The 57,671-nt window shown below is 57.3% G+C and carries 50 protein-coding genes and 2 tRNA genes (1 of these 52 only partly in view); 22 read left to right on the forward strand and 30 right to left on the reverse strand.

The genetic code is table 11. The features are described from left to right. Nucleotides 1–83: 83 nt before the first annotated feature. Nucleotides 84–1,562 carry an amino acid permease gene (locus tag AC559G_RS15420; protein ID WP_498913134.1) on the reverse strand — a complete coding sequence of 493 codons (1,479 nt, stop codon included), beginning with the start codon at nucleotides 1,560–1,562 and terminating at the stop codon, nucleotides 84–86. Between the two features lie 150 nt (nucleotides 1,563–1,712). Continuing rightward, on the reverse strand, nucleotides 1,713–2,579 hold the full coding sequence (gene yieE / locus AC559G_RS15425) for a LysR family transcriptional regulator (protein ID WP_498913135.1): 867 nt from the start codon (nucleotides 2,577–2,579) through the stop codon (nucleotides 1,713–1,715). Between the two features lie 163 nt (nucleotides 2,580–2,742). Here yieE and AC559G_RS15430 point away from each other — a divergent pair, with 163 nt between their 5' ends. Together AC559G_RS15430 and nfo are read left to right on the forward strand one after the other, a co-directional pair. Then, on the forward strand, nucleotides 2,743–3,825 hold the full coding sequence (locus AC559G_RS15430; protein WP_498913136.1) for a YeiH family protein: 1,083 nt from the start codon (nucleotides 2,743–2,745) through the stop codon (nucleotides 3,823–3,825). 98 nt (nucleotides 3,826–3,923) lie between these two features. Next, nucleotides 3,924–4,763: a deoxyribonuclease IV gene (gene nfo / locus AC559G_RS15435; protein ID WP_498913137.1), complete on the forward strand. Its 840-nt coding sequence runs from the start codon at nucleotides 3,924–3,926 to the stop codon at nucleotides 4,761–4,763. Between the two features lie 123 nt (nucleotides 4,764–4,886). Here the strand turns inward: nfo and adhP are convergent, their stop codons facing one another. The 4 genes from adhP to fruB all read right to left on the reverse strand — a co-directional run bounded on the left by adhP (nucleotide 4,887) and on the right by fruB (nucleotide 10,096). After that, nucleotides 4,887–5,900 carry an alcohol dehydrogenase AdhP gene (adhP, locus tag AC559G_RS15440; protein WP_279028004.1) on the reverse strand — a complete coding sequence of 338 codons (1,014 nt, stop codon included), beginning with the start codon at nucleotides 5,898–5,900 and terminating at the stop codon, nucleotides 4,887–4,889. 416 nt (nucleotides 5,901–6,316) lie between these two features. After that, complete coding sequence (fruA, locus tag AC559G_RS15445) at nucleotides 6,317–8,011, reverse strand: PTS fructose transporter subunit IIBC (protein WP_462615636.1); 1,695 nt, start codon at nucleotides 8,009–8,011, stop codon at nucleotides 6,317–6,319. A 13-nt stretch (nucleotides 8,012–8,024) separates the two neighbouring features. Beyond that, nucleotides 8,025–8,966 (reverse strand): 1-phosphofructokinase, encoded by a 942-nt coding sequence (gene fruK / locus AC559G_RS15450; protein ID WP_346079360.1) that lies wholly within the window; start codon nucleotides 8,964–8,966, stop codon nucleotides 8,025–8,027. After that, nucleotides 8,963–10,096, reverse strand: a complete 1,134-nt coding sequence (gene fruB / locus AC559G_RS15455; protein WP_498913138.1) for a fused PTS fructose transporter subunit IIA/HPr protein — start codon at nucleotides 10,094–10,096, stop codon at nucleotides 8,963–8,965. Before fruB ends, fruK begins: the two co-directional genes overlap by 4 nt. Before the next feature lie 247 nt (nucleotides 10,097–10,343). Between fruB and AC559G_RS15460 the strand changes: the two genes are divergently transcribed. Both AC559G_RS15460 and AC559G_RS15465 read left to right on the forward strand, forming a co-directional pair. Next, nucleotides 10,344–10,760 (forward strand): nucleotide triphosphate diphosphatase NUDT15, encoded by a 417-nt coding sequence (locus tag AC559G_RS15460; protein ID WP_498913139.1) that lies wholly within the window; start codon nucleotides 10,344–10,346, stop codon nucleotides 10,758–10,760. Between the two features lie 144 nt (nucleotides 10,761–10,904). Then, a complete protein-coding gene (locus AC559G_RS15465) occupies nucleotides 10,905–12,083 on the forward strand; it encodes a sugar efflux transporter (RefSeq protein ID WP_498913140.1) in 1,179 nt (392 codons plus the stop codon). Nucleotides 12,084–12,096: 13 nt separating this feature from the next. Here AC559G_RS15465 and AC559G_RS15470 read toward each other — a convergent pair whose 3' ends face one another. Together AC559G_RS15470 and AC559G_RS15475 are read right to left on the reverse strand one after the other, a co-directional pair. Further along, entirely contained in the window at nucleotides 12,097–12,351 is a 255-nt protein-coding gene (locus AC559G_RS15470; RefSeq protein ID WP_498913141.1) for a YkgJ family cysteine cluster protein, read from the reverse strand. 51 nt (nucleotides 12,352–12,402) lie between these two features. Beyond that, the gene (locus AC559G_RS15475) at nucleotides 12,403–12,543 is read right to left on the reverse strand and encodes a hypothetical protein (protein WP_498913142.1); all 141 of its coding nucleotides are present in this window, start codon (nucleotides 12,541–12,543) and stop codon (nucleotides 12,403–12,405) included. A gap of 148 nt (nucleotides 12,544–12,691) precedes the next feature. Between AC559G_RS15475 and mtr the strand changes: the two genes are divergently transcribed. Further along, complete coding sequence (mtr, locus tag AC559G_RS15480; protein ID WP_498913143.1) at nucleotides 12,692–13,936, forward strand: tryptophan permease; 1,245 nt, start codon at nucleotides 12,692–12,694, stop codon at nucleotides 13,934–13,936. 114 nt (nucleotides 13,937–14,050) lie between these two features. Next, nucleotides 14,051–14,623, forward strand: a complete 573-nt coding sequence (gene yeiP / locus AC559G_RS15485) for an elongation factor P-like protein YeiP (RefSeq protein WP_121555721.1) — start codon at nucleotides 14,051–14,053, stop codon at nucleotides 14,621–14,623. An 80-nt stretch (nucleotides 14,624–14,703) separates the two neighbouring features. On the opposite strand, the gene AC559G_RS15490 is transcribed toward yeiP, so the two are convergent. Beyond that, the gene (locus AC559G_RS15490) at nucleotides 14,704–15,012 is read right to left on the reverse strand and encodes a YmdA family protein (protein WP_498913144.1); all 309 of its coding nucleotides are present in this window, start codon (nucleotides 15,010–15,012) and stop codon (nucleotides 14,704–14,706) included. 320 nt (nucleotides 15,013–15,332) lie between these two features. Between AC559G_RS15490 and AC559G_RS15495 the strand changes: the two genes are divergently transcribed. The 9 genes from AC559G_RS15495 (at nucleotide 15,333) to yejF (ending at nucleotide 26,400) form a co-directional block, all read left to right on the forward strand. Continuing rightward, the gene (locus tag AC559G_RS15495) at nucleotides 15,333–16,307 is read left to right on the forward strand and encodes a CobW family GTP-binding protein (RefSeq protein WP_498913145.1); all 975 of its coding nucleotides are present in this window, start codon (nucleotides 15,333–15,335) and stop codon (nucleotides 16,305–16,307) included. Between the two features lie 46 nt (nucleotides 16,308–16,353). Continuing rightward, nucleotides 16,354–17,058 (forward strand): phosphatase PAP2 family protein, encoded by a 705-nt coding sequence (locus tag AC559G_RS15500; RefSeq protein WP_438597176.1) that lies wholly within the window; start codon nucleotides 16,354–16,356, stop codon nucleotides 17,056–17,058. A gap of 641 nt (nucleotides 17,059–17,699) precedes the next feature. Then, nucleotides 17,700–18,275: a bifunctional murein DD-endopeptidase/murein LD-carboxypeptidase gene (mepS, locus tag AC559G_RS15505; RefSeq protein WP_279027519.1), complete on the forward strand. Its 576-nt coding sequence runs from the start codon at nucleotides 17,700–17,702 to the stop codon at nucleotides 18,273–18,275. A gap of 145 nt (nucleotides 18,276–18,420) precedes the next feature. Beyond that, nucleotides 18,421–19,092, forward strand: a complete 672-nt coding sequence (locus AC559G_RS15510) for a TetR/AcrR family transcriptional regulator (protein ID WP_438597177.1) — start codon at nucleotides 18,421–18,423, stop codon at nucleotides 19,090–19,092. 86 nt (nucleotides 19,093–19,178) lie between these two features. After that, nucleotides 19,179–20,753, forward strand: a complete 1,575-nt coding sequence (pdeN, locus tag AC559G_RS15515) for a cyclic di-3',5'-guanosine monophosphate phosphodiesterase PdeN (protein ID WP_498913146.1) — start codon at nucleotides 19,179–19,181, stop codon at nucleotides 20,751–20,753. A gap of 104 nt (nucleotides 20,754–20,857) precedes the next feature. Next, a complete protein-coding gene (locus tag AC559G_RS15520) occupies nucleotides 20,858–22,666 on the forward strand; it encodes an extracellular solute-binding protein (RefSeq protein ID WP_498913147.1) in 1,809 nt (602 codons plus the stop codon). Nucleotides 22,667–22,677: 11 nt separating this feature from the next. After that, nucleotides 22,678–23,772, forward strand: a complete 1,095-nt coding sequence (locus tag AC559G_RS15525; RefSeq protein ID WP_438597180.1) for a microcin C ABC transporter permease YejB — start codon at nucleotides 22,678–22,680, stop codon at nucleotides 23,770–23,772. Then, nucleotides 23,769–24,794, forward strand: coding sequence for an ABC transporter permease (locus tag AC559G_RS15530; RefSeq protein ID WP_279027510.1), 1,026 nt, complete (start codon nucleotides 23,769–23,771; stop codon nucleotides 24,792–24,794). The genes AC559G_RS15525 and AC559G_RS15530 overlap by 4 nt, the downstream gene beginning before the upstream one ends. 1 nt (nucleotide 24,795) lies before the next feature. Further along, on the forward strand, nucleotides 24,796–26,400 hold the full coding sequence (gene yejF / locus AC559G_RS15535) for an ABC transporter ATP-binding protein (RefSeq protein ID WP_498913148.1): 1,605 nt from the start codon (nucleotides 24,796–24,798) through the stop codon (nucleotides 26,398–26,400). Between the two features lie 10 nt (nucleotides 26,401–26,410). Here yejF and AC559G_RS15540 read toward each other — a convergent pair whose 3' ends face one another. Both AC559G_RS15540 and rsuA read right to left on the reverse strand, forming a co-directional pair. Continuing rightward, nucleotides 26,411–26,755, reverse strand: coding sequence for a YejG family protein (locus AC559G_RS15540; RefSeq protein WP_121555806.1), 345 nt, complete (start codon nucleotides 26,753–26,755; stop codon nucleotides 26,411–26,413). 577 nt (nucleotides 26,756–27,332) lie between these two features. Beyond that, a complete protein-coding gene (gene rsuA / locus AC559G_RS15545; protein WP_121555805.1) occupies nucleotides 27,333–28,046 on the reverse strand; it encodes a 16S rRNA pseudouridine(516) synthase RsuA in 714 nt (237 codons plus the stop codon). Between the two features lie 707 nt (nucleotides 28,047–28,753). On the opposite strand from rsuA, the gene radD reads away from it, so the two are divergent. Continuing rightward, nucleotides 28,754–30,511 (forward strand): DEAD/DEAH box helicase, encoded by a 1,758-nt coding sequence (radD, locus tag AC559G_RS15550; protein ID WP_498913149.1) that lies wholly within the window; start codon nucleotides 28,754–28,756, stop codon nucleotides 30,509–30,511. Nucleotides 30,512–30,660: 149 nt separating this feature from the next. After that, nucleotides 30,661–30,945: a 50S ribosomal protein L25 gene (rplY, locus tag AC559G_RS15555; RefSeq protein WP_279029162.1), complete on the forward strand. Its 285-nt coding sequence runs from the start codon at nucleotides 30,661–30,663 to the stop codon at nucleotides 30,943–30,945. 136 nt (nucleotides 30,946–31,081) lie between these two features. Here the strand turns inward: rplY and yejK are convergent, their stop codons facing one another. Further along, entirely contained in the window at nucleotides 31,082–32,092 is a 1,011-nt protein-coding gene (yejK, locus tag AC559G_RS15560; RefSeq protein WP_279029159.1) for a nucleoid-associated protein YejK, read from the reverse strand. Between the two features lie 227 nt (nucleotides 32,093–32,319). Here yejK and AC559G_RS15565 point away from each other — a divergent pair, with 227 nt between their 5' ends. From AC559G_RS15565 to AC559G_RS15575, 3 genes are all read left to right on the forward strand, one after another. Further along, nucleotides 32,320–32,547 carry a YejL family protein gene (locus tag AC559G_RS15565; RefSeq protein ID WP_095845135.1) on the forward strand — a complete coding sequence of 76 codons (228 nt, stop codon included), beginning with the start codon at nucleotides 32,320–32,322 and terminating at the stop codon, nucleotides 32,545–32,547. Nucleotides 32,548–32,556: 9 nt separating this feature from the next. Next, a complete protein-coding gene (yejM, locus tag AC559G_RS15570) occupies nucleotides 32,557–34,332 on the forward strand; it encodes a DUF3413 domain-containing protein (protein ID WP_498913150.1) in 1,776 nt (591 codons plus the stop codon). A gap of 76 nt (nucleotides 34,333–34,408) precedes the next feature. Next, a tRNA-Pro gene (locus tag AC559G_RS15575) sits at nucleotides 34,409–34,485 on the forward strand. Nucleotides 34,486–34,552: 67 nt separating this feature from the next. On the opposite strand, the gene AC559G_RS15580 is transcribed toward AC559G_RS15575, so the two are convergent. The 15 genes from AC559G_RS15580 to AC559G_RS15650 form a co-directional block, all read right to left on the reverse strand. After that, on the reverse strand, nucleotides 34,553–36,538 hold the full coding sequence (locus AC559G_RS15580; protein ID WP_498913151.1) for a hydantoinase B/oxoprolinase family protein: 1,986 nt from the start codon (nucleotides 36,536–36,538) through the stop codon (nucleotides 34,553–34,555). Beyond that, nucleotides 36,528–38,588, reverse strand: a complete 2,061-nt coding sequence (locus AC559G_RS15585) for a hydantoinase/oxoprolinase family protein (RefSeq protein ID WP_498913152.1) — start codon at nucleotides 38,586–38,588, stop codon at nucleotides 36,528–36,530. The genes AC559G_RS15580 and AC559G_RS15585 overlap by 11 nt, the downstream gene beginning before the upstream one ends. Then, nucleotides 38,585–39,058 (reverse strand): GNAT family N-acetyltransferase, encoded by a 474-nt coding sequence (locus tag AC559G_RS15590; RefSeq protein ID WP_498913153.1) that lies wholly within the window; start codon nucleotides 39,056–39,058, stop codon nucleotides 38,585–38,587. Before AC559G_RS15590 ends, AC559G_RS15585 begins: the two co-directional genes overlap by 4 nt. Nucleotides 39,059–39,248: 190 nt before the next feature. Then, a complete protein-coding gene (locus AC559G_RS15595) occupies nucleotides 39,249–39,755 on the reverse strand; it encodes an Lrp/AsnC family transcriptional regulator (protein WP_095845142.1) in 507 nt (168 codons plus the stop codon). Between the two features lie 150 nt (nucleotides 39,756–39,905). Continuing rightward, nucleotides 39,906–41,225 carry a 4-aminobutyrate--2-oxoglutarate transaminase gene (gene gabT, locus AC559G_RS15600; RefSeq protein ID WP_462615617.1) on the reverse strand — a complete coding sequence of 440 codons (1,320 nt, stop codon included), beginning with the start codon at nucleotides 41,223–41,225 and terminating at the stop codon, nucleotides 39,906–39,908. A 174-nt stretch (nucleotides 41,226–41,399) separates the two neighbouring features. Next, a complete protein-coding gene (locus tag AC559G_RS15605; RefSeq protein ID WP_498913154.1) occupies nucleotides 41,400–42,326 on the reverse strand; it encodes a 2-hydroxyacid dehydrogenase in 927 nt (308 codons plus the stop codon). Continuing rightward, complete coding sequence (locus AC559G_RS15610) at nucleotides 42,326–43,174, reverse strand: GNAT family N-acetyltransferase (protein WP_498913155.1); 849 nt, start codon at nucleotides 43,172–43,174, stop codon at nucleotides 42,326–42,328. The genes AC559G_RS15605 and AC559G_RS15610 overlap by 1 nt, the downstream gene beginning before the upstream one ends. 8 nt (nucleotides 43,175–43,182) lie before the next feature. Further along, entirely contained in the window at nucleotides 43,183–44,514 is a 1,332-nt protein-coding gene (locus AC559G_RS15615) for an NAD(P)/FAD-dependent oxidoreductase (RefSeq protein WP_498913156.1), read from the reverse strand. A 61-nt stretch (nucleotides 44,515–44,575) separates the two neighbouring features. Continuing rightward, complete coding sequence (locus AC559G_RS15620) at nucleotides 44,576–46,240, reverse strand: ABC transporter ATP-binding protein (protein ID WP_498913157.1); 1,665 nt, start codon at nucleotides 46,238–46,240, stop codon at nucleotides 44,576–44,578. Beyond that, complete coding sequence (locus AC559G_RS15625) at nucleotides 46,237–47,088, reverse strand: ABC transporter permease (protein ID WP_498913158.1); 852 nt, start codon at nucleotides 47,086–47,088, stop codon at nucleotides 46,237–46,239. Before AC559G_RS15625 ends, AC559G_RS15620 begins: the two co-directional genes overlap by 4 nt. Next, nucleotides 47,088–48,041, reverse strand: coding sequence for an ABC transporter permease (locus tag AC559G_RS15630; RefSeq protein ID WP_095845150.1), 954 nt, complete (start codon nucleotides 48,039–48,041; stop codon nucleotides 47,088–47,090). The genes AC559G_RS15625 and AC559G_RS15630 overlap by 1 nt, the downstream gene beginning before the upstream one ends. Before the next feature lie 21 nt (nucleotides 48,042–48,062). Then, entirely contained in the window at nucleotides 48,063–49,667 is a 1,605-nt protein-coding gene (locus tag AC559G_RS15635; RefSeq protein WP_498913159.1) for an ABC transporter substrate-binding protein, read from the reverse strand. 33 nt (nucleotides 49,668–49,700) lie between these two features. Beyond that, a complete protein-coding gene (locus AC559G_RS15640) occupies nucleotides 49,701–50,978 on the reverse strand; it encodes an NAD(P)/FAD-dependent oxidoreductase (RefSeq protein WP_498913160.1) in 1,278 nt (425 codons plus the stop codon). 16 nt (nucleotides 50,979–50,994) lie between these two features. Next, nucleotides 50,995–51,663, reverse strand: a complete 669-nt coding sequence (locus AC559G_RS15645; protein ID WP_498913161.1) for an HAD family hydrolase — start codon at nucleotides 51,661–51,663, stop codon at nucleotides 50,995–50,997. 40 nt (nucleotides 51,664–51,703) lie between these two features. After that, nucleotides 51,704–53,173 (reverse strand): aldehyde dehydrogenase family protein, encoded by a 1,470-nt coding sequence (locus AC559G_RS15650; protein ID WP_498913162.1) that lies wholly within the window; start codon nucleotides 53,171–53,173, stop codon nucleotides 51,704–51,706. A 449-nt stretch (nucleotides 53,174–53,622) separates the two neighbouring features. Between AC559G_RS15650 and AC559G_RS15655 the strand changes: the two genes are divergently transcribed. Together AC559G_RS15655 and AC559G_RS15660 are read left to right on the forward strand one after the other, a co-directional pair. Further along, nucleotides 53,623–53,748: a hypothetical protein gene (locus AC559G_RS15655; RefSeq protein ID WP_498913163.1), complete on the forward strand. Its 126-nt coding sequence runs from the start codon at nucleotides 53,623–53,625 to the stop codon at nucleotides 53,746–53,748. Nucleotides 53,749–54,139: 391 nt separating this feature from the next. Continuing rightward, nucleotides 54,140–56,518, forward strand: coding sequence for a glucose/quinate/shikimate family membrane-bound PQQ-dependent dehydrogenase (locus tag AC559G_RS15660; RefSeq protein WP_498913164.1), 2,379 nt, complete (start codon nucleotides 54,140–54,142; stop codon nucleotides 56,516–56,518). Between the two features lie 149 nt (nucleotides 56,519–56,667). On the opposite strand, the gene AC559G_RS15665 is transcribed toward AC559G_RS15660, so the two are convergent. The 3 genes from AC559G_RS15665 to AC559G_RS15675 all read right to left on the reverse strand — a co-directional run. Continuing rightward, nucleotides 56,668–56,755: transfer RNA gene (locus AC559G_RS15665), tRNA-Ser, on the reverse strand. A 157-nt stretch (nucleotides 56,756–56,912) separates the two neighbouring features. Continuing rightward, nucleotides 56,913–57,242: an osmotically-inducible lipoprotein OsmE gene (gene osmE / locus AC559G_RS15670; protein ID WP_498913165.1), complete on the reverse strand. Its 330-nt coding sequence runs from the start codon at nucleotides 57,240–57,242 to the stop codon at nucleotides 56,913–56,915. A 93-nt stretch (nucleotides 57,243–57,335) separates the two neighbouring features. After that, a protein-coding gene (locus AC559G_RS15675) for a PepSY-associated TM helix domain-containing protein (protein WP_498913166.1) crosses the window boundary here: on the reverse strand, nucleotides 57,336–57,671 show its 3' end. The gene runs 1,083 nt beyond the window's last position; the window shows 336 of its 1,419 coding nt (coding positions 1,084–1,419); its start codon lies beyond the right edge, outside the window; the stop codon is at nucleotides 57,336–57,338.

Raw genomic sequence — 57,671 nt, forward strand, 5'->3', positions numbered from 1 at the left:
ATCGTGGTTTAACCACAGCGGCGGTGAAACAGACAGGAAAACGGGAAACCATCACGCGGCAGGCCGCCGCGTGATGCCGGTGATTACTTCACCTCGGACGCTGGGAATTCCATCTCGCTGTATTTCACCACGCGGGTACCGCGGGTCAGTTTGTAACCAAACCAGATAAGCAGAAACAGCGGAATACCGATATACGTCGCCGTCACGCCATACCAGTCAATCTTGTCTTCCAAAAATGCCTGGTAGTTCTGGCCCAGGGTGATGATAAGGCACAACACAAACGCAAAGATCGGCCCAAGCGGGAAGAAGCCGGAACGGTACGGCAATGCGTTCAGATCAAGCCCCTGCAACTCATAACCACGGCGGAAACGGTAGTGGCTGATGGCGATGCCAAGCCAGGCGATAAAACCGGTCATGCCAGAGGTGTTCAGCAGCCACAGGTACACCGACTGGTTGCCGAACATCGATGTCAGGAAGCACAACCCGGCCACCACGGTGGTGGCATACAGTGCGTTGCGCGGCACGCCCCCTTTCGACAGGCGAGCAAAAATACGCGGCGCCTTGCCTTCCGAAGCCAGGGTGAACAACATCCGGGTTGAGGCATACATCCCGGAGTTACCGGCCGATAACACCGCCGTTAGGATAACGGCATTCATTACCGCCGCCGCGGACAGCAGGCCAGCATGCTGGAATACCAGCGTAAACGGGCTGACGCTGATGTCTTTCACATCGTTGCGCAGCAGGCTCGGATCGGTATACGGAATGATCAGGCTGATGATCAGAATAGCGAAAATATAGAACAGCAGAATACGCCAAAACACCTGGCGTACCGCGCGTGGGATGTTCTTCGCCGGGTCTTCGGACTCACCGGCCGCAATGCCAATAAGTTCCGTCCCCTGGAAAGAGAACCCGACGATCATCGCCACACCGATCATCGCGGCAAAGCCACCGGCAAACGGCGCATCGCCCACCGTCCAGTTCTGCCAGCCGGCGTGTTCGCCACCTTTCAAGATGCCGAAGATCATCAACACGCCAATCGCAATAAAGACGATAACGGTGGTAACTTTAATCAGCGAGAACCAGTACTCCGCTTCGCCAAAGCCTTTAACGGAAATGTAGTTCAGCAGGAACATCAGGCTCAGGAACAGCGCGCTCCAGATCCAGCCCGGCGTATCCGGGAACCAATACCCCATCACCAACTGTGACGCCACCAGGTCGACCGCGATGGTCACCGCCCAGTTGTACCAGTAGTTCCAGCCCAACGCGAAGCCAAAGCCTTCTTCCACATATTTGGCGCCGTAGGTGGAAAACGAGCCGGAAACCGGCATAAACGCCGCCAGTTCACCCAGACTGGTCATCAGGAAGTAGACCATCAAACCGATTAACGCATAGGAAAGTAAAGCGCCGCCAGGCCCAGCCTGGGAAACCGTCGCGCCGGAAGCGACAAACAAACCCGTACCAATAGAACCGCCAATGGCAATCATGGTTAAATGCCGTGCTTTCAGTTCACGGCGTAGTCCGGGTGCTTGTTGCCCCTGTATTTTTATATCCTGCTGAGCCATTCTAACCCTACTGCTCGTCGAAAAATGAGGCCGGATTGTAGCAAATACCCGCCGACGGACTAGTAAACATTGCCCTGATATAAGATAGCTTCATAATCCGGGGGGTATTATTAGAAAAAACGCTGATATTAACGCCCGTATAAGCCGCGCTTACAGGCTGCAATAGTCCAGAAAGCGTTGCAGCGCATTGGAGATATGCTTCTGCCGGTGATGGATCAGATACAGCGTTCGCATCAGCGGCGGCAACGGGATCGCCAGTTCAACCAACGTGCCGCTCGCCAGCTGTTCCTCAATAACCCGCCGCGACAGGCAGCTAATGCCGATGCCATGGCGAACCGCATGTTTGATCGCCTCTGAATTACCCAGCTCCATCACCAGCTTGAAATTGGGCAAACGTGACAACAACAGATGGTCCAGCACTTCGCGCGTGCCCGAGCCGCGTTCACGCAGGATCCACGGCGCTTCGGCCAGGGTTTGCTGCGTCAGCGGCTGGTGCGCCAACGGGCTTTCCGGCGCGGCAAACACCACCAGCTCATCCTCCAGCCACGGCTGGGTCACCAATTCAGGCATATGGCACGGGCCTTCGATCAGCCCCAGATCCACCCGGAAATCCGCCACCGCGCCGATCACATCCTGGCTATTGCCCACATTCAGCTCCAGCGGGGTTATCGGGAAATCCTGGCGATAACGGGCGATCATCGCCGGCAACATATAGTTGCCAATGGTGCTGCTGGCCGCAATGCGCAGCGCACCGCCGTCGCACAAAAACAGCTGTTCAATCTCCCCCGCTTGCTCCAGCAGCGACAGCGCCTTGGGGTATAAAAGCCGGCCATGCTCATTGATCACCAGCCGCTTGCCGACGCGATCAAACAATTGCACGCCCAGTTGCCCTTCCAGATCGGCCAGCGCCGCGCTGACGGCCGATTGCGATAATGCCAGCACCACGGAAGCCTGGGTGGTTGAACCGCTTTTCAATACTTCAGTAAACACTTCTAACTGCCGCAGTGTGATATGCATAACTGTCTCGTGATCAACGCCGTCCCCGGCCATCCCATGGTGATTATCGCCAACCCCATGCCGTTACCACTTATAATGATAGATTATAAACATATAATCAATTTCTCTTTTATACAGCCAAAACGTAGGCTTACGGGTAAACGATAAGACAAGGATTGAACCTATGGCTGCGGATATCACCCATATTCTTCCCCGCCGGCACACGTTGCCGTTTCGGGCAACCCACCTGCTGCCGGGGCTGCTGCTAACCGCGTTAATCAGCGCAGTCGCCGTCTGGGCAGCCGCTATCCCCTTGGTGGCGGAACTGGGGCTTGGCGCCCTGACGCTGGCGATCATTTTCGGCATCCTGGCGGGCAACACGTTCTACCCCTGGCTGCAACCGGTTTGCCACAGCGGCGTACAACTGGCCAAACAGCGCCTGCTGCGCCTGGGCATTATCCTTTATGGCTTCCGCCTGACGTTTCAACAGATCGCCGACGTCGGCGCCACCGGCATCATTATTGATGCGTTGACGCTGAGCAGCACCTTCCTGCTGGCCTGCTGGCTAGGCAAAAGGTGGTTCGGCCTGGATAGCCAAACCACCATGCTGATCGGTGCAGGCAGCAGCATCTGCGGAGCGGCGGCTGTGATGGCCACCGAGCCGGTATTGAAAGCCAATTCCAGCAAAGTCGCGGTTGCGGTATCCACCGTGGTGGTCTTCGGTACGCTGGCGATTTTCGTCTACCCGTGGCTGTACCAGCTCAATGCGCACTTTCAATGGGTCGGCTTCAGCCAGAAAACGTTTGGCATCTACGCAGGCTCTACCATTCATGAAGTGGCGCAGGTGGTCGCCGCCGGGCACACTATCGGCCCGGATGCGGAAAATGCCGCCGTCATCGCAAAAATGATCCGCGTGATGATGCTGGCACCGTTTCTGCTGCTCCTTTCCGGCTTTATCAGCCGCGCCGGCAACGGCATGCAGGCAGAAAAGTCCGCCATTACCATTCCGTGGTTCGCGGTATTGTTCATCGCCGTGGCGGGCCTGAACTCGTTTCAACTGTTGCCGGTGCCGCTTGTGCATACGCTGATCGCCGCCGATACCTGGCTGCTGGCCATGGCGATGGCGGCGCTTGGGCTGACTACCCATATCGGCGCAGTACGCCAGGCCGGGATGAAGCCGATTCTGATGGCGACGCTGTTGTTCATCTGGCTGATTATTGGCGGCGGCGCGATTAACCTGTGGATTTCACACCTGATGCATGCCTGAACGTGCCCGCCCACCAGGGCGGGCGCAACCCGTTGTTCCCCCATTCAATCTCGCCGCCATCAATGCCATAATGGCACCGATCATACAGGAGAATAAAAATGAAATTTGTCGGTGCACATGTCAGCGCTGCGGGCGGCGTGGATCAGGCGGTGATCCGCGCCCACCAACTGGAGGCAACCGCCTTCGCCCTGTTCACCAAAAATCAGCGCCAGTGGAAAGCCGCCCCGCTGTCGGCTGAAACCATCGATAAGTTCAAAAGCGCCTGCGCGCAGTATCACTATGGCCCGGAACAGATTCTCCCGCACGACAGCTACCTGATTAACCTTGGCCACCCGGTCGCGGAAGCGCTGGAAAAATCGCGCGAAGCCTTCCTGGATGAAATGCAACGCTGTGAGCAACTGGGGCTGACATTACTGAACTTCCATCCAGGCAGCCACCTGATGCAGATCGATGAAGATCGCTGCCTGGCGCGCATCGCCGAATCCATCAACATTGCGCTGGATAAAACGCGTGGCGTCACCGCCGTGATTGAAAACACCGCCGGCCAGGGCAGCAATCTCGGCTTCCGTTTTGAGCATTTGGCGGCAATCATTGCCGGTGTGGAAGACAAAAGCCGCGTCGGCGTGTGTATTGATACCTGCCATGCGTTTGCTGCCGGTTACGATCTGCGCAGCGAGGAAGAGTGCGAAAAGACCTTCAGGCAGTTAGAAGAGGTGGTGGGGTTTCATTACTTACGCGGTATGCATATCAACGATGCCAAGAGCGAATTCAACAGCCGCGTTGACCGTCACAACAGCCTGGGGGAAGGTAATATCGGCAAAACCGCGTTCAGCTACATCATGCGCGATCCTCGCTTTGACAATATTCCGTTGATTCTTGAAACGGTAAACCCGGATATTTGGGCGGAAGAGATTGCCTGGCTGAAAGCACAACAATAATACGAGGAAGCAATGGGTTCACGGCACCCGCCATTCCCCTTTGCTAACCCAGCCGGCGCGCGGCTGGCTGGGTTAGATAAAGCACGACTTTAATGAACCGCCCGCATAAAAGCAGGCCGGCGATTAGCGCGTCTTGAAATCAATAACCATGCGGCCTTTAATTTTGCCCTGCTCCATTTCATGGAAGATGGCATTGATGTCTTCCACCGGGCGCAGGGTGACTTTTGGCACCACTTTGCCTTCGGCGGCGAAGGCGAACGCTTCGGCCAGATCTTTACGGGTGCCCACCAGCGAGCCCACAACCTGGATACCGTCCAGCACCAGGCGTGGAATGCTCAGGCTCATGGCCTCCGGCGGCAAGCCAACGGCAACCACGCGCGCGCCGGCGCGCACGGCGTCAACGGCAGAGTTGAAGGCAGCTTTGGCAACCGCAGTCACCACGGCGGCGTGTGCCCCGCCCACCTTTTCCTGGATCACTTTCGCCGCATCTTCATTGCGGGAGTTAATGACCAGATCCGCCCCCATATCACGGGCGAAATTGAGCTGTTCGTCATTCACGTCCACCGCAATCACTTTGGCGTTGAAGACGTTTTTCGCATATTGCAGCGCCAGGTTACCCAGGCCACCCAAACCGTAAATGGCGATCCATTCGCCCGGCTCAATCTGCGAAACCTTAACCGCTTTATAGGTGGTCACACCGGCGCAGGTCACGCTGCTGGCAGCGGCGGAATCAAGCCCGTCAGGCACCTTGACCGAATAGTCGGCCATGACGATGCACTCTTCCGCCATCCCGCCGTCCACCGTGTAGCCGGCATTTTTTACTGAACGGCACAGGGTTTCATTCCCTGAAGTACAGTATTCACAGTATCCACACCCTTCAAAGAACCACGCCACGCTGGCACGATCGCCCACTTTCAGCGACGTCACGCCAGGACCGACGGCCGTCACCAGGCCAATGCCTTCATGACCGAGCGTCAGCCCCGTTCTGTCGCCGAAATCACCGTTTTTAACGTGCAAATCCGTGTGGCACACTCCACAGCAGTCCATTTTCAATAACGCTTCGCCGTGACGTAACGGACGAACTTCTTTATTCACCACCTCAACCTGATGATCCGCGGTAACTACTGCTGCTTTCATCGATTTACTCCCTAAACAGTAAAAAAGATAATGAAAACCATTATCCTTGCTAGTTTAAATTATTACGCTTGGTAATGGGAAGTGCATATCTTTGCGTCTTGCTCATGAATTACAAGAAGCGCTAAATCCGTCGATTTAATCGTAGCAGTATGAAATTTAATCGCAAAGACGATAATCTGTAAGCAGAAATTACCATAGACACCGGATGGTTTTTCACAGAATCAAAACGATGGTGGGCAGTTTGCTGTTTTCTGTTAGCCGTAATCCGTGCAACAACACATAAAGAAAATGCCAGTCAGATACTCTGAATGGCATTAATATTATTAATCTATCCGTTAATACTTCAAGTTACAGCCGTTTTGTATTTATGTTCTGCAACCCGAATTATTTTGGAAATATTATAAATTGTTCTGCGATTACGCTGCGCTGGCAGCCGGCACTTCCGCACGTTTCAAAATCGCGTAGGCCACGCCCGCTACAACCGTCCCGGCAATGATCGAGACCAGATACAGCAGCACTGGGCTAATGGCGCCAGGGATCAACAGCACGAACAACCCGCCGTGCGGCGCCATCAGCTTAGCGCCAAAGGCCATCGACAGCGCACCGGTCAAGGCGCCGCCGACGATACAGCAAGGCAATACGCGCATCGGATCGCGGGCTGCGAACGGGATAGCCCCTTCAGAGATGAAGCACAGGCCCAGCACCAGCGCCGCTTTGCCCCCTTCGCGCTCAGACTTCTCGAATTTGCGTGCGGCCAGCAGCGTCGCCAGGCCCATGGCCAACGGCGGTACCATGCCGGCAGCCATAATCGCCGCCATCGGCGCATAAACCGAAGAGCTTAGCAACGCCACACCAAAGGCATAGGCCGCTTTGTTTACCGGGCCGCCCATATCGGTACACATCATCCCGCCCAGAATGGCGCCCAACAGCACCGCGTTAGCCGTGCCCAGCGATTGCAGCCAGTTGGTCAGGCCTTCCATGATTTTCGCCACCGGCGTACCGACCACATAAATCATGACCAGACCGGTAACCAGACTCGCCACCAATGGAATAATCAGTATCGGCTTCAGCGCTTCCATACTCTGCGGCAAATGCAGTTTGCTGCTGATGAACTTCGCGACATAACCGGCCAGGAAACCGGCGATGATACCACCGATAAAACCGGCGCCGGTGCTCACGGCCAGCATCCCGCCGATCAACCCTGGGGTTAACCCCGGGCGGTCAGCGATAGAAAAGGCGATATACCCGGCCAGAACCGGCACCATCAGGGCAAAGGCCGAGCCGCCGCCGATCTGCATTAACGCAGCCGCCAACGTGCCCTTAACTTCGAAGGCTTTAATACCGAACACAAACGACAGTGCGATACACAAACCGCCCGCCACCACCATCGGCAGCATGTAAGACACACCGGTCAACAGATGGCGATATGGGCCAGTCCCTTCTTTCTTGCCCTTGCCGCCAGCGTTGGAAGACGCGCTGTTTTTCTGCGGTTCGAACACTTCCGCTTCGGCCACCGCTTTATCCAGCTCCTGCGCCGTTTTCTTCAGCGCCAGGCCGGTGGTGGTCCGGTACATGCGTTTACCGGCGAATTTATCCAGATCGACTTCAATATCCGCAGCCACCACAACCAGATCGGCCGCTTCCACTTCTTCCGGCGTGATCACATTGCCGGCGCCCACGGAGCCACGGGTTTCCACCTTCACCCACCAGCCGCGTTTTTTCGCTTCGGTTTCGATGGCCTCTGCCGCCATGAAAGTATGCGCAACGCCGGTCGGGCAGGCCGTTACCGCCACGATACGCAGCGGGCCGCCGGCCTTTTTCGCCGGTGCGGCCGCCTGCGGCGCCTGGTAAGGTTTCGCTTCCGCCTGCGCCTGTTTCAGGAACGCTTCGGGTTCACGCACCGCGTGTTCCGCATCCCCAACGTACACTTTTTTGCCATTAAGCGCCGGATCCGCGGGCGCCGCCTGGCCAACCACGACCACCAGTTCCGCATCGGCTGGCGTTTTGACCAGCGTCAGCCCGGCTTTCTCCGTCGCGGCACCCAAAATACGTTGCGCCAGGTGACCAGATGCTTGCCCCAGCGAACTGTCTATTATCAGCAGCGTTTTCATCCTGCCTCCTGTCCTAGCTATTAAAAGGTTTCAGATCGACGCGCGCCATCATCGCGGCCAACTGAGGGCGATCGGTCACGCCAACGTTGCTCTGGCTAACGGCCAGTGCAGCCACGGCGGTGGCCAAACGCAAAGTATGCTCGCTGGATTCACGCATCAGCAGGCCGTAGATCAGGCCGCCGACCATAGAATCGCCGGCGCCCACGGTGCTCACCACTTCGCAAGCCGGCGGTTTGGCAATCCAGGCGCCAGAGGCGTTGACCCATAGGGCGCCTTCGGCGCCCAGTGAAATCACCACATGGGCAATCCCCTGTTCACGCAGCGCGTGCGCGGCTTCCACCACGTCTTGCAGCGTCGGCAATGGCCGCCCAGCCCAGATTTCCAGCTCGCGGCGGTTTGGCTTAACCAGCCAAGGCGAAGCCTTCAGCCCAGCGACCAGCGCTTCGCGGCTACTGTCAAAAATGATGCACGGACACTGCGCGCGCAGGCGGGTCATCCAGTCGGTAAAGGCTTCCGGTGCCACGCCGGCCGGTAGGCTGCCGCTGACCGCCACCATATCGAACTGGCCCAGCCAGCTCAGGGAATCGGTGACGAAACGCTCCCAGTCTTGCTCCGTTACTTCAAAACCGGAGAAGTTCAGATCGGTCACTTCGCCGTCTTTTTCTGTCAGTTTCACGTTGATGCGCGTGCGGCCAGGAACAACCTGAAAACGGTTGGCAATTCCCAGATCGCTAAACAGCAGTTGGAAACCATCCTGATTCTCTTTGCCCAGGAAACCACCGACGGTGACGTCGATCCCCAGATCCTTTAATACCTTGGCAACATTTATGCCTTTGCCCGCCGCATGCAGCCCGGTGGTTTTCACCAGGTTAACTTCACCGCGTTCGATTGCCGGGCAAAATCCCACCAGATCGTAAGCAGGATTCAGCGTAATTGTTGCAACCCTTCTGCTCATGCTGCCCCCTCGCCCAAACCTTCACTAATTGCTTCGCCGATCGCTTTCAGCGCAGCTTCAGCATCCTCGCCGTTGGCGGTAAAGCGCAGGTGATGCCCTTTTTTGACGCCCAGCGCCACCACTTTCATCAGGCTGCGGCCGTTAACCGGTTTGCCCGTGCCGTCCAGGTTAGTCACCGTGATCTCACTGTTGAATTTCTTGATCACGTTCACCAACATCGCGCCCGGACGAGCATGCAGGCCGTGATCGTTATGGATCACATATTCCGCCGTCAGCACTTCGCTTTGCTCGGCAACGTCGCTGGTCAACAGCGCCAGCACGCCGGCGGCGTCGGCGTTCAGCAACCGTTCAGCTTTATTCGCTTGCAGCAAATCGCTCAGGTAATTCAGCACGGTCAGCGGTTGTTCATCGACAACGGCAACGGTCAGCAGCAGCGCCACTTTTTCACCGTCTTCTTCAAACGCCTGCGCCGGGCGGCTTACCGTCGCCGCGCTGTGCAGGTTGCCTTCGGTGCTGTCGCTCAGCCAGATCCCCTGCCCCAGGTTCAGCGGTTTGCGGGTAATCACATCGCTGACAAAGCTGGCGTTTACTGCGCCAATCTTTTGCAAGCGGCCGGCGTTCAGCGCCTGCAGCGTCATCAGGCTGTCTGCGGCTACGTCCAACGTGATCAATGAAGCGTCGAATTGGAATTCATCGGCTTGTTTTTCGCCCATCAGCAGGCTGCGTAACTCTTCCGCCGAGGTAGTCTTCGCCATTTGTTCCGCCACGCTGTCGTCGCTCAAGACGTGCGTCAACTGGCGTAACAGCGCCAGGTGCTCATCGGAACGGGCGGCAATACCAATCACGATATAGGCCGTCTGGCCTTCACCCCAGGTGATCCCCTGCGGGAACTGAAACACCTGAACCCCGGTATTCAGCACCAGATCGCGGGTGTCCGTGGTACCATGGGGAATGGCGATGCCGTTACCCAAATAGGTAGATGTTTGCAATTCGCGCTGCTTCATGCCGTCAACATAACCGGCGCTGACGCACCCGGCGGCGGTAAGCGCGGCGGCAACTTGCTCGATCGCGTCCTGTTTGCTGCTTGCGGTAGCGCCCAGGTGAATGTCTTGCTGTGACAACTGGAACATGACTCTCCTCTCCTGCCGAATTGAATCGTTTCAGCTTTATTGAGAAAAAGGAGCGTTACACAAACCAACCCAATCAGTTAGGTAACGCTGAAACGTTTCAAAGAGTGTGTGACCAGCACTGGCTGAAAGCAAGTTTTCTTAATTTTGACGTGATATATTTTTGACCTTACGCACACTTTCCTTAAGGGCGTGCTAAACAACACGGCAAAATAAGTCATAGCGCTGAAATTTTGCTGAAGGAGAAAACATGGCGGTACTAACAGGCATTGGGGTGATCATCGTTAACGCAAACGGCGAGATCCTGTTGGGCAAACGCTGCGGCAAACATGCCCCCTATTGGTCCATCCCCGGCGGCCACCTGGAGAGCGGGGAAAGCTTTGAACAATGCGCCCAGCGTGAAATCGCAGAAGAAACTGGCCTGCTGATTGCCCCACCGGCATTTATTGGCGTGAGCAACAACCTGGAAACCTGGCGCCAGGAAGGCAAGCATACGGTATCCATCTGCATGCTGGCGCAGCACCCGGGCGGTGAACCGGTGCTGAAAGAACCCGACAAATGTGCCGAATGGCGCTGGTGCCGGCCCGATGCCCTGCCGGAGCCCCATTTTGAAGCCAGCCGCAATGCTATCCGACTGTGGCAAACAGGGCGCGTTTACCCGCAATAACTCGCTCCGCCTGGCGGCAAACATGCGGCGTTAATCGCAGGAATAATATCTTTACGTTTTAGCGTGCTGAAACCGGTTTTGGTTTGTTTTCAACGCGCGTATGATGCGCGCGTCCGTTCCCTTTATTGGCCAAATAACCATCGCATGCGCACAACAACCGCAGTCACCCGGCGCCAACCCGATCTTACTTCGCTGGCTTTCATCATCGTCGCTTTTCTCACCGGTATTGCCGGCGCGTTGCAAACCCCAACGCTGAGCCTGTTCCTGACCACCGAGGTTCACGCCCGCCCAACCATGGTCGGGTTGTTTTTTACCGGCAGTGCAGTGATCAGTATCCTGATTAGCCAATTCCTGGCCAGCCACTCCGATAAAAAAGGGGACCGCAAAACGCTGATCTTCCTGTGCTGCATGCTGGGCGCATTGGGTTGCGTATTGTTCGCCTGGAACCGCAGCTATTATCTGTTGTTGATCGTCGGCGTGGTGCTGACCAGCCTGGGATCGACCGCTAACCCGCAGATGTTCGCCCTGGCGCGTGAACATGCCGATCATACCGGGCGCGAGGCGGTGATGTTCAGCACCATCCTGCGGGCACAGGTGTCACTGGCCTGGGTGGTCGGCCCACCGCTGGCCTTCGCCCTGGCGCTGGGGTTCGGTTTCAAGATCATGTACCTGGCCGCCGCGGCCGCGTTTATCGCCTGCGGCGTGCTGGTATGGAAAACGTTGCCGTCCGTGCCCAGGGCTCTGGCGCCGACGGGCGGCCGGTTGGAAGCGCCACGCAGGAACCGGCGCGATACACTGCTGCTGTTTGTGGCCTGCACCCTGATGTGGACGGCCAACTGCATGTACCTCATCAATATGCCGCTGTATGTCGTGCACGAGCTGCAAATGTCGGAAAAACTGGCCGGGGTGCTAATGGGCTGCGCCGCCGGGCTGGAAATCCCCACAATGTTGCTGGCGGGCATGCTGGCCAAGCGCGCCGGCAAACGCTTGCTGATGCGCTATGCGGTGATTGCCGGCGTGCTGTTCTATGGCGGGCTGCTGTTTATCACCGGCGCATGGCAACTGATTGCCTTACAGTTGCTGAACGCGATGTTCATCGGCGTGCTGGCCGGAATCGGTATGCTTTATTTCCAGGATCTGATGCCCGGCCAGGCGGGTGCCGCCACCACGCTGTACAGCAATACCAACCGCGTCGGCTGGATTATCGCCGGTTCGGTTGCCGGCGCAGCGGCAGAAATATGGAGCTATCACGCGGTGTTCTATTTTGCACTGGCCGCCGTGATGGGATCGTTGCTGTGCATGTGGCGGCTGAAAGACGTTTAGCCGCGATGGCCCCTTAAGGGGCGGTATCCGCTTCCAACCTGGCCAGATAGATCAACGCGGCGTCACGGTGGTCGTGGCACATTTCACGGCTGGGCTGCAGGCTGGCGCAGACTTTTGGCCGCAGTGGGGAATAGAACAAGCCGCAGCGCCAGTGTTGATCCAGATGGATACAGCGCGTATTCGCCGGCTTGCCGTTCGGCATGCCCGGTATGGGGCTGGATATGGAAGGCGCAATACAGCAGGCGCCACAGTCGGTTCGGCAATCCATGGCGCGCTCCAATAGGTCGGTGGTAAGAGAAAAGCGACAATAGCAGTGGCGCTATATTACCGCCAGCATAATCCCACGCTGGGTGCTGGAAACTTCCACCTCGCGGTATCCTTCCCCAACGTGCGGCACCAGAACGCCCTCCATCGTCCCCATTGCCGGCGCCCCTGATTGCCGCGTGGTAACAAAAATCATCGGCTGACCTGCCGCCTTCCTCACACCAAAAACAATAACAACGGAAGATACGCACAAAATACGCAATAAATTGTCTTTACACTCACCAATCACGCACGTACCATTCAACTAGTACAGCAATCACCAACTCGATACCTTCAGGAACCTCATGCCCATGGACACCGTTCAGCCATTGACCCGCCCCTCTGCTCTCGGCGGCACCATGATTATTGCCGGCACCGCAGTCGGCGCCGGCATGTTTTCTATCCCGGTGGTCACGGCCGGCGTCTGGTTCAGCGGCTCGTTGGCACTGCTGGTTTATACCTGGGCCTGCATGCTGCTCTCCGGCTTGATGATCATGGAAGCCACACTCAACTACCCTACCGGCGCCAGCTTCCATACCACTGTCAAAGATTTGCTCGGCAAAGGCTGGAGCACCCTTAATGGCATAGCGATTGCCTTTGTGCTGTATATCCTGACCTATGCCTATATTTCCGCCGGCGGCTCGATCGTCGCGCATACTTTCGCCGGTGCCTTCAACACCAACCAGGCGGCTTGCGGGCTGATTTTTTCCTGCGTGGTCGCGTTTATCGTGTGGCTTTCCACCCGCGCTGTCGATCGCCTGAGCACCATTCTGATTGGCGGCATGATCATCAGCTTTGTGATATCGGTTGGCGACATGTTCACGCAGGTTCAGCCAGCTATCCTTTTCAACCGTAGCGATAGCCATGCCCACTACCTACCTTATGCGTGGGGCGCTCTGCCTTACCTGCTAGCGTCGTTCGGCTACCATGGCAACGTGCCGGGGTTAGTGAAGTACTATCATAAAGACAGCGGCACGATTGCCCGCAGCTTGCTGTATGGCACCTTACTGGCGTTGGCGATTTACATCCTGTGGCAGTACGTGATTCAGGGCAATATCACGCGCAGCGCTTTCAAACAGGTGATCGCCGAAGGCGGTAACATTGGCAGCCTGTTGCAGCAAATGGGCAATGTAGCTAACGATCACACTGTCCGGCAATCGCTGAACGCATTCTCTTATATGGCGCTGGCCAGTTCGTTCCTGGGCGTGGCGCTGGGGCTGTTCGACTATATTGCCGACTTTCTCAAATTCAGCGATAGCCCCTCCGGCCGTGGTAAAAGCGTGATGGTGACTTTCGCGCCCCCTACGCTGGGCGCCCTGTTGTTTCCGGATGGGTTTCTGTATGCCATCGGCTTCGCCGGGCTGGCAGCCACCGTTTGGGCGGTGATCACCCCGGCACTGATGGCACGGGCCAGCCGCCGGCGTTTTCCTCAGGCGCCATACCGCACACCCGGCGGCGCTTTTGCGATCCTGCTGGTGCTGCTGTTCGGCGGGGTTAACGCCGCCGCCTATCTACTGGAACTTGCCGGCCTGTTACCGGTGTTCAAATAATCCGTAAAACCTTCGCCATCCAGCAACGGTTTTTGCGGGTTGTACTTGCCTGAAACCGGCGGCGCGAGTAACGTGTCGCAACTTATTTAAACCACCCCTTCACAGGTAAAAGTTATGGCAAGAGCTAACGAAATCAAACGTGGCATGGCGATCAACTACAACGGCAAATTGCTGCTGGTAAAAGACATCGATGTGCAAAGCCCAAGCGCCCGCGGCGCCAGCACATTGTACAAAATGCGCTTCTCAGACGTTCGCACCGGCTTAAAGGTGGAAGAGCGTTTTAAAGGCGACGATATTCTGGACACCATCACCCTTTCACGCCGTAAAGTCACCTTCTCTTATATCGACGGTGAAGAGTACGTCTTTATGGATGAAGAGGATTACACCCCGTATATCTTCAAGAAAGAACAGATTGAAGATGAACTGCTGTTTATTCCCGAAGCCGGTTTGCCTGGGATGCAGGTGCTCACGCTGGAAGGTCAGGTGCTGGCATTGGAATTGCCGCAGACGGTGGATATGGAGATCGTAGAAACCGCACCGGGCATCAAAGGGGCTTCCGCCAGTGCACGCAACAAACCAGCCACCATGTCGACCGGGCTGGTGATTTCAGTGCCGGAATACCTGAGCGCGGGCGATAAAATCCGCATTCATATTCCAGAGCGCCGCTACATGGGCCGCGCTGACTAACCCAGCCGGGTATGGGCGGCGTCTGGCGGCGGTACTGATTGGGCTATGCCAGGACTATCGGCCTGGCATAGCTAAGCGATTTAATTATAAGTAATGGTCATCATCGCAAGTTTTTGCTGTTGATTCACCCATGACACTTCGGAAAAACCAAGGTTTTGCGGCAAGTTTCCGAGGGCAAAATCGCGGTTCTGCAAGGTGCGTTGCTGCCCTTGCAAATAGCTTCCGTCACGGTAGCATGTCGTCTTCAATACAGTAGCCGATACCTTGAAAGAACAAGGGCTTTCCGCTACTGCCCCCGTAAAATAAATGGTACCGGAAGATTTCGCCTGGCTTGCCATCGTCCATGAAAACAATACGCCAACGATCACTAACAACCGACAGGTATTCATGGCAACCTCACTTATTGTTAAGCCTCTTTAACTATAGATGAGATTTATCAGAATAATCGTAGAAACGTAAAATTTATTATCGCGTTCGGTAAAATAGTGATTTAAAAACAAGCAGTAAAAATCTTTCCACCCTGGCACCGTGCTTTTTTTCTGGGAATTTTCCGACCGGCAACAATGGCGCAGCGCCTAGCGGGAAAAAGCACGTTTTGCCTTACCACACTAGTATTCATATAGGGCATATTACGCACCGAATTTGCTGCCGCCAGGCGCAATCCAATGAAGCATCGCAGCTGGCGGCAGCCTAAAAACAGGACTGTTCAATGACAAAAACCAACCTGATTACCGGCTTTCTCGGCAGCGGCAAAACCACCACCATCCGCCATCTGCTGGCCAGCAAGCCGGAAAACCAACGCTGGGCCGTTCTGGTCAATGAATTTGGTGAAATTGGCATCGACGGCGCCCTGCTGGCAGACAGCGGCGCCGTCCTGAAAGAGATCCCCGGTGGCTGCATGTGTTGTATCAATGGCCTGCCGATGCAGATCGGGCTGAACATGCTGTTGCAGAAGGAAAAACCCGACCGGCTGCTGATCGAACCCACCGGGCTCGGCCATCCAAAGCAGATCTTATCCATTCTGGAGCAGGATACCTATGCCGGGTGGATTGATTTACACGCTTCAGTCTGCCTGCTGGATGCCCGCCAACTGGACGATCCCCGCTATCGGGAAAATGAGAACTTCCGCGATCAGTTGGCCGCGGCAGACGTTATCATTGCCAACAAAAGCGATACCTATCAGCCGGCGGATTTTACCGCGCTGGATGCCTGGCAAACAGCAAGCGGCACAGAGCGCCCGCTGCATGTGATTGAGCATGGCCGCATGGATGTGGCGTTGCTTGATCTGCCGCGTACCAATCATGCCAAACTGCCCGATGCACACCACCACCACGGGCATAGCAAGGCGCCGGGGCTGGCGGCCTTGCGCCTGCCTGAGCACTCCCGCTGGCGGCGCGCGCTGAATCAGGGCCAGGGCTATTCCAGCTGCGGTTGGATTTTTGACGCAGAGACGCAGTTCGATACCGTCGGCATGATGGAATGGATCCGGCTGGCGCCGGTTGAGCGCGCAAAAGCCGTGGTGCGCATCGCCGAAGGCACATTGTTGATCAACCGCCAGGGGCAGGATCTGAATATCGAAACACGCCAGTTGCCGCCGTTGGATAGCCGTATCGAATTGATCCACAACGATGATGCCGACTGGAATATGTTACAGTCGTCTTTGTTTAAGATTCGTTTAAGTTAACCCTTTTACCGTAAACAGATTTGTTTAACCCACAACAGGCTTCATCATGACACGCCATAATCTTCCGTTAATACTTTTGTGCAATCTGTTGGGGGTTGCGCTTTTCCTGTCTTGGTATTTGCCGGCCAATCACGGCTATTGGTTTACACTGGACTCGTCCATCTTTTTCTTCTTCAACCAGCACCTGGCAAGCGATCCGGCGTTTCTGCACCTGGTGGCGCTCACCAATAACCGTGCCTTTGATATGATATCCCTGCTCGCCATGGGCCTGTTGTATTTATACTTCTACCTGAAACAGGATGCCCAAGGCCGCCGCCGCCTGATCATGACCGGCATCGTGATGCTGCTCACCGCGGTGGTATTGAACCAACTGGGCCATCTGTTGCCGGTTAAGCATGCCAGCCCAACCTTGACCTTTGATAACATTAATCGCGTCAGCGAATTAACCGGCATCCCGACCAAAGATGCTTCCAGCGATAGCTTCCCTGGCGATCACGGCATGATGCTGATTATCTTTTCCTGCTTTATGCTGCGCTATTTCAACCTGTGGGCGTTCGTTATTGCACTATTGATCGCCGTGGTCTTTTCACTGCCGCGCGTGATGATTGGCGCACACTGGTTCACCGACATCGCCGTTGGCTCGCTTTCCGTGGTATTGGTGGGGATCAGTTGGATCTTGATGACGCCAGCCAGTGATAAGCTGATTAGCTGGCTAAACCACCATTTGCCGGGTAAACATCGCCCGCAGTAATCCGGCGCACACGGTTATTCATAAGGCCGGCCTAATCTATATATTGAATTAGATATAATTAGGCTGCGCCCGAAAATAGCATTTCCTTAACAAAACGATTTCAATCCAATATCAATAAAAATGAGCCTGGGTAAACACCCAGGCCGGAAAATCATTTTTCAAAAAAGGACACTGCGGCGCCATTTACGCCGTAATGGCGATAATGCGCGGCTTCCCGTATGGTAAGTTTAACTTTTGACCATGTTGTAACAAGAAGTTTTGCTAAAGCATTTTCCAGCGCCCCCTTCGCCGCCTGCAGTCGCCGTGAATAAAAAACAACCAATTGAATATTAAGTAGTTTATTATCCAGCCACCGAACAGGTATTTGGCAATCGGTTATAACGCATCCCGCTGTGTTACATCACAAATTCATATAAAAAAGGGGTGAAAAAGGCTCGCAATCGCCTATAGCTTCCGGTAATCTCGGGCGTAATGTGTCTGCTTTAGCACGGCTCGCCCTCAAATCCGCTAAAAATGTGCGTTCCAGCACATTTTGGTAGATAACCGATTGTCGATACAGCAGCAGCGCATTAGGCTCGTTCAGTTTGGCATTTTCAGGTAGCGACTTTTGTCGTTAAGGACAAAAAGGGAAAACGATAATAATGGTCAAATCTCAACCGTTCCTGAGATATATTTGGCGGATTGCCCCTGCAATCGCCGCTGCGGTTATACTCTCCGCCTGTAGTTCAAACCACACTTCGAATCTTGATAACGCACAAACTGAGATGCGTGCAGTTAATGACCGCGATGGCCTTTTACTGCAAGCCTCTCAGGATGAATTCGAAGCCATGGTGCGTAACGTTGATATCAAATCAAAAATCATGGATCAGTATGCGAGTTGGAAAGGCGTCCGCTACCGGTTAGGTGGCGAAAGCAAGCGTGGCATTGATTGCTCGGCCTTTGTACAACGCACCTTCCGTGAACAGTTTGGTATGGACCTGCCCCGCTCCACCTATGAACAAGAAGATCTCGGCAAGAAAATTCAGCGAACCAAGCTTCGCCCTGGCGATCTGGTCTTGTTCCGCGCCGGCTCAACCGGGCGGCACGTCGGTATTTATTTAGGCAACGATCAGTTCGTACATGCCTCCACCAGCAGCGGCGTGATGATTTCGAGCCTGAACGACAACTACTGGAATAAGCGCTACCGCGAAGCACGGCGGGTATTGACCAACAGTTAACGCCATCCCCTTTACGTTACCTGAACGATAAAAAATGCCGCCACCAAGCGGCATTTTTATTTTCCTGCCATACGGCATATTTGCACTTTCCCCTTCAGGCTCTTAGATTGAATGGAAGCCCTCTCTTTGCTGAAAGATAAATGTCATGGCGCCTGCATTGAACATTAACCGTGAAACCGCCCATAAAAACCCGCGTAAAAACGACCCCGATGGCCTGAAACAACGTATCTTTGCCAGCGCGCTGGCCGAATTCTCCGAAGCCGGGTTGAAAGGCGCCAGGCTGGAACGTATTGCTGAACAGGCAGGCACCACAAAACGGATGGTGGTTTATCACTTCAAAAACAAAGAGGCGCTGTATATCGCCGTGCTGGAATATGCCTATGCCCATATCCGCCAGGACGAACTGGCGCTGAATCTCGCCACTCAGCCGCCGGCAGAGGCCATACGCCAGCTCACCGAAGCCAATTTCAACTACCATGCCAGCCATCCGGCCTTTATACGCCTGATCAGCATGGAAAATATGCAACGGGGGCAATATGCCCGCCGTTCAGAGAAGCTCCGGCAACTGAACAGCAGCGCGTTGCAAACGCTGGAAGAGATCCTGCAACGTGGCAAACAGTTAAAGCTTTTTGCCGCCGAGGTTAACGCGCTGGATTTGCACCGAATTATCAGCTCGTTGTGTTTTCATTATTCTGCTAACCAATATACTTTCGAAACGTTATTCGAAAGCACTCGCTCAGAGGAAGAAAAACTGGCCTATTATCGTCAAATGACCGTCGATGTGGTGATGCGTTATCTAAAATATGATCATTACTGATACAAATAAATAACAAAGGCTGGCGGAAACATTAAGTCTATTGGATGAACATTAAAAAGCCTTATACTTAACCAGGGGATGGTTTTATGAGTTTAAAGCAAGATTTTATACAGCACCGTTCACAAAAGCGGCGCAATTTGTTTAACTGCGGGGCGATTGCCCTATTGGCCTTTATGGTATTTAGCGCCGTGGCTTTATTGCTGATTCAGCAACTGCGTGTGCAATACCAGCACTCCGTCGAAGAACGTACGCATCAGTACGCCATAACTTACCTCAATGAACTGACGTCGGTCATGCGCGGAATTATGCCGCAGGCGCAAAAAAGCTGCGCGTCAATCACGCCAGAACTCACCTACAAGGCGGCCTTTACCAGCAGCGTTCGCGCTTTCTTGTTGATTAAAAACGGTGTGGCCTATTGTTCTTCCGCCACCGGCGAAATGGCAACTGAATTGCGTGAAATTTACCCGGAGATCAACTGGCACCAGCCGCTGGATATGAAGTTGCAACAAGGCACGCCGATAGTCCCGAACAAACCGGTAGCCGCCATCTGGCTGCAGCAACCGGGCAGTGAAGACAGCGGCGTATTGGCAACCCTGGATATCGATCTGGCCCCGTATCTGCTGTTTTCCTCACATGACGATCGGGCGCCGGGGTTGGCGATTATTATGGGCAACCGCGCATTGACCACTTTCAGCCCACAGTTAATACCGGTGGAACAATTACCCCAGGCCAACGCCCATCGTTTATCCATCAAACATTACCCGATGGCCGTTGTATTTTATAACCAAAACCTGACATCGAACGATATACGGCTTAGCCTGCTAGGCAGCCTGGTTCTGGCGGTGTTAATCAGTGTGCTGGCTTATTACATGCTCCTGCTGCACCAAAGCCCGCAGCGCGCGTTGCTTAACGGCATACGCCACGGTGAGTTTGTGGTGGAATACCAACCGGTATTTACCTGCACAGACCGCGCACTGGTGGGCATGGAAGCGTTGATCCGCTGGTGGCACCCCACGGAAGGGCTGATCCCGCCGGACGTATTCATTCCCTATGCCGAAAGCAACGGGCTCATTGATCCACTAACCCGCCACCTGTTCGAACTGATTATCCATGATCTCCCCACGTTGGCGCCGGTGCTACCGGAAAACGCCAAAATGGGCATCAACCTCCCCCCTTCCTACCTGGTCGATCCGGCATTCCGCCAGGATATACAGCCGCTGTTGGCGGCGATGGCGCGCAATCATTGCAAACCGGTGTTCGAAGTGACCGAACGCGGCATGGTGGAAGCCGACAATGCACTGGCGGTGTTTAACTGGCTGCAAAGCCAGGGGATTGAAGTTGCCATTGACGATTTCGGCACCGGCCACAGCGCACTGATTTATTTGGAGCGCTTCGCATTGGATTATTTGAAGATCGATCGCGGTTTTATCAACGCCATCGGCCGGGACAGCATAACCACCCCGGTGCTGGACGCCGTGATCGCCCTGGCGAAGCGCCTGGACATGCAAACCATCGCCGAAGGGGTCGAGACCGCAGAGCAGTTTGCCTTTTTACAAGAACAAGGCGTCAACTATATGCAGGGCTATTACTTCAGCAAACCGCTCGGCCTTCATGCCTTCACCGAATTTGCCCAAGCCTGGCAAAATGGCCGCGATCTTTAATTTTCTTTACCCTGTAAGCGGTTATCGGGTGTTATGCTAGGCTGTATTTTATCAAGCAGCAGTTCAGCCGAATTTTATTTACACAGCAGGAGCTTACCGTATATATGTTGATGCGCGTTTTTGCTGCCATGGCGTTTGCGGCATGCAGTTTTGCTCTGCACGCCGAAGCCATCAATGAAAGCTACGCTTTCGCTCTGCTCGGCGAACCCAAATATTCCAACGATTTCACCCACTACGACTACGTTAACCCTGCCGCGCCAAAAGGCGGGGACGTACGCCTGGCGGCTATCGGCACCTACGACAACTTTAACCGTTTTGCCTCCAGAGGGGTTCCCGGCCAGGGCACCGGCGATCTGTACGACACACTGTTCGCCAGTTCCGACGATGAACCCGCCAGTTACTACCCATTAATCGCCGAATCGGCACGCTACCCTGCCGATATGCGCTGGATGGAGCTCAGCATCAACCCGCGCGCCCGTTTCCAGGACGGCAGCCCGATCACCGCCGCCGATGTCGCCTTCACTTTCAATAAGTTCATGACCGAAGGCGTACCGCAGTACCGTGTCTATTACAAAGGGGTAAAGGTCAAAGCGATTTCTCGCCTGGTGGTGCGTATCGAACTGCCGGAAACCGACAGGGAGAAAATGCTCAGCCTGCTTGGCACGCGGGTACTGCCGGAGAGCTTTTGGAAAGATCACAATCTCAGTGAACCGCTCGCTACGCCGCCGCTGGGCAGTGGCCCCTACAAAGTCGGCAGCTACCGCGCCGGCCAATACATCACCTACCAACGGGTGCGTGACTACTGGGCGGCCAACCTGCCGGTGAACCGTGGGCGCTTTAACTTCGATACGATTCGCTACGATTATTATCTGGACGACAAAGTGGCGCTCGAGGCTTTCAAGGCCGGCGCGTATGACTTCCGTAGCGAAAGCGCCCCCAAAAGCTGGGCGACCCAGTACGAGGGGGGCAACTTCGCACGCAACTACATCATCAAACAGGATGAAACCAACCAGGCGGCGCAAAATACCCGCTGGTTGGCGTTTAATATCCACCGGCCAATCTTTGCCGACCGCCGGGTGCGTGAAGCCATCACGCTGGCGTTTGATTTCGACTGGATGAACAAAGCGCTGTACTACAATGCCTATCAGCGCACCCGCAGTTATTTCCAGAACACCCCCTATGCGGCCAGCGGCTACCCCGATGCTGCGGAGCTGGCGGTGCTGGCGCCGCTTAAAGATCGGGTGCCGCCGGAGGTATTCAACCAGATTTATCAGCCCCCAGGCACCGACGGCAGCGGTTACGATCGGCAAAATCTGTTGAAGGCCACCCAATTGCTGCAGGAAGCCGGGTGGGAGGTGAAGAACCAGCGCCTGATCAACAGCAAAACCGGCAAACCCTTTGTCTTCGAACTGATGCTGCTAAGCGGCAGTAATTTCCAGTACGTGCTTCCCTTCAAGCACAATTTGCAGCGGCTGGGAATCACCATGGAAATCCGCGAAATAGACGCCACCCAGTACACCCGCCGGATGCGTGAACGCGATTTCGACATGATGCCAACCGTTTATCCTGCGATGCCGTTCCCCAACGCCAATCTGGAGATGTATTGGGGCACCCACTACATCAACTCCAGCTATAACTCACCGGGCGTCAGCGATCCGGCGGTTGACGCACTGTTGGCGCAAATCCTGAAAAGCCAGGGGAATGAAGCCGCGCTGTTGCCGCTGGGTCGGGCACTGGACCGGGTATTAACCTGGAATATGTTTATGCTGCCAATGTGGTACTCCAACCACGATCGCTTCGCCTACTGGGACAAATTCTCCATGCCATCCATTCGCCCAACCTACGCCGTTGGCTTTGAGAACTGGTGGTATGACGTCAACAAAGCGGCACGTTTGCCGGCACAGCAGCCCTAAAGGAGCCGGTGATGGCCGCTTACCTGATACGCAGACTATTGCTGGTGATCCCTACCCTATGGGCCATTATCACCATCAACTTTTTCATCGTGCAGATCGCCCCTGGCGGGCCGGTGGACCAGGCGATTGCCGCCATTGAGCTGGGCCAGCACAGCGGCTTTAGCGGCGGTGGCGGCGGCGAAGGGCTCGGCCATGCCAAAGCCGGCGTCGGCAATGCGGGCGAAGGCCAGTACCGCGGTTCGCGCGGGTTGGATCCTGAAGTGATCGCCGAGATCACCCAGCGCTACGGCTTTGATAAGCCGTTGCACACGCGTTATTTCACCATGTTGTGGAATTATATGCGCCTGGATTTCGGCGATAGCCTGTTCCGCGGCGCATCGGTGATGCAACTGGTGGGCCAAAGCCTGCCGGTTTCCATCAGCCTGGGGCTGTGGAGCACGCTGATCATTTACCTGGTGTCGATCCCGCTTGGCATCCGCAAGGCCATTCACAACGGCAGCGCATTTGATGCCTGGAGCAGTTGGCTGATTATTATCGGCTATGCCATCCCGGCCTTCCTGTTTGCCATCTTGCTGATTGTGCTGTTCGCCGGCGGCAGCTACCTCGACTGGTTCCCGCTGCGCGGGCTGGTTTCAAGCAATTTCGATAGCCTGCCCTGGTACAGCAAAATCACCGACTATCTGTGGCACATTACGCTGCCGGTGCTGGCAACGGTGATCGGCGGTTTCGCGGCGTTAACCATGCTGACCAAGAATTCCTTTCTTGATGAAATCCGCAAACAATACGTCATCACCGCGCGCGCCAAAGGGCTGGATGAAAAAAAGATCCTTTATCGCCACGTATTCCGCAACGCCATGCTGCTGGTGATTGCCGGCTTCCCGGCCACGTTTATCAGCATGTTTTTTACCGGCTCCCTGCTGATTGAGGTGATGTTCTCTCTCAACGGGCTGGGCCTGCTGGGCTATGATGCCACCCTGCAGCGTGATTACCCGGTGATGTTCGGCACACTGTATATTTTCACCCTGATCGGCCTGCTGCTGAATATCATCAGCGACATCACCTATACCCTGGTCGATCCGCGCATTGATTTCGAGGCACGCCAATGAGCCGTTTAAGCCCGATCAATCAGGCGCGCTGGGCGCGTTTTCGCAGCAACCGCCGCGGTTACTGGTCACTGTGGATTTTCCTGGTGTTGTTCGTGCTCAGCCTGGGCGCCAACTTGATCGCCAACGATAAACCCCTGCTGGTGCGTTATGAAGGGCGTTTCTACCAGCCCTTTATGGTCAACTATAGTGAAACTACCTTTGGCGGCCAGTTGCACACCACCACGGACTATCAGGATCCATTTATCCAGCAACAGATCGAAAACCACGGCTGGGCAATCTGGGCTCCGATCCGCTACAGCTACGACACCATCAATTTCGCCACCGATGTGCCCTTCCCCTCCCCGCCTTCGCGCCATAACCTGCTCGGCACCGACAGCAACGGCAGCGATGTGCTCGCCCGGGTGCTGTATGGGTTCCGTATTTCCATGCTGTTCGGCCTGGCGCTGACGCTGTTTTCCAGCCTGATCGGTATTTTCGCCGGCGCGATTCAGGGTTATTACGGCGGCCGGCTCGATCTGTGGGGGCAACGCTTCATCGAGGTGTGGTCGGGCATGCCGACGCTGTTCTTGATCATTCTGCTGTCCAGCATTGTGCAGCCCAACTTCTGGTGGCTACTGGCGATCACCATTCTGTTTGGCTGGATGAGCCTGGTCGGGGTGGTGCGCGCCGAGTTCCTGCGTACCCGCAATTACGACTATATTCGCGCCGCCCGCGCCATGGGGGTTGCCGATCGGGTGATCATGTACCGCCATATGCTGCCAAATGCCATGGTGGCGACGCTGACGTTCCTGCCGTTTATTCTATGCGGCTCGATCACCACCCTCACTTCGCTTGATTTCCTTGGTTTCGGCCTGCCGCTCGGTTCGCCTTCGCTGGGCGAACTGCTTCTGCAAGGCAAGAATAACCTGCAGGCGCCCTGGCTTGGCATCACCGCCTTTATCGTGCTGGCCCTGCTGCTTTCGTTATTAATTTTCATCGGCGAAGCGGTACGCGATGCCTTTGATCCCAGCAAGGCGCATTAATATGGCTACATCCCCACTGCTTTCCATTGAGGATCTCCACATCGCTTTCCGCCAGGGGGGCGAGCTTAGCCAGGTGGTCAACGGCATCTCGCTGCAGGTCGAGCAGGGCGAAACGCTGGCGCTGGTCGGCGAATCCGGCTCCGGCAAGAGCGTAACTGCGCTATCGGTGCTGCGGCTGCTGCCCGCACCGCCGGTGGTCTACCCGCACGGCGATATTCTGTTTGGCGGCCAATCTCTGCTGCACGCGCCAGAAAGCGCATTGCGCAACGTGCGCGGCAACCAGATCGCCATGATCTTCCAGGAGCCGATGGTGTCGCTCAATCCCCTGCACACCATTGAAAAACAGCTGGCCGAAGTGTTGGCGCTGCACCGTGGGATGGGGCGTGAAGCGGCACGCGGCGAGATCATTCACTACCTGGACCGTGTAGGGATCCACAATGCCAAAAGCCGGCTGAAAGATTATCCGCATCAGCTCTCTGGCGGGGAACGCCAACGGGTGATGATCGCCATGGCCACCCTGACCCAGCCGAAACTGCTGATCGCCGATGAACCGACCACCGCGCTGGACGTCACCATTCAGGCGCAGATCCTGCGTTTGCTGCAAGAGTTGAAGCAGGAAATGGGCATGGGGCTGCTGTTTATTACCCATAACCTGAATATCGTGCGCCGCCTGGCAGACAACGTGGCCGTGATGCGCCAGGGGCAATGCGTTGAACAAGGCGCGCGTGATCGGCTATTCCAGGCGCCGCAGCATGCCTATACCCAGCAACTGTTGGCGGCGGAAAACGTCGGTGAACCGTTGCCACTGCCGGCCGCCCGCCCCGGCGATGAACCGCCGTTGCTGCGCGTGGAGAACCTGCAGGTCAGCTTCCCGATAAAACGTGGCTTGCTGCGCCGCACCGTTGCCGAACACTACGCGCTGAAAAACCTGAGCTTTGAACTCCGGGCGGGCGAGAGCGTGGGGCTGGTGGGCGAATCCGGCTCTGGCAAGAGCACCACCGGGCTGGCCCTGTTGCGCTTGCTCGCTTCACGGGGCGCCATCTGGTTTAACGGCCAACCGCTGCACCAGTTCAACATGAAGCAAATGCAGCCGTTCCGTAGCCAGATACAGATCGTATTTCAAGATCCCTATTCCGCCCTTAACCCGCGGCTTAACGTGCTGCAGATTGTGGCCGAAGGGTTGGAGGTGCATCAGCAGATTAGCGCCGAACAGCGCGAGCAGCGGGTGATAGCCGCACTAACGGAAGTGGGGTTGGATCCGGCGCTGCGCCACCGCTACCCGAATGAATTTTCAGGCGGCCAACGCCAGCGTATCGCCATCGCCCGCGCGCTGATTTTGCAGCCAAAGCTGCTGATTTTGGATGAGCCCACCTCATCGCTGGATAAATCGGTGCAGGCGCAAATCCTGCTGCTGCTGAAATCGCTGCAACGGCAACACGGGCTGGCCTACCTGTTTATCAGCCATGATTTGCAGGTGGTGCGCTCACTGTGCCATCAGGTGATTGTGCTGCGCCAGGGGGAAGTGGTGGAACAAGGCGATTGCCGGGCAATCTTCAATGCCCCCACGGCGGCCTATACTCAGCAATTACTGCAATTGGCTGAATAACGCTGCGGGGTTAGAAAGGATATTGAGCGCTCACCGGCTCGGCGATCGCCGCTCCGACGTTTTTTAACCGGCAGAGGGTGGCGCTTTCGTCGCTGCGGTGAACAAACAGGCAAGGTTCGCCTTCCCATTCCACCACGGCGCAATCGACCTGAATTTCTTGCAAAGACAGGTTCAACTGATGCATTACCTGCCACGCATCGCTACCATCATGGCTGAGCAATTTCAAGCCAATCAGATTGTTATCTTCGTCTATGCCGTTCAGCGGCATCGGTTCCACCTTGACGCCAGTAAAGCCCGATAGCCAACGATAACTTTGCGGTAAGCGGTGCACCACCGAAAGTTGGATACTGTCCACGTGAAATCCCTAGGTTGAAAAGTGAAGTACGCGTTACTGACTCACTAAAGTATAGCCGCGGTGAATTATCCAAGTGGCCATAATTTTACTTACTAGTAACAATTAATACACAAGAATAACCTTTATCCCGCGTTTGCCGTTCGCCGCTGCGGCAATCATCCGCGTTGCCTGTACGGCATTTTGCGACTCAGCTCGCATTTTTGCGTTATATGTACCCCTTTCATCGCTGGATCTCAACCTTTTTTCTTGCATTGACGTTACTTTTTAATCGCCATATTTTTACATAAAATAAACATACCGCAATAAAGAACCTTGAATAAAACCAGATAACATATTGATGTTTATTTAAAAAAAACAAATAACGCGTAGAGTATGAAAAGAAATAAAATGGTTAGCCGGTGAGCAGCACCCGTTAAACAGGTGCCATTTTAACAAAAAATATACAGCGATTCGCCTGCAATTTATTAGCAGGATTATTTTTCTACCGGGCCTGCAAGGGCGCGAATGGCCGGGATACCGGTAGAGCAAGCACGATGCTGCCAGAGGCGGATTGGCCGGGCAGAAAACGCAACGCGCCTTAATCTTGCAAATGCGGGGCGCCAACGCTGGCGATTTCTTCCTCGGTCAGCGGGCGATATTCCCCCGGTGCCAGATCGTCATCCAGGACGATGGCGCCAATACGTTCACGGTGCAGTTCAACCACCCGGTTGCCCACGGCGGCAAACATGCGTTTTACCTGATGGTAACGCCCTTCACTGATCGTCAGGCGCACCAAGGTATCCTCCAGCTTTTCCAGCCGGGCCGGTTTGGTGAGATCTTTTTCATTATGCAGCTGCACGCCGGCGGCAAAGCGCTGTGCGGTATCTTCCGCCAGCGGTTGCTCCAGCGTAACCAGATAGGTTTTTTCGCAGTGGTGCTTCGGTGAGGTGATACGGTGCGACCACTGGCCGTCGTCGGTCATCAGCACCAGGCCGGTGGTATCAATATCCAGCCGCCCAGCCGCATGCAGCTTATACGCCACCGGTTCATCAAGAAAATAGAGCACCGTCGGATGATCGGGATCTTCGGTGGAGCACACATAGCCTTGCGGTTTGTTGAGCATAAAGTAGCGCGGGCCATTCATTTGCTGGAGCACATTGCCGTCAAAGGCCACCTCCTGCTCGGGCGCCAGTTTCATGGCGCCGCTTTTCACCACCTCGCCATCCACGGTAACACGCTTTGCACGGAGTTCACGGGCCACCAGCGCACGGCTGATACCTAATTGCTGAGATAAAAACTTGTCCAGTCGCATTGAGTCTACTTTGCCTGCCGTTATTGTGATCGTGTTGATCATACTGCCAAAACACAACGCCCCGCCGCTGCATGGCCGTGCATGACGGGGCCAGAAAGTGCCAGACTGCGCCGCGGTATAACGGCGGGCGCAGCCTGATCGGTAAAAGTCTATAGTGCCGCCACGAGTATAACGGTGGAAAACGCTGCCTCCCAGCAGTTACTGTTCTCTCGGCTTTTACTGCCCCACTGTCCCCTCACCCCAACCCTCTCCCAACGGGAGAGGGAACGCCCGTGCCCATAGCCAACCCCAACGCCGATCGTCCCCTCTCCCTCTGGGCTGTCTCTTATACACATCTCAGATTGCAGAAAAACAGCTGTAATCTGAGAAATCTAGTTAACTGATTTTAAAGGAATTATTTTTGAGCACCCTATCAATAAGCTTAAAATAATTACTATAAAAAACAACAAAATACAGACTTGTGTATAAGAGACAGCCCTCTGGGAGAGGGTTAGGATGAGGGCAAATCCCCCCTCAGCTATCCACACTCACCGCCAACGCCAAACGTTCCCTCTCCCTCTGGGAGAGGGCTAGGGTGAGGGAAATTCGCACCAATGCGGCAGGGAAGGCATAATAGCGAAAAGTTTTCCGCCGCCGGGGAGACAATGCCCACATACTGTAGGCAACAAACGGCCCCGGCGGCCTTGACCAGCAAGCGGCATTCATTCATGGCATTTACCCTACGCCCCTATCAGTTAGAAGCGGTTGAAGCCACCATCGGGCATTTCCGCAAATCCACCGAGCCTGCGTTAATCGTCCTGCCCACCGGCGCCGGGAAAAGCCTGGTGATCGCCGAGTTGGCCAAACGCGCACGTGGGCGGGTATTGGTATTGGCTCATGTTAAGGAACTGGTGGCGCAGAACCACGCCAAATATTGTGCCTACGGGCTGGAAGCCGATATTTTCGCCGCCGGCCTGCAGCAGAAAGAAAGCGCAGGCAAGGTGGTGTTTGGCAGCGTACAGTCGGTGGCGCGCAACCTGGCGCTGTTCGATGGCGCTTTCTCGCTGCTGATTATCGACGAGTGCCACCGTATCAGCGATGACGACGGCAGCCAGTACCAGCAGATTATCCAGCAGCTCACACGCGGCAACCCACAGCTACGGCTGCTGGGCCTGACAGCGACGCCGTACCGTTTGGGCAAAGGCTGGATCTACCAATACCACTATCACGGCATGGTCCGGGGCGACGGCAGCACATTATTCCGCACCTGCATTTATGAGCTGCCGCTACGCTATATGATCAAACACGGCTATCTGGTACCGCCGGAGCGCCTGGATATGCCGATCGTGCAGTACGATTTCAGCCGTTTGCAGGCCAATAGCAACGGGCTGTTTAGCGAAACGGATCTCAACCGCGAGTTAAAACAACAAAACCGCATCACTCCACACATCATTAGACAGATTGTCGAATACGCAGAAGACCGCAAAGGAGTGATGATCTTCGCCGCCACCGTGGAGCATGCCGGCGAGATCCATGGCCTGTTGCCGGCCGGCGAAGCGGCGCTGGTCAGTGCACAAACGCCGGCCGCTGAACGCGATGCGTTGATCGAAGCCTTTAAACAACAGCGGCTGCGCTATTTGGTCAACGTCGCCGTTCTGACCACCGGCTTTGATGCGCCGCATGTCGATCTGATCGCCATTTTGCGCCCTACCGAATCCGTCAGCCTGTATCAGCAGATCGTTGGGCGTGGCTTGCGGCTGGCCCCCGGTAAAAAAGACTGCCTGATCCTCGATTATGCCGGCAATCCACACGATCTGTTTACGCCGGAAGTCGGCGCCAGCAAGCCGCACCGCGACAGCCAGCCGGTACAAGTGTTCTGCCCCGCCTGCGGCTTCGCCAATCTGTTCTGGGGAAAATGCACCGAAAGCGGCGCCATCATTGAGCACTATGGCCGGCGCTGCCAGGGATGGCTGGAAGACGACGAGGGGCAGCGTGAACAATGCGATTATCGTTTCCGTTTCAAAAACTGCCCGCACTGCGGGGCGGAAAACGACATCGCCGCACGCCGATGCCACCAGTGCCAGGAAGTGCTTGTCGATCCGGACGACATGCTGAAGGCGGCGCTGAAGCTCAAAGATGCCCTGGTGCTGCGCTGCGGCGGCATGGCGTTAGACAGCGGGCGCGACGGCAAGGGCGAATGGCTGAAAGCCACCTACTTTGACGAAGACGGCACCAGCACCAGCGAGCGTTTCCGCCTGCAAACGCCGGCGCAGCGTAAAGCTTTCGAGATGCTGTTCCTGCGCCCGCATCAGCGCGCACCGGGCGTGCCGTTCCCGTGGCAAAACGCCGAAGACGTGCTCAAACAGCAGGCGCTGCTGCGCCATCCGGATTTTGTCGTCGCACGCAAGCGCGGCCAGTTCTGGCAGGTGCGGGAAAAAGTGTTCGATTATCAGGGCCGTTTCCGCCGCGCCAACGAATTACGCTAAGCGCCGCCGGCAGGTTTTCATTGCCCTTGAGGCGGCTTTCCGTTAAAATGCCGCCCGCTTTACCCGGGGCTCCCGGCGTAAAGGCGAGTTATCGAACCTGTTACTGGGTCGCCTGTAGCAGGGTAAATTTTCTTTTAAGAGAAAAAACAATGTTCACTATCAATGCACAAGTACGTCAAGAGCAGGGTAAGGGTGCGAGCCGCCGCCTGCGCGCAGCAAACAAATTCCCAGCTATCGTTTACGGTGGCAAAGACGCTGCAATCTCCATCGAACTGGATCACGATTCTGTGAAAAACATGGAAGCCAAGCCTGGTTTCTATGGTGAACCTATCGTACTGGTTATCGACGGTAAAGAAACCAAAGTTCAAGTTCAGGCTGTTCAGCGCCACGCGTTCAAGCCAAAACTGACCCACATCGACTTCGTTCGCGTTTAATCGCAACGTTATCGAGCTTTGCTTTCGGGACGCCGAATAAAAAACGCCGCATCTGCGGCGTTTTTTATTGCCTGCCGGCCGGCAAAACCCGGTTGAGCAGGTAGCAGGGCGAAGCGATTCGCCCCAGTATATTTGGTTAGTTGCCGCCGCCGGTTAAACGGCGTTGCAGCTGATCGCGCAGGTTCGGCGGCGTGCCTTTGATCGTTAGCGTATCGGTTGCCGCATCCCAGAAAATGCGTTCACCCAGCAACAGGGCATCAAAGTTAATGCTGATCCCGCCGCCGCTGCCTGCGAACTTGGTCAGTTGGCGCAGCGTGCTGCGATCGGCCGGGAAGCTCTCTTCAAGCTGGTAGCCCTGCTCGCTGGAAAACTGCACAAAATCCTTTTCGCCGTGCGGCTCCAGCTCTTTGGAAAGCGCCTGCAGCGCAATCTCTTCCCCGGCCTGCAACTGCTCATTACAGTAGCTGTACACCTGCTGGCGCACCGCCTGGCGTTCGTTTTTATCCAGTTGGGCATCGGCGCAATAATCGTCCACCGCCTGCAACAGGCCGCGGTTTTGCGCTTTGGTATCCAGCCCTTCCGCCGCCGCCAGGAAATCCATAAAGAAATCTGAAACCTTGCGCCCCACGCGCCCACGCAAAAACGTCAGGTAACGGGTCGACTCCGGGTTGGTTTCCCACTCGGTCAGATCGATACGCGCCACAATATCGGCATGGTTGATATCCAGATAGTGGGTCACGCTGATATCCAACTCTTCATTAACCCGCATACTGTTGCAGCTGTTCAGCACGGCCACCAGCAAATACTCCACGGCCAGGTAGCGATATTGCGCGAACAACACCACCCCGCCCTCAGCAAACGGGTATTTGGCCAGTTCATCACGCAAACGCCCGGTGGCAGCGCGGCTGAACGCCAGAAAATCTTCATCGCCCTTCCGGCAACTGCGCAGCGCCGTCGCCAGTTCGCTGTCCTCATTGAACAGGCCGTATGCCTTGCTTTTAGCGCTATAGACACGATGCAGTTCCGCCATCATCTCTTCTACTGCGGCATTGGCGGGCAGCAGCGAATCGCGCAGCACAACGTCCAGCGTTTGTTCATCGCGCTTTACTAACTGGTGCAGAGCAACCTGGTCGAGATCCAGACTCATGATAAATCCTCCTGTTCTTTGAGCGCGTATTCAAGCACTGTCGGCTGGCCGCTGCAATGAAATCCGATCACAAACCGGCCCCGATTGGCTGGCAAAGGCTGATGGGCCGGCGGCGGCCAGGCGCACGCGCGTTAACCAAATGCACCATTAACCGACGATAAAAGAGCGGAAAATCACGGCCCTATACGGTAAGATAGGTGACTTTGTCAGGTTTTGAGCACAACTTTATGCCACAATCATCTCGTTATAGTGACGAACACGTTGAACAACTGCTCACAGAGTTGGTCAACGTACTGGAAAAACACCATGCCCCTACCGATCTTTCCCTGATGGTGCTGGGCAATATGGTAACCAATCTGATCAACACCAGCATTTCTCCCGCCCAGCGGAAGACACTGGCAAGATCGTTTGCTGAAGCCCTACAGGCTTCTATTCGTGAAGACAAAGCGCATTAAAAACTATTTATGGTGACAAACCGTCAGCGTTATCGTGAAAAAGTCTCCCAGATGATTAGCTGGGGGCACTGGTTCGCCCTGTTCAATATCCTACTCAGTCTGGGCCTGGGCAGCCGCTACCTGTTTGTCACCGACTGGCCCTCTTCGCTGCTGGGGCGCGTATACGCCATCGTCAGCCTGTTGGGGCATTTCAGCTTTATTGTTTTTGCCGCCTACCTGCTGATTATCTTCCCGCTCACCTTTGTGGTGATGTCACAGCGGCTACTGCGTTTTATTTCTGCCGCGCTGGCGACCGCCGGCTTAACGCTGCTGCTGGTCGACAGCGAAGTCTTTACCCACTTCCACCTGCACCTTAACCCGGTAGTCTGGGAACTGGTGGTTAACCCGGATCAAGGCGAGGCGGCGCGCGACTGGCAGCTGATGTTCATCTGTGTACCGGTTATTTTCCTGGTAGAGATGTTGTTTGGCACCTGGAGCTGGCAAAAGCTGCGCAGCCTGAACCGCCATCACTTCGGCAAACCGCTGGCCGCGCTGTTTATCGCGGCGTTTTCAGCTTCGCACCTGATGTATATCTGGGCCGACGCCAATTTCTACCGGCCGATCACTATGCAGCGCGCCAACCTGCCGCTGTCTTACCCGATGACGGCGCGTAAGTTCCTGGAAAAACACGGGCTGCTCGATCAGCAAGAGTATGAGCGTCGTTTGATGCAGCAAGGCAACCCGGAAGCCGTTACGGTGGAGTACCCGTTGAGCGATCTCAGCTATCGGGACAAAGGCAGCGGTTACAACCTGTTGATGATCGTCGTCGACAGCGTGCGCAACCAGGACATGGCGCAGGATATGCCTGCCCTCACCCGTTTTGCGCAAGAAAACGTTCACTTCATGAATCACTATAGCTCTGGCAACCGTCCGGATACCGGGCTGTTTGGCCTGTTCTATGGGATTTCTCCAACCTATCTGGATAGCGTGCTGGCGGCACGTAAGCCTTCGGCGCTGATCGGCGCGCTCGGCGCGCAGGGTTACCAGTTTGGCCTGTTCTCATCGAACGGCTTTAATGCCGCATTGTATCGCCAGGCCCTGCTGACAGACTTCACGCTGCCGGCGCCGCGGGTGCAAAGCGATGCCGACACGCGCCAGCAGTGGCAACACTGGCTGGTAGAGCAAAGCGGCGGCACACCGTGGTTCTCTTACATCAACTTCCGCGGCGCCGGGCCGTTAACCGATGCTCAGGCGCCGGCTACCTTTATCCAGCGTTATCGCGCCGGGGCGCAGGATGCCGACGAGCAAATCAACCAGGTGTTGAATACGCTGAAAGCACGCGGGCTGCTAGAGAAAACCGTGGTGGTAATCACTGCAGAGCACGGCGTTGAGTTCGATGATAACGGCCACGGTAACTGGGGCGCGGGCAGCAGTTTCAATCAACAGCAGCTCAAAGTGCCGTTGATTATCCACTGGCCGGGCACGCCGGCGCAGGCCATCAACAAGCTGACCGGCCACAATGACGTGATGTATACACTGATGCAACGTTTGCTGCACGTGCAAACGCCGCCCAAAGACTATTCGCAGGGTGAAGATCTGTTTACCGCGCAGCGTAAACACAACTGGCTGGCCACCGGTGATAACAACCAGCTAATTATCACTACCCCAACGCAAACCATCGTGCTGGACAGCAATGGCACTTACCGGGCATACGACGAAAACGATCGTGAAATAAAAGGCGAAAAACCGCAGCTCGCCCTGCTGCTGCAGGTATTAACCGACGTAAAACGCTTTATCGCCAATTAACTGCTTAAAACTAACGCAATCAGTTTGTTAGCTGCTTGCATTACCAGTGGGAAACGGTAGACTGTTGCCATCGCGTCGGCATGTAGCGCAGCCTGGTAGCGCACCGTCATGGGGTGTCGGGGGTCGGAGGTTCGAATCCTCTCATGCCGACCAAACAACTCCAGAAAAACCAACCTGTTACGGTTGGTTTTTTTTATGCCCAATGTTCCCCCGTCCCCATCTAGCCGTTGCGTTGCACTAAAGCCGGGAAGCGCCGCCGCAACTCAGCAAACAGCGCCGCCATCTGTTCCGCCAGCGGCAGATGGGCAAACTCACCGGCCTGCACGGCGGCAAACACCTGGTGCTTGAGGAAATGGCGCCAGGTAACCGGCACCGCAGCCAGAAACTCGGTCAGCAATTGATAACGCGCACGGCTCCACTGCGTTTCAAACGCCCGGCGTTCTGCACCAACGTCAAAGTGCTCGCCCCCCACGCCGGGCATCGCCGCACGCAGCCGGGCGGTTTCCTGCGGATCAATTTCACCCTGTTTGATCGCCACGCCGTAATCGCGCTGCGCCGCCTGCGGCGAGACAAAACCACAGCGCACATCGTTCAGCACCGCCGCCGGCTGGCGGTTTTTCGCCGCGCCATAGCCCCCGGCGCCAGGCCCGCGGATACTGACAATATCCCCCGGCCCGCATTTGATCACGTCGGTATTGCCATGTTCCTGGATCTGCCCCTGTGCGGAACGGGTGTAAAAGCGGGAAGTCGCTCCTGCGCGCCCACCTGCCGCCCCGGCCGAGGAAAAGCGTGAGCGGTTACGGTTGCGCGCGGTAACGATGGTGTTAGGGGAAAACACTTCAAACTCCATTTCGGTCGCCAGCCCGCCGCGATATTCCCCGGCGCCGGCGCTATCGCACACCAGGCCATAGCGATGAAAACGCACCGGGACTTCAGCTTCGTTAATTTCGATCGGCGTATTCTTCAAAAATGCCGACAGGCCGCCCGAGCCGTCTGGGCCATCGTGCTTCGGCGTGCCGCCGGCGCCACCGCCCACAGGGCCAAGCGAGGCAACCAACGCCTGGCCCGTGCCGTCGACGGTACGGATGTTGATAATCGAATTGCCACCCGGCGAGTTGGCCGGCAGCCGCTCGGGCATCGCCAGCGAAAACGCCCCCACGGTGGCAATTTGCGCGAGCGCGCAGGTCAGCGAGCGCATCCCCACCGCCGCCGGCGCCTCGCAGTTCATAATGGTGCCGGGCGGCAAAATGGCGCGCGTCGGGCGCAGGGTGCCGGCATTCAGCAATAGCGAACGATCAAGCGTCGCCAGCACATACGTCACACCCACCAGCGCCAGCGGGTGGCGCTCGCGGCCGCCGGTCGGCATATTCAGGGATGAGGCCAGTTGCGGATCGCTGCCGGTATAATCCAGCTCAAGCGCCTCACCGCGTATCCGCAGCGTTACCGCAATGCGGCAGGGGTAGCCCCCTTCGCCATCTTCATCGGCATAATCCGCATAAAAGTAATCACCGTCAGGCATGGTGGCGATAATGCTGCGCGCCTGCCGCTCGGCATAATCCAGAATGCCCTCTACCCCGTTAAGAAAATCATCAATGCCAAAGCGGGCAATAATCTCGTGGATCTTGCGTTCGCCAATATTGACGGAGGCAATCTGGGCGTTGAAATCCCCCCAGTTCTGCGCGGGCGCACGCACGTTCAGGCGCATAATTCGCGCCACATCGTCATTCAATCGGCCGCCGGCGACGATTTTCAACGGCGGAATGCGAATGCCCTCCTGCACAATCTCGGTCAGCGAGCGCGACAGCGAAGCCGGCACCGCGCCGCCAACGTCGGTATTATGAATATGGCCGACCACGAAACAGGCAATCTGCCCCTGGTGAAACACCGGTTTCCAGATATGGATATCCGGCGTATGGGTGGCGACATTGCCGGCATAGGAATCATTAGTAATACAAATATCCCCTTCCTGATAATCATCAATCAGCGCCAACACCGGGCCATAGTCGATGCCGCTGTACCAGGGCGCGCCAAAGCTGCGGGGCGAGGCAAAGGCCAGCCCGGCGCAGCTGACGATCTGGCAGGAAAAGTCTTCCGTCTCTTTCACAAACGTGGAATGCGCCGTGCGCATCAGGGTAAAGGCCATGGCATCGGCCGCCGCCGCACAGTAGTTGGCCAACACTTGCAGGTTACGCCCGTCAATCGCCATGTTGCTCTCCCGTTTGCGGGGTGATAATCAGGTTGCCAAAGCGATCGACATTCACGTCCATCGCCGGCGGGATACAGGTCGTGCAGTCATCCTGCGCCACAATTGCCGGGCCGCTGAAGCGATGGCCGGCGCGCAACCCGCTGCGGGCTATCAGGTCAACCGGCCGCCAGCCGCCATCGAACCACGCCTCCACCTGGCGCAATACTGCAACCGGCTTTTCCGCCGGCGGCAACTGCGCCAACTGCGGCTTGGGCGTGGGGGAAGAAAGCACCAAGCGCAGGTTGATCACCTGCACCACCGCCTGCGGATCCTGGTGGCCGAACAGCCGTTCATGGCTGCGGTCAAACGCGGTGCGGATCGCCGCAATATCGCCCTGTTGGATCCAGGCGGCTTCCAGTGGGACGTCGATTTCGAACGACTGCCCGCGATAGCGCATCTCCGCCGAAAACTGCAACGCCTGCGGCAGATCGCGGCCGTATTCCCGCACCAGCCAACTCTCCGCCTCCAGGCGCAACGCTTGCGCCTTGCTCGCCAACACCGGCAGGGTTTGCACATTCAGTTCGCAGTAGAGCGTGCGAATAAAGTCATTTTTAATATCGGCGACCAGGCCGCCCAACGCCGAAAGCACGCCGGGCGTCGGTGGCACCACCACCCCGCGCATATTCAGCTCGCGCGCCAGAAAACACCCCATCATCGGCCCCGCGCCGCCAAAGGCGAGGAAATAAAACTCGCGCGGATCGATACCAAAGCGCGACACCAGCCCGCTGGTATCGCTGTACATGCTGGAAATCGCCAGCGCGATGATGTTTTCCGCGGCCTCTTCCACACCGATCCCCAACGGATCGGCCAGCGTTTTCACCGCAGTGCGCGCCGCCGCCACGTCAACCTGCACCGCGTTGTAGCCAAGATCGCCATGGCCGATCAATCCGCAAACGGCAAAGGCATCGGTCACCGTGGCCGCCGTGCCGCCGCGCTGGAAGCATACCGGCCCTGGCAGTGAACCGGCGCTATCCGGCCCCACCTGCAAAACGCCCAAGCTATCCAGCCAGGCGATAGAGCCGCCGCCCTGGCCGACCGACGTGACCGAAACCGACGGGATATAGATCGGGAACTCACCAATGATCTCGCCGCTGCCGTACTCCGGCTGCCCGTTGATGATCACCGCCACATCGGCGCTGGTGCCGCCGATATCCAGGCTCAGCAACCGTGCAAAACCGCAGCGCTCGGCAATGTAGCCGGCGCCGATCACGCCGGAGGCGGTGCCGGAGAGCACCATCTGCACGCATTCCGCCTTGGCCTGGCTAACGCCCATCACCCCGCCGTTGGATTTTGTGATGCGCGGCGGCACCGGCACCCCCATCTGCGCCAGCGCATGCTCAAATGCGCTGAGATAGTGGATCACTTTCGGTTGCACATACGCGTTAATCACCGCCGTGATGGTGCGTTCATATTCACGGATAATCGGCCAGATCTGCGCCGAACAGCTGGTCAGTAAATCCGGCGCCGCTTCGGCCACGATGGCGCGCACCTGCGCCTCATGGTCAGCATTGCGATAGCTGTGCAGCAGCGCAACGACGATCCCTTCACAACCGGCGGCACGGGCGGCATCGACCGCGGCAAGCACACTTTGGCGATCCACCGCCTGCAAGACATTGCCGTCGCGATCGGTGCGCTCAACGATCGGGAACACCCGATCGCGCGGGATCAATGGCGCGGCGCGGCGTGAGAACAGATCGTGAATATGGGGGATCTTCAGGCGGGCCAGTTCCAGCACGTCACAGAAACCGGCGGTGGCGAACAGCGCCAGGCGCACGCCCTTGCGCTGGATCACCGCGTTAACCCCAACCGTGGTGCCATGGGTGAAATAGTGAACCTCTTGCGGTTGGATGCCGTCACGCTGGCGCAGTTGGGCCAGCCCGGTGGTAATTTCACTGCCCGGGCTATCGGGGCGCGATAACACTTTTAAGGTGCGCAGTGTATTGTCGCGCTCGTCCAGCACCGCAAAATCGGTGAACGAGCCGCCAATATCTACGCCGACGCGGTAGCTCACGATAAACGCTCCTCTGTGGGTGGCATGGGCATGAACTCCATCAGGCGTTCAGGCTGGGAAACGGGTTGCCAGCCCGCACGGCGGTAGACCTCATGGGCATCGGCGGTTGCCAATAACCAGCGCTTCACGGTTTGCAACTCCGGGTGTTGCGTCACCGCGGCGGCTAACCAACCGCCCAGGCCCTGGCCGCGATGCGGCCTGGCGATAAACACATCAATCAGATAGGCAAACCGGGTGTAGTCGGTGATCAGGCGGCCAAAGCCAACCTGCTGGCGTTGGGTATACAGGCCGAAGGGCAAGGAACCGGCCAGCGAGCGCAAGGTCATCTCGCGTGGTTGGCCTTTGGCCCAGTAGCTATGCAGGGCGAGTTGCTCATGCACCCAATCCACATCCAGCAATTCGGGGGCAAAACTCAGCAGATAACCGTTGTGCCGCCACTCGGCGGCTGCGGGCAAAATCGGGGTGAACATGCTGGCTCCTGGCGATTTTAACGGCAGATAACAGGAGTTTACCGCGTTCGCGCCAAGGGGATTTTCGTAGCAGGGGGCGCTAACAGCGCGTTTATAGGGAAATACCGCGCGAAAAGAAATTTTCTGCCGCCGCCGGCGAAAGCCTTGCTATCACCGGTCGCGGCACTCACGCACTATTGCGGGACACAGCCTAATATTCAACCGGCGAATGGCGGGCAATCAGCGAGCGCAGCGGCACGCTGCTGCGCAGGATCGGGGATTTGATCACGATGTAGCTGAAGTATTTGTCGATACCCACTTTGGCATCCAACAACCCTTCGATCACTTCCTGGTAATGTTCAATGCTGCGGGTGATAAAACGCAGCAGATAGTCGTAGCCGCCGGTGATCAGATGGCACTCCATCAGCGTTTCCACCTCGCGGATGGCGCTCTCAAACTTCTGGAAATCTTCGCGCCGGTGGCCGGCGAGCGTCACTTCGGTAAATACCGTGACCGAATCGGTAATCTTGGTGAGGTTGATATGGGCTTCATAGCCGTTGATAAAACCCGCGGCTTCAAGCCGCTTGACGCGTTGCAGGCAAGGGCTGGGGGAAAGCCCAACGGCATCGGCAAGGTTAACGTTGCTGATGCGGCCGTCTTTTTGCAACTGCACCAGAATGTTGATGTCGATACGGTCCAGTTTCATCAAGCCGTTCATAGCATCCCCTCATGTTACTAAAGTTACCGAACTGTCACGCGCTCCCGATGGTATAGCATGCTTTCAGCCTGCGGCGCCAGCGTTTTACCCGCTCGCCCCATCGAGAGCCGCTGAAAAATAACCTTAGTAATATCAATAATAAAGGGGATACTAGCCGAGCCGGCCGGTCGCACGCGCCATCGCAATATCAAAAATATGCAGCGCTTCTTCCAATTGTGAATCATTGGTAACCAACGGCGCCAGAAAGCGCACGGTATTGCGATGCAGGCCGCACTTGATCAGCAGTAGCCCTTCCTGGCAAGCGCAATCAAGGATCTTCTGCGTCAATGCCGCATCTGGCTTACCGGTGTCAAAATCCATTATTTCCACCGCCTGCATAAAACCGATCCCGCGCACTTCGCCGATGCAGGCATATTTATCCGCCAGTTGCAGCAAACGGGCGTGCAAGCGTTCCCCCAATTGATTGGCGCGCGCCAACAGGTTGCCCTGCTCCATCAGATCAAGCACCGCCAGCGCGGCCGCACAGGCCAGCGCATTACCGCCGTAGGTGCCGCCCAGCCCGCCAGGTAATGGGGCGTCCATAATTGCCGCTTTGCCGACCACGCCGGAAATCGGCAGGCCGCCGCCCAGGCTTTTCGCCACGGTAACCAGATCCGGCACGATGCCGGTATGCTGGAAGCCGAACATTTTGCCGGTGCGGCCAAAGCCGGTTTGCACTTCATCGCAAATCAGCACAATGCCATGGCGTTCAGTGATCGCACGCAGCGCCTGCATAAACGCCGGCGGCGCCGGCAGGAAGCCCCCGTCGCCCTGCACCGGTTCAATAATGATCGCCGCAACCCGCTCGGGCAGGATCTGTACCGCGAACAGGGTATCGAGCGCGTTTAAACAGTCCTGCTCGGAAATACCGTAAAGCGGATTGGGGAACGGCACATGGAAAATATCGCTGGGGAATGGGCCGAAGTTCTGTTTATAAGGCTGGCTCATACCGGTCAGGGTGCAGCCTAATAAGGTTCGCCCATGAAAGGCGCCGTCAAAAGCAATAACGCCGGGACGGTTGGTATAGGCGCGGGCAATTTTCACCGCATTTTCCACCGCCTCCGCGCCGCTGGTGAAGAACACGCTTTTAAATGCCTCACCCGCGCCAACCAGGCTATTCAGGCGCTTGGCCAATTCAATATAACCAGGGTAAGCCGCCACCTGAAAACAGGCATGAGAAACCCGATGCAATTGCTCTGTCACCGCGGCAATCACCGCCGGGTGGCTGTGGCCGACGTTCAAAACGCCAATGCCGCCAACAAAATCCAAATAACGGTTGCCTTCCACATCCCAGACTTCAGCGCCTTTGCCCTTGGCAATGACCACGGGATGCGCCGTGACGACGCCGCGGGGAATATGTTCTTCACGCGCATCCAGGAATAACGCATTATCAGAAAATGTCTGCTGCTCTGTTGCCAATAAATTTTGCATCTCGGTTCCTCATCGACGTGACGATAACAGGCCGCGCCGGGCAATACGCCAGGCACCCCCTCAGGTTGAAGTATCACAATAAGCATTTTCACCGCGCTGCCGAAATAAACGGGCTAGCGGCATTTACTGTTGAAATACGAATAAATCAGGCAAATATATTTTCGCCGCCGGCATTCAATAGCCTTTCTGTTTATCGATCAGGCCGATCATCGGTTCGCCGCATTCAAAACGGCGGATATTCTCCAGCAGCGCCCGCACGGAGCTTTCCGGCTGGGTGGTGCTGGCGATATGCGGCGTCAACCAAATTGCGGGGTGCCGCCAAAAAGGGTGGTCGGCAGGCAGCGGCTCCGGCGCGGTCACGTCCACCACTGCGGCGCTAAGCTGCTGCGCGTCAAGTGCCCGCAGCAGATCACCGTGATTAAGCTGCGCGCCACGCCCGGCCTGGACAAGGCTGGCGCCTTGCGGCAGTTGTTCAAACAACGCCTGGTTGAGGATGCCCCGCGTGCTGTCGGTTAACGGCAGCAGGCAGATCAGGATATCGCTGCGCGCCAGAAAATCGCCGAGCTGTTCATCGCCGGCCCAGCAGGCCACGCCCGGCAGCGCTTTTGGACTGCGGCTCCAGCCACCGCACTCAAACCCCAGCGACACCAGCGTATTCAGCACCGCCACGCCCAGCTCCCCCATCCCCATCACGCCGACGCGACGGCGGGCAGCCGGCATAATCGGGTGTGCCTGCCAGCAGCCTTCACGCTGCTGGCGCAGGTAGCGCGGCATATCGCGATGCAGGCCCAGCACCGCAAAAGTGACATATTCCACCATCCCCGCCGTCAGCCCCGGCTCCACCATACGCACCACCGGCAGCTCAGCCGGCAGGCTGGCATAGTCAAACTGATCGGCGCCCGCACCAACGGAAAACAGCACTTTCAAATTGGGGAACTGCTGCATGATGTTTTCCGGCGGTTGCCAGGCCACCAGATAATCCACCGCGTTGGCGTCGCCCACCTCCGGCCACAGGGAGAAACGCGCCTGCGGCCGCAGGCGGGCAATCACCTCCTGCCAGATGCAGCCGCGCTCCGGCGCCGATTTATAGACGATATTCATCAGGCCATCGCCTGGGTCATCAACCCGAACGCCCGCATGCCGCCTGCTTCAGGCTGCCACGGCATTCCCTTCACCATAATGGTGGGCGCATCCACCGTTGCCATGCCCAGGCCGCTCAGCCAGTCGCCCAGGCCGTTGTCAGCATCAGTATCAATACGGACAAACTGCCCGCTCAGGCCGCTTAACAGCTGGCTGACCAGCACCCTGGCCACCGACAGATCGCGGGCGATCACCGGGCCGATGGCATAGCCATGGCCAAAGCGACGCAGGCAGGCAAAGCCTTCGATACCCGTGGTTTGTTCCAGCAGCAGGATGCGCTCGGCGCTGTGCGCCAGGCAGGCAAACAGTTCAGGCCGGTGCTGGCCGTGCGCTTGTCGATCCAGCGCCACCAGTTGCGCGATATCCGCCGTGGCGGCGGTGCGCAGCCGTTGCCCGGCGGCCGGCGAGATCGGCTCAACCGCCCCCAGCGCGCGGTTCTGGTGCTGTTCCACCCACCCGGTGGCGACAAACCCCAGTGTCTCATACAGCCCACGGCCGGCTTCGGTGGCATGCAGGCGCACGTTGCTGCCCGGCAGTTTATCCAGCGCCGCCAGCATCAGCTGCTTGCCGAAGCCCTGGCCCTGTGCTTCATCGGCGACAATCACCAGCCCGAGCGTGGCGTATTCGCGGCCCCAGCACCAGCACAGCGCCGTGCCCAGCAACCGGCCGGCCTCAACGGCGGCCAGCCCTTCCCCCAGGCGTAGCGCCTGCTGCCAATCTTCACGACGATGCGGCCATTGCAGGCGCTGGGTCAGCGCAAAGGCGGCATCCAGGTGGCTTTCATTCATTGGAACAATTTGCATATCCATCCCTTCTTTTACATCATGCCCGGCGTATCCAGGCCGCTGCCGTCCACCAGCCGCGTGTAACGGAATGGGGTGGGATCGACAATCGGCTGGGCATCGGTCGCCAAGTCCGCGGCCAAACGCCCGGCGCCGGGGCCAATACCAAAACCATGTCCGCTGTACCCGGCCGAGAGCACCAGCCCCGGCAGTTTTTCCACCGTGGAGATCACCGGCACTGCGTCCGGCGTGCTGTCGATCATGCCACCCCATGCCTGCTCCAGGCGGATATTCGCCAGTGCCGGATATTCTTTACGCATCGCCGCCAGCCCCTCTTCCACCATTGCCATATCGGCGGCAGGATCGAGAATACGGATTTTTTCAAACGGCGACGGACCGTCAAACTGCCAGCGCGCCGGGGATTCCGGCCCGTTGAGGAATGGCCCGATGCCCAAATTGATTTTCAGGTTCTTGCGCCGCGATTTGAATGTCGGGTAGAACTGGCGGGCGTAGCGTAGCCCCTGCACGCCGGGTTCCAGGCGGCCCCGGCCGGAAACCGACACCGTGTAACTGCCGTCCAACTGTGGGCGGCAGGCAAACGACGGCGTATAAAGCGGCATTGTGATGGCCTGCGCGATCGGCGCTGTGCGAAACGCGGTGCCGATAACGTTGCCCAGCGGCAAATCAATGCCGTGGCGGCGGCAGAACATTGAAGTCCAGGCGCCGCCGGCGCAGATCACACGGCTGGTTTTTATCAGCCCGCGCTCGGTCACCACCCCGCTGACGCGCCCGGCGGAAATGTCCAGCCCGCGCACCGCGCACTGCTGGAAGATGCTCGCCCCCAGGCGCTGGGCGGCAATCGCCAGCCCGGCGGAGGCCAGCGCCGGTTCGGCGTGCCCATCGGTCGGCGAAGATACGCCCCCCAGCCAGTTGCTGGTGCTGCCCGCCGTCATCGCCTTGGCCTGCTGCGCGTTTAAAATATCGCTGCGCACGCCATAGGCTTTGGCCATTTTGCCCCAGTTATCCCAGGCGTCGATCTCGCGCTGATCGCCGGTGGCATAGACCAAGCCGGTGCGGCGAAAACCAAGCTCTTCGCCGGTTTCCTTGCCTAACGCCTCCCAGCGTTGCAGTGCATAAATGATCAGCGGCAACTCGCGCTCATCACGGTTTTGCTGGCGGCACCAGCCCCAGTTGCGGCTGGATTGTTCGCCGCCCACCAGCCCCTTTTCCACCAGCGCAACGCTGACGCCCTTCTTCGCCAACTCATACGCAGCGGCCGTTCCGGCAATCCCGGCGCCAATCACCACCACATCTGCCGCTTCCGGAAAATACCGGCTGTCCTGTACGTATCGAATAGGTGCTGGCATCGCTGTATTACTCCGTTGTTTTCATTGTTTTATTGGCCGTTCGCCAAGGTGCTATCGCGCGTTACAGCGCGATCTCGTTATCATCGTATTCATCCAGCCAGCCCTGGCGCAGCTCCGGCACCGCGCGCTTGAGGCGCTCATAGTAAAGCTCGCTGGACGGTTTGTCGTAATCGCTGCGCACCACCTGGGTGACCATGCGGCCGTTTTTCACCACGATAATCTCATCGCACACCGAGCGCACTGCGTGCAGATCGTGGCTGATGAACAGTACCGACAGCCCCAGTTCACGGCGCAGCTCGGTAATCAAATCCAGCACCTCCGCAGCCACCACCGTATCCAGCGCCGAGGTCACCTCATCGCAAAGGATCAAATCCGGTTCTGCGGCCAATGCCCGCGCCAGGTTAACCCGCTGTTTCTGCCCGCCGGAAAGCGCGCTGGGGCGCCGCCACAATACGCTGCGCGGCAGCCGTACCAAGTCCAACAGTTGAAACAGGCGCGCTTCCAGCGCCGCGCCGCGCAAGCCGTGGAACAAGCGCAGCGGCCGGCTAAGGATTTTCTCAATGCTGTGCGCCGGGTTGAGCGCGGTATCCGCCATCTGGAACACATATTGGATGCGGCGCAACTCGTCTTCCGGCCGCTGGCGCATATCGCCGTCGATATAGCTGCCGTTAAACAGCATAAAGCCACGGTAGGGTTTGTTCATGCCGGCGATTGCCTGTGCCAGCGTGGTTTTCCCGGAGCCGGACTCACCGATAATGCCAATCGCCTGGCCGCGGTAAAGCCTGAAGTTGATATCGTCGAGAATTTTTATCTTCGGCTGCTGGTGTTTGTCCAACGGGCCGTAGCCCGCGCACAGTTCGCGCACTTCCAACAGCGGCTGAACAATGCCTTCCTGCGGTTGCCAACTGCTCGGCCGCACCTTCTGCCGCGCGGCGTCCAGCAGGCGGTGGGTGTATTCCGCCGCCGGCGCGCGCAGCAGCGCTTCGGTGGCGCCATATTCGGCAATCGCGCCTTTCAACAGCACCAGGATGCGGTCGGCCATCTGCGCCACCACCGCCAAATCGTGGCTGACGTAAATCGCGGTGGTGCCGCGCTGGCGCACCACGCGGCGAAACGCTTTGAGCACTTCAACCTGGGTCGTTACGTCAAGCGCGGTGGTCGGCTCGTCAAGGATCACCACCTCCGGATCGGTGATTAACGCCATTGCTGTCATCAGGCGTTGCAGCTGGCCGCCGGAAACCTGATGCGGGTAACGTTGGCCGATGGTTTCCGGGTTGGGCAGCGCCAGCTCACGGAACAGCTCAAGCGCTTTTTTCTCGGCGGCGGCCCGGCTCATCACGCCATGGATCACCACCGGCTCCACCACCTGATCGATAATTTTCATCGCCGGGTTAAAAGAAGCCGCCGCGCTCTGGGCGATATAGGCCACTTTGTTGCCGCGAAAGGCACACTGCTGCTTGGGCGATAGCTGGGTAACGTTAACGCCGGCGATGTGCACGTTGCCTTCAGCAATACGGCAGCCGTGGCGCGCATAGCCCATCAGCGCTAGGGCGATGGTGGTTTTCCCGGAACCGGATTCGCCGATCAGCGCCAGCACTTCGCCCTTCTGGACGCTAAAGCGAATATCGGAAACCAGCGCAATCTGCTGGCCATCGTCGGCCAATGCGGTCACCCGCAGGTTTTCAACCAAAACGGCCGGCTGTGCGACATGTGGCATAATATTCATATCCCCCCCTTCGCCAGCTTGAGCGGCCGCATAGCCTGCAAGCTGTCAATAAACAGGTTGGCGCCAATGGTCAGGCTGGCAATGGCAATTGCCGGCATCAACACCGCAGGTGAGCCGTCAAACAGCCCCGGTAAATTTTCTCGCACCAGCGTTCCCCAGTCGGCGTAAGGCGGCTGCACGCCCAACCCCAGGAAACTCAGGCCGCTCAGCAACAGCACGATATACACAAAGCGCAGGCCGAAGTCGGCGAGCATCGGGTGCAGCATATTCGGCAATATGTCGTGGAGGGCGATATAGGCGCGGCTTTCGCCCCGCAGGCGCGATGCTTGCACATAATCCATGGAGCGTAGCGAAGAGGCCATCGCCCAGGCGATACGGTACGCGCCCGGCCAATAGGTGAATACGGCGGTGATGATCAGCATCGGCAATGAGGAGCCAAACACCGCCACCACCATCAGCGCCAGGATCTTGCCCGGCAGCACCAGCATCGCATCATTTATTCGCCCAAGGATCTCCTCCACCCAACGGCCGGCCATCGCTGCCAGCAACGCCAACAGCGTGCCGATCAGACTGGCGAGCACCGCAGCCCCCAGCGCCAGGCCGATCGAGTAGCGCGCGCCGTACAAAATGCGGCTAAGGATATCGCGCCCTAGGTAGTCCGTGCCAAACCAAAACTGGGCGCTAAAGCCGCCAAACAGATCGCCCGCGCCAATGCCTTCCAGATCGTGCGGGGCCAGGGCACCGCCAAACACCGCCATCAGGATCCAGAACAGGGTGATCAGCAGGCCGATACGCCCGCTGGGGCTCAGCGACAGCAAAAAACGCCACGGTAGCGTGAGTGTCTTCATTAGCCCCTCCATTTCGGATTGAAGGCAATGGTCAGGATGTCGGCGGCCAACAACAGCACCAGATAACAGGCGGCGAACAGCATCACGCACAGTTGCACCACCGGCAGATCGCGGTTGCTGACGGCATCCACCAGTTGGCTGGCCAGCCCCGGATAACTAAAGATGCTTTCAATAATGATCACCCCGCCAAACAGGTAAGACAGGCTTAGCGAAATGGCGTTGGCAATCGGCCCAACGGCATTCGGCAAGGTATGGCGCAGCACCGCGCGCAGCGGCGATACCCCTTTTAAGCGCGCCATTTCAAGGTAGGGGCTGTCCATCTGGTTGATGATGGCCGAACGGGTCATCCGCGCCATTTGCGCAACCAGCACGCAGCACAGCGTCAAGACCGGCAGCGCGTAGGCTTGCAGATAGCTGATCACATCCAGTGAAGGGGTGCCAAGCGACATCGCCGACACCCACTTCAGTTTGACGGCGAAAATCAGTACGGCGATGGTCGCCACCAGAAATTCCGGCACCGCCACCACCGACATGGTGCCGACCATCAGCGCGCGATCGAACAGCGAACCGCGCTTCATCGCCGCTGAAATACCAATCAGCAATGCCAGCGGCACCGATACCAGCGTGGTGATGCCCGCTAACTGAAAGGTAGCGGGGATACGCTGCGCCACCAGTTGGGCCACCGGCAGATGGCTGGCGAAAGAGGTGCCGAAATCGCCCTGCAGCATGCCCGCCAGCCAGTGCAGGTAACGTATCGGCAACGGCTTATCCAGGCCGAGCTGCTGGCGCAACGCCGCTACCGTTTCCGGCGTGGCGCTTTGCCCAAGCACCATCTGCGCGGCGTCGCCAGGCAGCAGGCTGGTAATGAAAAACACCACCGCCGACACGATCAACAGGGTCAGGATGCCGGTGCCGATGCGCCGGGCAATCAATAACAGCATGTATCTGTTCATCACCCTCTCCTCTTTTTGCCGTCAGGCCGCCAGCCAGGCGTACTCATGGAAGCGGTAGCCCATCATCATGCCCGATGGCCAGGCTTCCACCCCCTTAACCTTATTGCTGTGCCCATCCAACGAGCTGATAAACGTTGGGATCAGCGTGCCGCAATGATCGTAAATCAGCTTTTGCATATCGCCGTACATCTGCTTGCGCTTCGCCTGATCGCTTTCCCCGCGGGCCGCCACCACCAGTTGATCAAACTGCGGGTTCTTCCAGCCGGATTCGTTGTACGGCGCATCCGAGAGGTAAAACTGTGAAAACAGCATATCCAGGGTTGGGCGCGGGTTGATCGAGCCGTAGCCGATCGGATCTTTGGTCCAGTGGGTTGACCAGTAACCGTCATACGGCACGCGGCGCACCTGGAAGTTGATCCCCGCCTGGCGCCCGAACTGCTGGATCAACTGCCCCCCTTCCACCGAGCCCTCAATATTCTGCGTGGTGATGATTTCCGCCTTCGCGCCGACCATACCGGCTTTTTTCAGGTGGAACTTGGCCTTATCAACATCCAGCGGGCGCTGCGGCAGATCCTGGTTGAACATCGGGTGCCACGGCGGCACTGGCGTATCGTTGGCTACGGTGGCAAACCCCTGCATCACGGTTTTCACCAGCATTTCACGCGGCTGCAGATATTTCATCGCCAGCACAAAATCTTCATTGCTACCGGGGGTGATATCGGTGCGCAGGATCAGGTTGGTGTACATGCCGGAACGGCTTTCGAGAATGCCGAACTGGCCCGCCTGTTTCAGGCGCTTCACATCGTTGGCCGACAGGGTGGAGATCATATGCAGATCACCGGACATCAGCGCATTCACGCGCGCCGCCTGATCGGTCACACCCAGCAGTTCCACCTCGTCCAGATGCGGCAGGCCCGGCTTCCAGTAGTTGGGGTTTTTCACCCCCGTGGTGCCAACGCCTGGGGTAAAGGATTTGCAGATGAACGGGCCGGTGCCGTTCGCCTTGGTGAAGTCTTTGGTGCCGTCTTGCAAGATCAGGAATGGGCTGGTCGCCAGCAGCGCCGGCAGATCAAAGTTGGCCTGGGCGAGCACCAGCTTCACTTCGCTGGGGTTAACGGCGCTGACGGCGGCAAACTGCTTGGCCAGCGTAATGGCGGTGGAAGCCACCGCCGGATCCTGGTGGCGGCTGAGGGAAAACACCACGTCTTGCGCGGTCAGCGCTTTGCCGTCGTGGAACGTGACGCCCGGACGCAGCTTGATTTGCCAGGTGATGCCGTCGCTGCTGTCGATAGACGCCGCCAACGCAGGCTGCGGGATCAGGTTTTTATCCAGCTCGGTCAGGCCGTTATAGAACATATACTGGCGCGTATAGTCGCCGCTGTTGTTGCCCTTGGCCGGATCCAGCGTGTCGGTGGCCGAAGCATTCGCCATCGCCGCACGCAGCTTGCCGCCTTTAACCGGGGTTTCCGCCGCCAGACCGAACTCGGGGAACCCCAACAGGCCGGTGCTCATGACCACGCCCGCGGAAAGCAGCTTCATCATGCCGCGCCGCGAGATTGCCACATCCGTGATCGCCTGGGTTAACGCTGGGTTGACGCGATTGAATGCTTTAGGAAATTTACTCATCTGCACACCCTCAATAACGAAACGTTGAATAACTCAGGAGAGCCGATCCTTAGCCTTGTAGTACAAGCCCGCCATGGGCAAAAACCAGGGTTTACCAAAATAACCGGGCACCGCCGGCCAGTCGCTATGCTGCCAGGGGTTCTCGTTGGCCTTTTCGGCCAGCAAATCCGCCATCACCCGGCCCATCCACACCGACATCTGCGTGCCGTGGCCGCTGTAGCCAAGCGAGTAAAACACCCCTTCGCGCTCACCGGCATGCGGCAGACGATCGGCGGTCATATCCACCAGGCCGCCCCAGCAATAATCGATGCCGACGTTGCCGAGCGTTGGAAACATCTTGGCCAGCCCGGCGCGCAACACTTCACCGCTGCGCGCGTCTGACGTGGGATTGCTGATGGCAAAACGCGCACGGCCGCCGAACACCAACCGCCGATCGACAGTGGTACGGAAGTAATTGCCCAGATTCAGCGAGGTGACATAGGTGCGATCGCCCGGCAACAGGTGTTCAAGCTGGCCGGCGGTCAGTGGCTCGGTGACGATCACGAAACTGCCCACCGGGATGATACGGCGTTGGAACCAGGAAAATGGCCCAACGTTGGAACAGCCGGTCGCCATCAGCACTTTGTCCGCCAGGATATCGCCACGAGCGGTACTGATGCGGTGGCGGTAGCCGTTCAGCCGCGTCAGGCCGGTCACCGCCGTGTGCGGATAGATCCGCGCACCGGCGCGCGCTGCGGCATGGGCCAGGCCAACGCCGAATTTCCCCATATGCATCTGGCCGCCATGCTGCTGCAACAGCCCACCATGGAAAGCGGGCGAGTCGATTTCCCCCCTGACCTCGTCGGCGCTTAACAGCGTGACGTCCGGATCGACATGGCGGCGCATCATGTCATAAGCCGCCTTCAATGCCGGCATGTGCGAAGCCTTGCTGGCCAGCTTCAGCTTGCCGCAGCGGCGAAAATCACAGTCAATCTGCTCTTCCGCCACCAGCCGCTGTACATAATCCACCGCCCCGGCATAGGCCTGATAGTAACGGGTGGCTTGCTCAACGCCCTGGCTTGCCGCCAGCGCCGCGAAGTTTTGCGCGACGCCGGTATTGCAATGGCCGCCGTTACGCCCGGAGGCCTGGCTCATCACCTCCGCCGCCTCCAGCACCACCACGTCCAGGCCGCTGCGCGCCAGGCTAAGCGCAGCGGAGATACCGGTAAAACCGCCGCCGATCACCACCACATCAGCCGTGGCGGGCAGTTCGCCCTGGGCGGCACCGCTAAAGGCCGGTGCAGTCGCCTGCCAGAAAGACGCCAGTTTCATGCCCTGCTCCTCGCGCTCACAAACCCACGACGGCAGCGAGGCCGCCGATATCGTTGATTTCGCTATAGCCGTAATACGGGTTGGCCGGATCGTGGCCGCGGTTGACGAACACTTTGTGTTTGATGCCCAAATCATGGGCGGTCATCAGGTCGTAGCGCAAGCTGGAGGAGACGTGCAGGATCTCTTCCGGGCCGCAGTTGAGCTTATTGAGCATGTACTCAAAGCCCTTCATCTGCGGCTTATAGGCGCCCACCTCTTCCGCCGTGATCGTCAGGTGAATCGGTGCGCCAAGGCGTGGCACATGGTTTTTGACCAGTTCATCGGTGGAGTTGGTCAGCAGCACCAGCGGGAACGCCTGGGCAACCTTCGCCAACCCGGCCGGCACATCGGCATGCGGCCCCCAGGTGGCGCAGGCAACCATAATCGCTTCGCAGTCGCGTTGGGTGCACTCCACGCCCCATTTATTGCAGGTGCGATACAAGGCGTTTCCGACCACGTCAGGATAGAGTTTGAAAGCGCCCAGCACTTCGTCCATACGGTAACGGGCAAAATCGGTGGTAAACGCGGCCATCTGGTCACTGCTGACGCGATCGGCGAAGATCGCCGCGGCGGCGCCGGCCATGTCAAAATTGATCAGGGTGCCATAGCAATCGAAAGTGATGTATTTCGGTTTAAACACGGCCATGCTGCTACCTCTGCAAAATAAAGGATTAAAGGGGTAATGCTCAGAAGTCGATCAATACGCTTTTCAAACGCTGGCAGGCCTGGAACGCCTGGCGCCCCAAATCCTTGCCGATACCGGAACCGTGAAACCCGCCAGTTGGGATAATAAAGTCGCCGGAGCGGCCATAGCGGTTAATCCACACGGTGCCGGCGGCGATGGCGCGCATCGCCCGCAGCGCGCGCTCCAGGCTTTGGGTATGCACCCCGGCGCAAAGGCCATAGGTGGGATGGGCCGCCAGCGCCAGCCCTTCGGCTTCGTCATCGAAAAGCTGCACCGTCAGCACCGGGCCAAAGATCTCTTCCTGCACCGCCGGGCTATCGACGGCCACGTTGGCGATCAGCGTCGGCTGCCAGAAATAACCTTCGCCGGTGCCGTCAAAACGCGCTCCGCCGACCAATATTTCACCGCCTTGCCGGCAGGCGGCATCGACAATCTGCTGCACTTTGCCGGCCTGGCGGCCGTCGATCAGCGGTGCGTAGCGGCTGGTTTCATCCCAGGTCACGCCGGGGCGAAACCCTTGGCAAAGGGAGATCAATTTATCGATCAGGGCCTCGGCAATGCCACGCTGCACAATCAGCCGCGTCCCGGCCACGCAGGCCTGGCCACCATTGGCAGTAAAGCCGCGCAGGATGCGCCCGGCGACCTCGCTGATATCACCGGCGTCGTCGAACACCAGCTGCGGGCTTTTCCCGCCCAGCTCTAGGGTGACCGGCTTCATGCCATTAAACGCCGCATCGCTCATGATGCGGGCGCCAGTCTGCGTCGAGCCGGTAAAAGAGACTTTGCGCACCAGAGGGTGCACTACCAGGGCGCTGCCGGTTACCGCGCCGCCGCCCTGCACAATATTCAGCACGCCGGCAGGCAGCCCGGCCTGCACCGCCAGCTCGGCCATCCGCGCCGTGGAGTACGGCGTTAGTTCGGACGGTTTGAGCACCACCGCATTGCCCGCCGCCAACGCCGGGCCACACTTCCACGACGCCATCGACAGTGGAAAATTCCAGGGGGTTATCGCGCCGATCACGCCATACGGTTCCGGCACCAGCATGCCTAGGCTGGCATCGCGCGTGGGGAGCAGATCGCCGCTGTATTTATCCGCGCATTCGGCATAGAAACGGATCGCCTCGGCGGTGAACGGGATTTCATGGTTAACGACATCGTTGATTGGCCGGGTCGACCCCAGCGCTTCCAACCGTGGAAGCTCGCTATCACTGGCGATCAAATCAGCCCAGCGCCTTAACACCGCGCCGCGCTGGCGGGGTGGGCAACTGGCCCAGCCACTCTCTTTTACCGCGCGATCGGCATTGTTGACCGCCTCGTCCACCAGCACCGCATCCGCTTGCGCCAACTCACCGGCAACCATGCCATCGGAAGGGCGTTTAACCACCAGGCGCTCGCCCTGCCCGGCCACCTGCCGGCCGTTGATATAATGGCCGGCGGGCAGCGCGATTTTATCGGGATCGAAACTTAACATAGATAAATCCTTATATTTATCATGCCGAAGGAATAATCACTGCCGATGTTGTACCGCCCGTTGACGGAATAAAAATCTATCTTTAATTACGCCGATTTATTTGAAGCAATGCAGAAAGCATGCCAGACGTTTGAGAAATAAAAATGCGAAAAACCGGCGGCAAAAAAATTTTATGCCGTAAACGAAGTGTAAAATTCACAGATAAACCGCACGCATAAATTAATGATTTAAATGAAAAATAAACGCACCAGCGTAGGGAAATGAAATGTTAAATCCGCACCAAACCAGAGCAGCGCCTTCCCGTGGCGGCATAATATTCCGGGTGAAAAATAATATAAAATCCCGCGCCGGCGAGTAAATACGGTCCGGCGGTAGCTTTATCTCTAATAAATTTTCCGTTATTAACCGGCGCAGAGAAAAGAAGCCCCGACAGCGGGGAAATATATCAGATGGTTATCTTTATAACGCCGCAGACCAATACGCCAACCGCCTGTAACGAACGGCCAGATGCCGGGCAACTTCATGCCGGCGAACCGCACCGCAAGACGGAGCGGCCGTTTGAACCCATTCAGTGACGATATTCAGCGTTGGTGGCCAAGATCGTGGAAGAAATACCCAAGAGCATTGGGCTCGTCATACTTCAAGTTACAGGTGCGTTGGCTTTATTACTGGCCCATCCCTGGGCCTCCCCCAGCGTTAGCACTGTTTAAAAACGCTTTCGCGTTTTTATCATGCAACTCAAATTATCGAGAGTATAAACCGTTACAGTTAAGCTTAACTTTCGTTGAAAAAATCATATAAAATTTACATAAATGGAACATTTATGCAGGCAATGCTCGATGGAACGAGGAAAAACATAAAATACCTACTTTATCAAAATGTTATGTGAGTAGTGGATATAATTACAGGGAAAGCGCTCCGCTAGGGCGTTTTTTGCGTTAACGGCAATTAAAACGAGGTAAGACTATGGGGAACCATTCCTCATCATCGCGCGTCATACGGTTCTTGACCGTATTGTTCGCTATTTTAAGCGGCGCCTATTTATTGGTGGGCGGAATCTGGCTGTCAGCGATTGGCGGCTCATTTTACTACATCATCAGCGGCGTACTGCTACTGGCAACGACGCTGCTGATCTACCGCCGCTCGACGCGGGCGCTGGCGCTGTATGCGCTGCTGCTGCTCGGCACCATGCTGTGGGCCGTGTGGGAGGTGGGTTTCGATTTCTGGGCGCTGGCGCCGCGTTCCGACGTGCTGGTTATCTTCGGCCTCTGGCTGCTGCTGCCGTTCGTTTATCGCAGCTTCAATGTTACCGGTAACTCTTCAGCCACCGCGCTGGCGCTGAGCCTGGTCATCAGCGGCGCGATCCTGGCCTATGCCGTGTTCAACGATCCGCAGGAAATCAACGGCACTCTGCCGGCTTCGCAGCAGCAGGCAAGCGCTGGCGCCGGCACGGGCATCGCTGACGGCGACTGGCCGGCGTATGGCCGCACCCAGGCCGGCACCCGCTACTCGCCGCTGAAACAGATCAACGAACAAAACGTGAAAGATCTGCAAGTCGCCTGGACATTCCGCACCGGCGATCTGAAAACTCCGAACGATCCGGGCGAAATCACCAACGAGGTGACGCCGATCAAGGTCAACGATATGCTGTACCTGTGCACCGCGCACCAGATTCTGTTCGCGTTGGATGCAAAAACCGGTCAGCAAAAATGGAAGTTCGATCCGGGCCTGAAGCCGAACCCCACCTTCCAGCACGTGACCTGCCGCGGCGTCTCTTATCATGAGACAGCGCAGGCGAACGGCAATGCGCCCATGCTGTGCGCGCGCCGCATCATACTGCCGGTGAATGATGGCCGCCTGTTTGCCCTGGACGCCACCACCGGCCAGCCATGCCCAGACTTCGCCAACAACGGCGTGCTGGATCTGCAGCACAAACAGCCGGTTACGACGGCGGGCCAGTATGAGCCGACTTCGCCACCGATCGTCACCAACCAGGTGATTATCGTCGCCGGCGCAGTGACTGATAACTACTCCACCCGTGAACCGTCCGGCGTGATCCGCGGTTTCGACGTCAACAGCGGCAAGCTGGTATGGGCCTTCGATCCAGGTGCCAAGGATCCGAATGCCATTCCGGACGACGAGCATAAATTCAGCCTGAACTCACCAAACTCCTGGGCGCCGGCGGCGTATGACGCCAAGCTGGACATCGTTTACCTGCCGATGGGCGTTTCCACCCCGGATATCTGGGGCGGCAATCGCACACCGGAACAGGAGCGTTACGCCAGCAGCATTGTGGCGCTGAACGCCACTACCGGCAAACTGGTGTGGTCTTATCAAACGGTGCACCACGATCTGTGGGACATGGACTTACCGGCACAACCGACGTTGGCTGACATCACCGACAAGAGCGGCAACACCGTGCCGGTGATTTACGCCCCGGCCAAGACCGGCAATATTTTCGTGCTGGATCGCCGTACTGGCGAACCGGTGGTACCGGCGCCGGAACGCCCGGTGCCGCAAGGTGCAGCACAGGGCGACCATTTATCGCCAACCCAGCCGTTCTCCGATCTGACCTTCCGCCCGCAAGATAACCTGAGCGGTAAGGACATGTGGGGCGCCACCATGTTCGACCAACTGGTGTGCCGGGTGATTTTCCATCGCCTACGCTATGAAGGGATCTTCACTCCGCCTTCCGAACAGGGCACGCTGGTGTTCCCTGGCAACCTGGGTATGTTCGAATGGGGCGGCATCGCGGTGGATACCGATCGCCAGATCGCCATCGCTAACCCGATGGCGCTGCCGTTCGTATCGAAATTGATCCCGCGTGGGCCGGGCAACCCGATCGAACCGCCGGCGAATGACAAAGGCGGTTCCGGCACCGAGTCCGGCATCCAGCCACAGTACGGCGTGCCGTATGGCGTGGAACTGAATGCTTTCCTGTCGCCATTCGGTTTGCCCTGTAAACAACCCGCCTGGGGTTACGTTTCCGCCGTGGATCTGAAAACCAACCAGATCGTATGGAAGAAACGCATCGGTACGGTACGCGACAGCTCGCCGCTGCCGTTGCCATTCAAGATGGGGATGCCGATGCTGGGCGGCCCGGTAACCACCGCAGGCAACGTGTTCTTTATCGCCGCCACGGCCGACAACTATCTGCGCGCCTTCAGCACCAATACCGGTGAAAAACTGTGGGAAGCGCGTCTGCCGGCCGGCGGCCAGGCAACACCGATGACTTACGAGCAAGACGGCAAGCAGTACGTGGTGATCGCCGCCGGCGGCCATGGCTCCTTTGGCACCACGCTGGGCGATTACATCATCGCCTACGCGCTGCCTGACCAGAAATAACTGCGGTTAATGCCAACGATAAAGCCCCCGCCGTGCAAACGCCGGGGGCTTTCCATTTAATAACCCCATAATTTTGCTGCCACGCAGCAGGCTTGGCACGAAAGAACCATGAAAAAGCCCACGCTGTTACCAGCATGGGCTTATTAATTTGGCGGAAGGACAGAGATTCGAACTCTGGGACAGTCGCCCGTCGACGGTTTTCAAGACCGTTGCCTTAAACCACTCGGCCATCCTTCCAATGGGCGCAGATACTAGCGATACCGTTATGAAATGTCTACTGTTTTTAAGCAAAAAAACGCAAAAAAAAACCTGTTTGCTCAAAGTTCACGCCGCGCTGGGCGATAAAAAAGCAGAACCCCGGTGACCCGGGGTTCTGCTTTAGCCGGTAGAAATGTTATTTCGGTTCGGAATCGTATTCTGCGCAGCTCTGGTAACCTTTATTCATTACGTGGCCGGTGTCGTTATAGCTGACAAAATACGTCTGCGCTTTGCCATCGCGCGGTGCTACCGCATAGGTATCACATGTCCCATTGGCATGAATCAATGTTGCAGAGGTTGATGGTGGCCCGGCAATGGCGCGCACTTGCTGTTTAGTCATCCCGACTTTTACATCGCTCACTACAGGCTCTTTTACGTAACTGGTAGCCCGGTCATAGGCCGTACAGCCTGCAAGAAGAGAAAATGCCGCAGCGGTACTCACAGCCAAAACCCATTGCTTTGTCATAGCTTGTCCCCTTATCGTGCGTTGTTGTCTTCTAAGTCTAGAAGATAAAAGGCTTTTCCACAAATCAGGCTTTGCGAAAGCGTGCGCTTTCCACTATTTTCTTTCCCCAAGTGAAAACGCACGCCGCCGCAGCCATTGCCAACGCAGCACATCACACAGCAGAAACACCAACAGGCTGGCCCCCATCACCGGCAAACAGAAGCCAAATAATACCGCCAACGCCACGATAACCAGCAGTAGCCCTTTCGGCGTTTGCCGCAACAACAGCAACGGCGAACCCAAGGGCTGCGCCAGCCGCCGCGTAGGCCTGCGGCGCCACCACATCACATACCCCATGATCACCATGGCCGCCAGGCCTGCGGCGAACACCACCAGCGCTAAGGTATTGGCCAGGCCGAACAACACCCCCATATGCAAATCGATCCCCCA

Origin of the sequence: Gibbsiella greigii (genome assembly GCF_039540155.1) — a bacterium.
GTDB classification, from domain to species: domain Bacteria; phylum Pseudomonadota; class Gammaproteobacteria; order Enterobacterales; family Enterobacteriaceae; genus Gibbsiella; species Gibbsiella quercinecans.

Excerpts from the sequence above, each read along its gene's own strand:
- AC559G_RS15420 (WP_498913134.1), bottom strand. The coding sequence starts at position 1,562 with ATGGCTCAGCAGGATATAAAAATACAGGGGCAACAAGCACCCGGACTA.
- yieE (WP_498913135.1), bottom strand. The coding sequence starts at position 2,579 with ATGCATATCACACTGCGGCAGTTAGAAGTGTTTACTGAAGTATTGAAA.
- AC559G_RS15430 (WP_498913136.1), top strand. The coding sequence starts at position 2,743 with ATGGCTGCGGATATCACCCATATTCTTCCCCGCCGGCACACGTTGCCG.
- nfo (WP_498913137.1), top strand. The coding sequence starts at position 3,924 with ATGAAATTTGTCGGTGCACATGTCAGCGCTGCGGGCGGCGTGGATCAG.
- adhP (WP_279028004.1), bottom strand. The coding sequence starts at position 5,900 with ATGAAAGCAGCAGTAGTTACCGCGGATCATCAGGTTGAGGTGGTGAAT.
- fruA (WP_462615636.1), bottom strand. The coding sequence starts at position 8,011 with ATGAAAACGCTGCTGATAATAGACAGTTCGCTGGGGCAAGCATCTGGT.
- fruK (WP_346079360.1), bottom strand. The coding sequence starts at position 8,966 with ATGAGCAGAAGGGTTGCAACAATTACGCTGAATCCTGCTTACGATCTG.
- fruB (WP_498913138.1), bottom strand. The coding sequence starts at position 10,096 with ATGTTCCAGTTGTCACAGCAAGACATTCACCTGGGCGCTACCGCAAGC.
- AC559G_RS15460 (WP_498913139.1), top strand. The coding sequence starts at position 10,344 with ATGGCGGTACTAACAGGCATTGGGGTGATCATCGTTAACGCAAACGGC.
- AC559G_RS15465 (WP_498913140.1), top strand. The coding sequence starts at position 10,905 with ATGCGCACAACAACCGCAGTCACCCGGCGCCAACCCGATCTTACTTCG.
- AC559G_RS15470 (WP_498913141.1), bottom strand. The coding sequence starts at position 12,351 with ATGGATTGCCGAACCGACTGTGGCGCCTGCTGTATTGCGCCTTCCATA.
- AC559G_RS15475 (WP_498913142.1), bottom strand. The coding sequence starts at position 12,543 with ATGATTTTTGTTACCACGCGGCAATCAGGGGCGCCGGCAATGGGGACG.
- mtr (WP_498913143.1), top strand. The coding sequence starts at position 12,692 with ATGCCCATGGACACCGTTCAGCCATTGACCCGCCCCTCTGCTCTCGGC.
- yeiP (WP_121555721.1), top strand. The coding sequence starts at position 14,051 with ATGGCAAGAGCTAACGAAATCAAACGTGGCATGGCGATCAACTACAAC.
- AC559G_RS15490 (WP_498913144.1), bottom strand. The coding sequence starts at position 15,012 with ATGAATACCTGTCGGTTGTTAGTGATCGTTGGCGTATTGTTTTCATGG.
- AC559G_RS15495 (WP_498913145.1), top strand. The coding sequence starts at position 15,333 with ATGACAAAAACCAACCTGATTACCGGCTTTCTCGGCAGCGGCAAAACC.
- AC559G_RS15500 (WP_438597176.1), top strand. The coding sequence starts at position 16,354 with ATGACACGCCATAATCTTCCGTTAATACTTTTGTGCAATCTGTTGGGG.
- mepS (WP_279027519.1), top strand. The coding sequence starts at position 17,700 with ATGGTCAAATCTCAACCGTTCCTGAGATATATTTGGCGGATTGCCCCT.
- AC559G_RS15510 (WP_438597177.1), top strand. The coding sequence starts at position 18,421 with ATGGCGCCTGCATTGAACATTAACCGTGAAACCGCCCATAAAAACCCG.
- pdeN (WP_498913146.1), top strand. The coding sequence starts at position 19,179 with ATGAGTTTAAAGCAAGATTTTATACAGCACCGTTCACAAAAGCGGCGC.
- AC559G_RS15520 (WP_498913147.1), top strand. The coding sequence starts at position 20,858 with ATGTTGATGCGCGTTTTTGCTGCCATGGCGTTTGCGGCATGCAGTTTT.
- AC559G_RS15525 (WP_438597180.1), top strand. The coding sequence starts at position 22,678 with ATGGCCGCTTACCTGATACGCAGACTATTGCTGGTGATCCCTACCCTA.
- AC559G_RS15530 (WP_279027510.1), top strand. The coding sequence starts at position 23,769 with ATGAGCCGTTTAAGCCCGATCAATCAGGCGCGCTGGGCGCGTTTTCGC.
- yejF (WP_498913148.1), top strand. The coding sequence starts at position 24,796 with ATGGCTACATCCCCACTGCTTTCCATTGAGGATCTCCACATCGCTTTC.
- rsuA (WP_121555805.1), bottom strand. The coding sequence starts at position 28,046 with ATGCGACTGGACAAGTTTTTATCTCAGCAATTAGGTATCAGCCGTGCG.
- radD (WP_498913149.1), top strand. The coding sequence starts at position 28,754 with ATGGCATTTACCCTACGCCCCTATCAGTTAGAAGCGGTTGAAGCCACC.
- rplY (WP_279029162.1), top strand. The coding sequence starts at position 30,661 with ATGTTCACTATCAATGCACAAGTACGTCAAGAGCAGGGTAAGGGTGCG.
- yejK (WP_279029159.1), bottom strand. The coding sequence starts at position 32,092 with ATGAGTCTGGATCTCGACCAGGTTGCTCTGCACCAGTTAGTAAAGCGC.
- AC559G_RS15565 (WP_095845135.1), top strand. The coding sequence starts at position 32,320 with ATGCCACAATCATCTCGTTATAGTGACGAACACGTTGAACAACTGCTC.
- yejM (WP_498913150.1), top strand. The coding sequence starts at position 32,557 with ATGGTGACAAACCGTCAGCGTTATCGTGAAAAAGTCTCCCAGATGATT.
- AC559G_RS15580 (WP_498913151.1), bottom strand. The coding sequence starts at position 36,538 with ATGGCGATTGACGGGCGTAACCTGCAAGTGTTGGCCAACTACTGTGCG.
- AC559G_RS15590 (WP_498913153.1), bottom strand. The coding sequence starts at position 39,058 with ATGTTCACCCCGATTTTGCCCGCAGCCGCCGAGTGGCGGCACAACGGT.
- AC559G_RS15595 (WP_095845142.1), bottom strand. The coding sequence starts at position 39,755 with ATGAACGGCTTGATGAAACTGGACCGTATCGACATCAACATTCTGGTG.
- gabT (WP_462615617.1), bottom strand. The coding sequence starts at position 41,225 with ATGCAAAATTTATTGGCAACAGAGCAGCAGACATTTTCTGATAATGCG.
- AC559G_RS15605 (WP_498913154.1), bottom strand. The coding sequence starts at position 42,326 with ATGAATATCGTCTATAAATCGGCGCCGGAGCGCGGCTGCATCTGGCAG.
- AC559G_RS15610 (WP_498913155.1), bottom strand. The coding sequence starts at position 43,174 with ATGGATATGCAAATTGTTCCAATGAATGAAAGCCACCTGGATGCCGCC.
- AC559G_RS15615 (WP_498913156.1), bottom strand. The coding sequence starts at position 44,514 with ATGCCAGCACCTATTCGATACGTACAGGACAGCCGGTATTTTCCGGAA.
- AC559G_RS15620 (WP_498913157.1), bottom strand. The coding sequence starts at position 46,240 with ATGAATATTATGCCACATGTCGCACAGCCGGCCGTTTTGGTTGAAAAC.
- AC559G_RS15625 (WP_498913158.1), bottom strand. The coding sequence starts at position 47,088 with ATGAAGACACTCACGCTACCGTGGCGTTTTTTGCTGTCGCTGAGCCCC.
- AC559G_RS15630 (WP_095845150.1), bottom strand. The coding sequence starts at position 48,041 with ATGAACAGATACATGCTGTTATTGATTGCCCGGCGCATCGGCACCGGC.
- AC559G_RS15635 (WP_498913159.1), bottom strand. The coding sequence starts at position 49,667 with ATGAGTAAATTTCCTAAAGCATTCAATCGCGTCAACCCAGCGTTAACC.
- AC559G_RS15640 (WP_498913160.1), bottom strand. The coding sequence starts at position 50,978 with ATGAAACTGGCGTCTTTCTGGCAGGCGACTGCACCGGCCTTTAGCGGT.
- AC559G_RS15645 (WP_498913161.1), bottom strand. The coding sequence starts at position 51,663 with ATGGCCGTGTTTAAACCGAAATACATCACTTTCGATTGCTATGGCACC.
- AC559G_RS15650 (WP_498913162.1), bottom strand. The coding sequence starts at position 53,173 with ATGTTAAGTTTCGATCCCGATAAAATCGCGCTGCCCGCCGGCCATTAT.
- AC559G_RS15655 (WP_498913163.1), top strand. The coding sequence starts at position 53,623 with ATGGTTATCTTTATAACGCCGCAGACCAATACGCCAACCGCCTGTAAC.
- AC559G_RS15660 (WP_498913164.1), top strand. The coding sequence starts at position 54,140 with ATGGGGAACCATTCCTCATCATCGCGCGTCATACGGTTCTTGACCGTA.
- osmE (WP_498913165.1), bottom strand. The coding sequence starts at position 57,242 with ATGACAAAGCAATGGGTTTTGGCTGTGAGTACCGCTGCGGCATTTTCT.